The sequence below is a fragment of the Mucilaginibacter sp. genome (genome assembly GCF_965277465.1).
Lineage (GTDB): Bacteria > Bacteroidota > Bacteroidia > Sphingobacteriales > Sphingobacteriaceae > Mucilaginibacter.
Window position 1 is genome coordinate 2,306,177 of sequence record NZ_CBDICW010000002.1, and the last position, 40,740, is coordinate 2,346,916.

Consider the following 40,740-nt stretch of genomic DNA (forward strand, 5'->3'; position numbering starts at 1 on the left):
GGAAATAGTGTAATTGTCCCGGAAATCAAATATCGAAGAAATAGTAACCAAATCTTCACGTTGCAACAATATATCTTTTGATGAATTCCCAATAACATCTTTTACATCAAAAGACAAAATAGAGACTGTATTATCAGGATTTAATCTCGTAATTGTTCCCCGAGGCGTAAAAGCGTCCGGTCGTAAACCTGATGCTTTAATAATTAATTTTGAAAGTGTCAAACCAGTTTCCAAAGCATAATTACCTGGTCGTGAAACAGCACCTGCGATAGTGATCCTATTAGAAAATCGCTCTAAAATTCTTCCCACTACATATTTGTCACCATTTTCAGGTTTATAATGAGCAAAGTTTGATTTATAAATATCAGCAATGCTACGTTGTCCGTCACTAATTGTAATAACTTGCATTTTATCCCTATCGGCCACATCCGTAAAACCGCCTGCGAATTTGAGGAGATCCGAAATTGTTTCACCAGGTTGCACTTCAAATAAAGCGGGATGATTTATCTCGCCGGAAAGTTGAACGCGTACTTCATAATGGGGTATCCTAATAATATCCTGATCTTTTAACCCTATGTTATCTTTTTGATTCGCGCTTACTAAAAATGAATAAACATCAAGTTTTCTAATAAGTTTATTATCACGTATTATTTCAATATTTCTGAAAGATCCACTTTGATTGGGGCCTCCTGCAGCATAAAGCGCATTAAAAACAGTTGACAAGGAAGATAATGTATATGTTCCAGGCTTATTCGCCTCACCTGTGATTACTACTTTTATGCTTCGTATGTCCCCAAGCGTAACGTTTACCGTCGTGCCGTTATCAATCGCGTAGTTATTTGATTTTAATTTACTTTTTATCAATGCTGTAGCTTGCTCAATAGTTTTACCACTGACATTAACTATGCCCACGTGCGGAATATTAATGTTTCCTTCAGGGGAAACACTTAACTTCCAATTATCAACAGAGTAACCATAGATATTAATATTCAACTGATCATCCGGGCCTAGAACATAATTGACTGGTGTAGCCAAACGCATATTAGGTTCAAAACTGTTTCCGCCACCAGTAAAAAGATCAGAACCAAATGCTCGTGGCAATAAATTGTCAGTGGAAACAGGTCCCTGTCCATTTTTAGACTGAACAATATTGTATATGGTATTTCGATTTTGTTTTGACGTATCAACTGATGATCGTTGTTGGACCTCTATCGCTACAATTCTGGATTTAAGATTCTCGACTTGTTCAGCGGACATCCCTCTATCTCTAGCTGCTTGCAGGAGTGCAGCATCACTTTCTCCAGACGCTTTCGCTCTGACCAACAATTCTTTAATTTGAGAATCAGACAACTCATCAATATTTACTGTAGAAAGATTCCCAGAATTAGATTGAGAAGAAACTGTATTAGAAAAGGCCATTAAAAAAAAAGCGGATATTGCGATAATGTATAAGAAAATTTTCATTTAATTGAACTGAAAGTGCGACTTTAAAAATTTGGATATTAAAGAATAGTTACAACATCCATTAAATAATAATTAGAGTTTTTTGTTTTAGATAATAAGTAAATAAATTTATAAAAAATTGAATCAAATATATGATTGGAATGAATTGACAGTAACAAAATCAAATAAAAAAATATTACTCTCAAAAGCTTGAGGCAGAATTGACAGTGACCGTATCATTTATTCGTATATTTTTTAAATTTAAAAGTTTATGTCTATGTAAGTCTGTATAAAGTTCTTCCAGTTTTTTAATATTTTGATTAATATCATGAGTTGTCTTCACATACCGATATGCCGCCTGCCCTATTTGTCTTCTCAAATCTTCGCTCTCGATAAGTAACTCAATTTTTTTCTGGAACTCACTTTTGGTGAGACATGAAAAACCATTTTCGTAATTTTGAATGACATCTGTATTTCCGTCTACTTTCGAAACGACGCAAGGAATGCCTAATGCCATCGCCTCTACTAAAGAAAATGGCAAACCTTCAAATACGGAAGTCATTACAAAAAGGTCCTGATTTTTCAGAAAATTCCTACTTGTGTCATTATCACCCCATGACAAAATATTGATATTTTGTCTAATTTTATTCTTGGTGATGAAATCTTCAATTTCACATGCCAAATGATCAGTTAGCCCGGCTCCGAGAATTGAGAATTCAAGAAGCGGATTTTTTTTTATCATTTCAAAAGCAACTTCAAGAAACAATAAAGGATTTTTTTGATAAGTTAGCCTTCCAATCATTCCTATTTTTATACACTGCTCATAATTACGGAAAGGTAAATTTTCATCAACTGGAATAGCATTTAAAATGGTCTTAACCTGATAGCTGTCATAATCTAGTTCGTAAATAGCCCTATTTGCTTCAGAAAAAGAAACCGATAAAAGAACATCTGTCCATTTCTTTGCAACATATTCTAAACTATAAAATATTATGCGTTTCATTCCTTTGAATGATAAATAAGAAAATGCATGTGGAGAATAAACAACACGGACATCAAAAAATGTAGCCGCGAGTCTTCCTATAAATCCACCCTTGGCACTATGGGTATGAACTATATCAGGTCTTTCCATCCTTAATATAGAAATTATTTTAAAGAAAGCCGAACCGTCTTTAACAGGATTTATGCTTCTTTGAATTTTTATTGGATAATAGGTTACTGAATGTTGTTTACAAAACAACTCAAATTCGTAATGTTCAGGCGCGATTACCACGAATTCATATTCTTCCTGATTAGTATAATTAAATACATGTTCCAAGTACGTCATTACTCCCCCTAAGGATTGAGTAATATGGGCAATTTTAATTTTCACATTTTTAAAGTTAGCGTAAATTCATCCGAGAGGTAACGGCTTTAGATGAAATGGATGTTACAAGAATTATTCCCTGTTCATAAAATTCCGTGAAAAATCACATTGAAAATATTCATAATTAATTATTAATTAATTATAGTTAAATGTCAATTAAATATATTAGAACTATAAAGTCTTTCTAATTGATTAAGTTTATTTAATAATTCAGAAAACATACTTGAAAACATGTCGTTTTTGCTTATGAAACTCATCATGGTTCAATGTTATTTTTGTCCAGGAGGATTTATTATAAGTTATCAACATTATTCTTAGAAAGAATATCATTTAACATGAGTCTTCTTTACATATTATTTTTGAATTTTAAATTACTCAATATGTATAATAAAAAATACAGTTCGATTATAAGTCTGGTATTGATTGCAATAATTTTCCAATTTTTGCCGCTGATTGGAATGTCTCAACATATTATTATTTATCCTGCGCCTAAAGGGGAGGTTATTGATCAAACCTATACTGTCCTGGTTAAAGGAAAAAAATTAGCTATTTACAAAGTTAAAGTTGCTTCAGGAGATACTCAACAGAGATTCAAAGCAACTGACGACCTGATGAATTCAGCCAAATATTTTGACACTGCTGCATTTTGTTATTTTTCTACCCCTTCCGCTGTTGCTGTTTCAGTTCAAATTAAGGAAAGTATCAAATCGATAGTAGTATTACCCTTATGTTATCACATCAAACCAATCATAAGCGCTCATAAAATTATTTTTAGTGTTCAACCTAATCAAAACTTAACGATTGAAATTAATGGTAATAAGATTAATTCGCTTCATATTTTTTCGAATGCTGTTGATCATTTTATTCCCAAAAAGGGACAGCCGAATGTTATTTACTTTGGTCCTGGAATTCATGAAGTTACTTCCATGGTCATTAAAGATAATCAAACTGTTTATGTAGCAGGAGGTGCAATCATCAGGGCCGTTATCGGTAAAAATGAAAAATATACTACAGAACCTAGTGGTCTGAGAAATTATGCGCCAACATTTATACTTTCTGGACGCCACATTAAGTTTGAAGGACAAGGGATTATTGACGGGAGCGGTTGTCCATCACATTCCAGAAATTTATTGTCAGTAATTCATGGTAAGGATATAAGTATTAAAGATGTTATATTAAAAAATCCATGTGGCTGGACAATACCTATAATGCAATCTGATAGCATTAAAATAACGAACGTTAAAATAATTGGCTATCGCGCAAATAGCGATGGAATCGATATCTGTAATAGCAGAAATATCATTATTAATAATTGCTTTATCAGAACCAGTGATGATTTGATTGTTATAAAATCATTTGAGAACCAAGGCAAAGTTGACCATATATTGATAGAAAATTGTATTTTATGGAATCAACTCGCTAATGCGATGTCTATTGGTGGAGAATTGAGAGAAGATGTAAGCAATGTTTTATTTTCGAATTGCCATATAATTCATGACCTTAGCAGGGAGTGTTCTTTACGTATATTTCAATGTGATGGATCCAAGATTAGCAATATTCGCTTTGAAAACCTTGATATCGCAGAAGCTAACAGGTTTATTTCTTTATGGATAGGTAAAGCAGGCCCTTCATTTGATAATAACTTAGGATATATTCAAGATATAATATTTAAAAACATAAAGGTTGATGGACTTCAGCCGGGTACAGAAATTATTGGTGCGGATATCAATCATAAAATCACAAATGTTAGTTTTATAAATATAAAGTTAAATGGTCAGATATTAAACAAAGGTCAAATGCGATTGAATCCGTACACTCAGGATATAATAATTCAGCCCTAAATAAGTTTCATTTTATAATTAGTTTCCCAGACCCAATCCGATTGTTCACCTTAATACTGTAGATGTAAACTCCAGGGGCAAGCCCGTCTATGTGGAAAAATTGGTCACTGAATATTTGTCTGTTAATAAAAACTTTTTTTCCATTTACATCATAAATATCAATTTCAGCTGGGCCGATAAAATTTCCACTCACTGCAATTTCTGTTGTAGCAGGATTGGGATAAATTAAAAGATCAAGTTTATCTTTTATATCGAAAACAGAGTTGACCGAGTCCAACTGTATTCGCATTGCCAGATCAATAGCGAACTTTGGTGAAACTATTCTTTGAGACCCAAACGAAAGTCTCATGGAATCAATAATTTTGTTGTCAGCGGGATTTATCCAAAATACTATTCCTGATCTTTTTAGTCTGTATCTAAAGCTTGTGGAAATGCTGTCCGTATGAGAACTATAATGATGGAAGTAACCAAAAATCATATTTTTTCCATCTAAACCATAAGCACGTACATCCGATGGATTCAAAGGATTGATTGGCGACTGAATAACGGAGGAGTCCGCGAAAGCAGTGAAATCTTGTAACGAGCGAATATAGCTCCGTTCTTGCGGGCCTAAATAAATGTTTGCAGATTTTGCTTGAAAATAATTTTTCGCATAGGAAGTATTCCAAAATATAAGTATTCCTTCACAAAAAAAGGAAGTCCAGCTTCTTATTCTCATTCTTAAGGACGACAACGCATCCCAGTTTTGAACAGAGTTTCCCTGTTCGCCAAAAATGATTAACTTTTTATAAGTTTTCCGGGAACTAATCATTTTATTAGTCACCATATCACTCTCAAACTCTGATTCCTTTTGATACCAATGAGGTGAATTTATATCAATAGAAGATAATTGTGGCCGCTCATCACTGACAGAAATTAACCTTTTAAAGGAATCGATTGATCTAATATATTTAGTAATAGTTTCATAATAGTAATCTGAAGCAGACGACTCATTGAAGAGTTCCCAAATATCCGTATAAGCGCCGTAGCGCGCTATTACATAATTTATGTATCTTTTTATGGCAGCTTCTTCTAAGGGCATATCACTAGTAATATTGCCAAATACTGGAGGCCCAAAAAATGTGAGCCATATTCTAATTTTATTAGCTTTCAATGATCGTATAAGGGTGTCACCAAATCGGCCATTTTGAATGCTATAATCATTTCCACTGGTAGAAATATTGTTATAAAGCTTAAAAGAACAGTTATCCGTAGTCCATCTAAACAAGTTAAATCCTGCACCTTTGCTTCCGTAAGTTTCCATGTAAGTATCCAACTTTACTCTACGTCCAATGGTATTGACAGGATAAAATTCACCATCTAATCCAAAATCATTGAGTGGAGTTCCATCGTTGTTAAAATCAAGGACGCAATCTTCAAAAGCAACGCCGTTAAATAATGTACCATCCGCAAATACTAATCTAAATTTATTGGAAGGATGTTGCTTCAGATAGCCCTTTTCTTGATGAATCGACGAGGTACAATTAAAAGTACCGGTATCGGTAAAGGTGCTTGTAGGCGTTTTGAAACTTATAGAATATCTCCAAAGTCCTTCTTTAGGCGGCGCAAAACGAACCTTCCATGTATATGCATCGTAAAAGAAGCCGTTCACAATAATATTTTCGGGACCAGTGAAAGTTGTAACTACATTGACATCCTCCCAATTATTAGGATAAGCTTTTGAATGGTTGATCGTTATCTCATACACATTATTTATGCTTACTACACTACTATCCACTGAAACTCTAATCTGCCCTTTCAAACCAAAGGGAAGCAATGCTATCAATAGCAGGGCATATAATATAATTTTCATTTAAGCAAAAAGAGTTAGACTGGTATTTGTTTAAAGTTTAAATTAATATTTATCAATTGTAATGAAACTTATTTTAATTGAAACTTATTTTAATTGAAACACTTGAGCTTGTTCTCCAGCATTATCAATGACTGAATTGGTTAAAATGAGAACATGAATATACCCATGTATACGACTTCAAAGCTAGCTCGGTGTTTTCTGATATTTTGATCCCATTTATATAAAAAGACATGAATTTGTATTATAATAAAAAAATATGTAAAGACTAAGCCAATTATTTAAATTTACGTAAGAGTAAACCCATCCTTTATTGTAAAAGAGGCCGTTAAAAAAAATAGTAAGATAAAAAAACATCCTTTCAGCTTCATTTAAATTAAGTATCTTGAGATTTATTATATTTTATTAATAAACATTACACCTACATAAGTGTTGTTTCTAAAATATAATTAGATTAAAATTCACGTTTAGTCAATATTTTTGATATCATTAAACCATTTATTAATTAATTTGTAGCAATCCTATTTAATATTAAATAAAACCATTCGTATTTCTGCTGTAAATCAATTAATTCTATAAAAACTAAGTTATATTAAGAATATAAGACTGTAATTGAAATAAAACTGATATAAAATAGTGAAGCCTAATCATTTAAAATTGGTTCCCTTGAGTTACCGTCTATGAATTAATGAAGGCTTAAGCAACTTAAACTTTTATATGACAATCATTGATAAATCAAATTTGAAATCGCTTCCATGCGCATGTGGCAAAGGCTTAAAATCAGATATGGATCGAGTACCTAGACCGTTCATGATGAAGATACTACTATTCTGGCTTCCATTCAAACGTTACAAATGTTATAAGTGCATGAAAAACCGAATTACGCTTGAATAAAACGAAAAGCACTTACAAATTTACATTAAATCAACGCCTCCAACCGCTTTTTGATTTTCCTATCAAAAAACATAAGTCAGGGAGATTCATTCAGAAATAACCTCCGAAACTACCCAGTTATATTAGTCACTCTCCTAAATCCATTAATCAGCAGGACCTTTGGATGGTATTTTCTATCTATTGAATATATTTTTTTTTTTTGAATTGTCAAATCTGATAAAGAGAACCAATAAGGGGTAATTTAAATGTTTATTAGGCACAAATATTGTTGATTTTAAGAATATTCTAAAAATAAAATTTTAACGCAAAAAATTCGTGATGATATTTTTAATATTGGAAATCATAGCTGGTGAATGGATTTTACTAGGGTTAGTAATCCTTTTAGAAAGATTATTCAATAAGTAAAAAATTATTGAGCCTGCATGCCCTGTTCATTATTGAACCATAATAAATGATGAATCCGATATAACAATTATATTTTTTTACCAATCGTCCTCGGTCATGGTGCAGAACTCCGCAACAGCTCCAAATGCCGCTAAGGCATTTAGGGCACGGTCAACATTCCTCTAAGAAAAGATACTGCGATCGAATTAGATAATTCAAAAGAAAACAAGGAACCGTGTTATTTTTATTTTTCTGTAAGGCTATGTAGCGGAAAAACTCGAAAATGCCATTTGTCGCAACGGCGATTATGATGTGACCCTACCCGATTGGCCTGCATGATAACCAGTTGCACTAGTTGGGCGCGATCGGCAATCTTAAAGCCGACCCCTCCGGGGCTTTTGCGGCTTTCACCGGGATAGTAATGGATATAACTGAACAGCAGCTCGCCGCGCAAAAAATTGAACTTGCCGAAGAAGATCTGCGGATGGCTATTGAATCCGGAGAACTGGCCGTCTGGCACTTGGATGAAAAGTTGGGTAGGATTATCGCTTTGGCCCGGTTCAACGAGTTATCCGGCTTCCGGCCGGATGAAGATGTGCCATATTAGGCTGCCATTAGCCAGATCATGTCTGAATACCGGGATATAATACAGGACGCGGTTGCGCCTCCTCTAGAGCAGGCGCGCATTTTAAGTGGAATACCCGGTCATCGGTTTTCATGACGGCAAGCATCGGTGAGTTCGCTCGGCTGGAAAATTTGTGACCGATGCGAAGAACGGAAACTATATAACGGGTGTGACGGACGATATCACCGAGCAAAAAATGGAAGTTATCCGCAAGAACGATTTTTTCGGGATGGTAAGCCATGAGCTCAAAACACCGTTGACCTCGCTGACCGCCATTTTACAGGTGCTGAATGCCAAGCTGAAAAAAAGTGAGGATGTCTTTGTGCCCGGCGCATTTGATAAAGCATAATCAGGTGACAAAGATGAGCCACCTGATCAACGGTTTCCTGAATGTCTCGAGCCTGGAGTCCGGAAGCTACTGATCGATAAACAGGATTTTATCATCGGTGACCTGATCAAAGAGGTCATCAGGGAAGCCAATCTTAGTGGGGTGACGTATATCATTGTAATGGAAACTTGTGATATCCTTGTGCTGCGTGCTGACCGGGGAAGGTCGGCTCTGTCGTGTCCAACCTGCTGAGCAACGCCGCCAAGTATTCCCCGAAAGACTCAAAATCTGCGTAAAGTGCCTTAAAACCAGGCAGGAAGTGCTACTGAGTATTGCTGACGAGGCTTGAGAATGCGGCCGGAAGACATACTAAAGATATTTAAACGCTTTTATCATTTAGAAAGCCATCGCCATATTTCAGGATTTGGAATTGGTCTATACTTGAGCGCGTGTATTATTGGGCGCCATAACGGCCGAATCTGGGCGGAAAGTGAGCCAGGCAAGGGCTCGACCTTTTATTTCAGCCTGCTGCTTTAACAAGCCAGCGGATGGTCATTGAGGACTATTACCATTTTAGTTACCATGTCCTCTATATTATCTTCTATATCAAAAGGCTTGCGGATATAGTCGTTGGCTTTAAATTCTGCCGCGATGAGTGCAATATTATCGGCCGTGGACAGAATGATCGCGAGAATAACTGCCCGCGTTGGCACCTGCTTGATTCGGCGGCAAACCCTGTGTCAGGGCTAGAACGGAATGATCTGTAACAATTCGTCTGGTCCGGGAATGGATCGCGGATGTCATCGTTGTGCACAATAATCAGCATTTGTGCGGATAGTTCCAAAGACATATCCGCAACAGTCTGTTATCGGAGCCAGTGGAAAGTAGTACCAAGATACCACCGCCCCGTGGTGAAAGCCACCTGCCCCTAATCGTAGAAACGGATTAAGCTTTCAAAGTTCCATGTCTGTATTAGATTTACGACCTGAAAATTAAACACTTCATCAATTCCTGATACACTTATGTCGAATTTTTCCATTAGTATAACCTTTATCGTTCTAATTAAAACCTGTTGGTATTGAATTTGTTATATTAAGACATCTAAAAACTAAAAACTATGGTAACAAGAGGAACAAAAGTTGAAAGGCATTCGGTGTCTGTACAACCACATGAATTGAAATACGAAGCAAAGAAAACAGGCACAACCCCTAAAAAAGTGGAAGCCGCAAAGAAATCAGCCGGAAGCAATCAACGCGCGGCGGTAGAAAAGAAAATTAAATAGTAATAATTGTGATTAAACCAAGAGCCCCGCAAGGGGCTTTGTTGGCTAAATATAATGGAACGAAAATTAAGACCAAAAGCGGAAGACACCCAGACTGTTGATATTAATGATGCCTATACCCTGGATTTTTGGGCGAAGGAATTCAACGTCACTAAAGAAAAATTAACGGTTGCTGTACTTGCGGCAGGTACTAATGAACCATACGTAAAACGCGAATTAAAGAAATAAGCATATGGGCCTGAAAGAATACGTCAAAAAAAGGAATTTTAAGAAAACCTCCGAACCGAAAGCCGGGGCCAGTAAGGACAAGGATCACCTGATCTTCGTCGTGCAGAAGCATGACGCTTCCCGCCTTCACTATGATTTCAGGCTCGAAATGGACGGCGTACTAAAAAGCTGGGCTGTTCCGAAAGGCCCGATGCTAGACCCCAAAATAAAACACCTGGCAATGATGGTCGAGGATCATCCTTTTGATTATTTGAATTTTGAGGGCATCATACCAGAAGGCGAATATGGCGGCGGTACGGTCATCGTTTGGGACGAAGGAACTTATGAACCTATCGAACCTATCAAGGGCAAAAAAGCTCAGGAAAAAGCTTTGTTGAAACAGTTGGCATCCGGCCAACTAAAAATAAAACTCCATGGTGAAAAGCTGAACGGTGAATTCGCCCTGGTCAAAACACACGGCATGGGAGAAAATGCTTGGCTGATGATCAAACATAAAGATGAATTTTCTACGGGTGAAGACGTGACGAAACAGGATCAATCCGTACTTTCAGGCAAGACCATCGAAACAATGGCCAAAACCAGTGAAAAAGTTTGGCAGCATGGACATGAGGAAGATGTTGTGCCTGACCAGGAACTGGCAGACGAAGTAGAAACAACCGAGCCGGAGACGAAAAAAGCAGATTTTGCAAAAATCCTGAAGTCCGCTCCAAAATCTAAAGTACCCGCGAACATAAAGCCCATGAAAGCTATGCTTGTCGACGAACCTTTTGATGAGCCAGGCTGGCTGTTCGAAGTAAAATGGGACGGCTATCGAGCCGTGGCCAACCTTAGCAAAAAAGATGGTGTCCGACTCATTTCCAGAAACAACCTGCCCTTTGAAAAATATTATCCGATCAACGATGCGCTAAAAAGCTGGAAAATGGATGCGGTGCTCGATGGTGAGTTATTGGTGCTGAATGAAAAAGGCATTTCAGATTTCGGTGCCATGCAAAACTGGCGCAGCGAGGCGGATGGCAACCTCGTTTATTACATATTTGATATTCTCTGGTACGAAGGGAAAAACCTGATGGGCCTGCCGCTCAGCGATAGGCAAGCGGTACTGCAATCCATCCTGCCGACCGACAACGATCACATCCGCCAGAGCAAAGTGTTTGACGCTAATGGCATTGACTTTTTTGCTGCAGCGGAACGTATGGGGCTGGAAGGAATTATTGCAAAAAAGGCGGACAGCGCCTACACCTCTGATCTACGAAGTAAAGAATGGCTGAAGGTGAAAGTACAAAGGCGGCAGGAAGTAGTAATTGCAGGTTTTACAAAAAACGAAGGAACCGGCAAATCTTTCAGTGCACTGGTATTAGGGGTTTATAAGGGAAAAGAATTACAATTTGTCGGCAAGGTCGGTACCGGCTTCTCTGATAAACTACAAAAGGAAATGATGGCGCAATTCAAGCCGCTCATCACGGATAAAAGTCCGTTTGATTATGAGGTGGATGTAGACAAACCAACCCGTTTCCGTCCAAAGCGCATGGGCGCTAAACCGACCTGGTTAAAGCCCGAACTAGTTTGTGAAGTTAGCTTTGCGGAAGTTACCAGCGACGGTGTTTTTCGTCAGGCATCATTTAAAGGGATGCGAACTGATAAAAACGCAAAGGATGTCATTTTAGAAACACCGGCAGCTACAGAAGAAACGGTAACCGAAGTTGATGAAACACCAGTTAAACAAGCAACAGCAAAGAAAAACACAACAGATAAAAAGCCTGACCTGTCATTAGCTCCGGTTAAGAATACGGAACGTAAAACCCTGCTTAATCCAACCGAGGATACGCAGGTAAAAAAGGTCTGCGGACATGAACTGAAATTTAACCACGTTACCAAATTCTATTGGCCGGAAGATAAGATCACAAAGGGGCAAATGCTCAACTATTATTATAAGGTTGGCGAATACATGATGCCTTACCTGAAGGACAGGCCCATGTCGCTTAACCGTTTTCCGGGCGGCATACACGGACAAAGCTTTTACCAAAAAAATGTTACTGATAAAGCACCCGATTGGGCAAAAACTTTTGATCATGTGACCGATGAAGGGAAGGTCACCAAATATCTTGTCGGAACTGATGAAGCCAGCTTACTTTGGATGGCCTCATTGGGCTGCATTGAGATCAATCCCTGGTTTAGCCGTGCCCAAACACCGGATAATCCGGATTATTGCGTAATCGACTTGGACCCTGACAAACATACCTACGATCAGGTAGTTGAAGCCGCGCGGATTACTAAAGATATTTTAGATGCTATAGATGTGCCGAGCTATCCTAAAACATCAGGATCAACTGGTATGCACATTTATATTCCGCTGGAAGGCAAGTACAGTTACCAGCAAAGCCAGTTGTTCGCCAATATCATTGTCAAACTGGTTCATAAACAGATTCCGGATTATACCAGCCTTGAACGAAGCATTGCCGCGCGCAATGGTAAAATGTACCTTGACTTCTTACAGAACCGGCCGGGTGCCACTATCGCAGGCCCATATTCTCTACGGCCAAAACCCGGAGGCACCGTTTCCACGCCATTGAATTGGGATGAAGTCAAACCCGGTCTGACAATACAGCATTTTAATATTCATAACGCTATTGATAGATTTAAAGAAGTAGGAGATCTTTTTAAGGGTGTGCTGGGTGAGAGTATAGACCTGGGAAAAACCATAAAAAAAGCGCAAAGCATTTTTTCTTAAAAATAGACGGATGAAACACGGATTAATGATCGATATGGACGGCGTAATATACGCCGGGGAAGAACTGATAAATGGCGCAGATGCATTTGTTAAACGCTTACTTAAAGATAAGGTTCCGTTTACTTTCCTGTCCAACAACAGTTCAAAAAGCCGTGCTGATGCGGTTGAAAAACTGGCTAAAATGGGTATCGATGTTACTGAAGAACATATTTACACCAGCGCGATGGCTACTGCCACTTTTCTGACAGAACATTTTCCGGACTGCAGCGTGCACGTATTAGGTGAAGGAGGCTTATTGAAGAGCCTGAAAAACGCAGGCATCCGAATGACCGACAAAAAGCCGGACCTGGTTATTTTAGGCGAAGGGCAGGAATTCAGTTTGGATAAAGTACATAAGGCGGTTGACATGATTCTGGCGGGCGCAAGATTTATCGCCACAAACCGCGACCCCTCGCCACGGCGCGAGGGCTGGAACAATCTGGGTATAGCGGCTACAGCGGCAATGATTGAAGAAGCAAGCGGCCGCGAACCATTTGTGATCGGCAAGCCCAGCCCGGTAATGATGCGCTCCGCTGCTGCTTATATGGGTTTGAAACCGGAAGACGTAACCGTGATTGGGGATACCATGGAGACCGACATTATCGGTGGAATTTATATGGGATTCAAAACGATACTTGTGCTGTCAGGGATAGCTGATAAGGCACAGTTGATCAAGTATGGCTATCGGCCCCACATGGTCGTGGACGCAGTAGATAAGATCGAGTTTCCTTTAGCGTGGTGGCCGAAAAAACGCTGAAAAAGATTGTATTAAGAATCATTAGCACAGTTTTCAATACTTTTTTGGAAGGGATACTAACAGTTAGCTCATTTTTTAATCGCGCTGATCTCCCCATTTCTTTCCATATAAACCTTCTCGATATTCTTCATATCTTCGGTTAACGCTGACTTCCGTACTCCCTGCATAATGTCCTCCTGACAGACCAGGCCATTCTCCATGCCTGATTTTACAAATTCTCCGTTTTCAAATAACACAATTTTGCTTCCGCCTGCAATCCGACTGAATCCGGGGCTACGCATGATCAGCCAGCTAACGCCGCGATGGAGCAGAACAATCACAAAACAAGAGATTATAACTGGTATAAAAGCTGATACACCAACCACCGCCCTGCTCAAAATAGCACCTAAGAGAATCGTAATTATATTATCCAGCGGCATACGCAGACCAAAGGATCTGCGCCCGGAGATTCTAATGAGTATAAAAGCAATCAGGAAAACAGCGACTGACCGGCTGCACATTTGGAGCGTATCCAGATTTCTTCCCTCGCCAAAAAGTTGTTGTAATAAATCCATAGCTATTTAATTAAATCTTTGTCTTTTAATGTCTTCATAAGCCGCTGCTGCATTCTTCCGTTCCAAAACTTTAAAAGTTTTGCCGGCCTGTTCATTGTAATTGCTGAAAAAGGCTTCCATTTGATTAAGTATGGCTTCCGTCAAATCCGAGATATCTCTGACATTGGAAAACAATTGTGAGACGACCGGGATGCCAATATAGCGGTCATTACGCATCGTTTTCCCGTCACGCTCCGTCTGTAAAGCCGCCAGCGAACCAACAATCCGGCATTCAATCATTATACCCGGAAAGCTGGTTATTTCCGATACGACAATTATATCAAGCGGATCGCCATCTTCTCCTCTGGTATCAGTAATAAAGCCAAAGTCAAAGGGGAAGGTTAGCCCTGCTGGCAGGATTTTAGAAAGCCTAAAGTGTTTCTCTTCGGGATTGTATTCCAGTTTATGATTGATGCCCCTCGGGCATTCCACCATAGCGGTTACAAGCTTCATTTCCAGCTTATCCTGATTTTGTCAGAACCGTGAACGACATATTCGAAGTTACCATTCTTTATTTTCTTTTCGTCAGCAGCGTCCTTTTGTCCATTGAAATACACTTTAAGTGGAGGAAGTTCAGCCTGTTGCTTGACGACGATCATCCGGCAGGTTAAACGGGGATCGCCTTTTACTTTAAAGCTTACTTGTTTGCCTTTTTTTACAAAGGAGGCGGTCGGGTAATCCAGGTAGATCAAAAAGTCTTCACCCGGCACCTGGTAATAATGGCGTGGCACGATACCAAAGGCAACCCCTGCGCCATAAACCTCTTGCCCCACCGCGCCTGATTTCTCCCAGCCGTCATGGATGTCCTCGATGGCAATCCAAAGTTTTTGATCTACCTGCCCCTTGGTCACATCTTCGGACAACATTTCTTGCGGAAGGTTGGGCGGATAGTAATAAGCCGCTCGATTAAGGATATATCGAATGAATTCGGGGATCAACATGTTGAGGGATGGTAAGATCTCCTCATCTTCGGCGTACAGTAGGAAGTTATGCATAGCAGCAAAGACCTCCTGTTCTTCGTAAGCTGCGGTATAAGGCGCGTCATTCAAGGGGAACATGGCAAAGAAAGTTGCATAGTCTTTGGCGTAGCCATAATTACACTCCCAAAGCTGGAAGTTTTTAAAGATATTGGCGATACAGAGATAAGCCAGGTCGAGATACAACTGATCTTTTGTTTCCTTATAAAGCCACAGCATCGCGTTAGCCGAAAAGGCGGTGTTATTGGCCTGGTAAAAGAGTTCAAATCCTTTTCCTTTTAAAGTTTTCGCAGCCTTTTTTGCTTCCAATAAGTATTTATTCTCTTTGGTCAATTGCCAGGCGTGCAGCATCACCAGCGCATAAAGCCCGGCTACATCTTTTTCGCCTCCTTTACCTTCCTGTGTTTCCGCTTTAATTACTTCCAGCGTATCCATGTTATAAAACACCGGCCACTCGTAATTAAAGTGTCGCGCCACTTTGATGGTAAAGTCAAGCGAACCCAAAAACAGTCTCTCGCCCTGCTTATCCCCCCGTAAGGCCAGCCGTCCTAAATTCAGCAAGGGATGATGCAGGTACCAGGAATCCATGACATTAGGTTTCAGCTGTTCTTCTGAACCATCCAGTTCATCGGCCAGTGTCGGCAGAAAACGTACCACAGTGCCTAAATCCTTGTTAAAGAAAACATCCAGCCCGTTCTGTATTTTTTTGATTGCCGGTAACTCGGTTTTACACCAGTCGTGGTAATCGGTTAGCGGCAGCAAGACCGCCAGCTGCACCATCAACTCAGGGGGCGTTTTATAATCAGCCACATAAGCATTCAGGTAATCCTGCCCGGCACCATGCGACCAGCAGCCATGGCTGTTTTGCAGATCATCCAGTCCCTGATTAACGATCTTTGTCCAGTTATGAAACTGCGTGTCCGGCTTAGGCAGCAGCAAGTAGATATCCGCCAGCAAGTTTAGAAACTGCTTTGCTGCAGCCATTTCATCCGCCGGATTTTCAGGGTCTAAGGCGATAAAGGCGTCTGAAATGACCAGCTTTTTCCCGGCAGGTATGGGTTTATCTTTAGTAGGCGGCAGCGCGAAGCCGATCTCCGGCCAGGTTCCACCAACGACGTTTCCGAGCGATGTTTCTGTGGCTTGCGCGTAATCATTCAGCGCGGTCAGGTTCTGGAAATAAAGTACAGAACCTGATTTGGGCTTATCCAAGCTGAAATATTGAAGCCCGGAACGAGTGCCTATCTGCCTGATATGAATTTTACCTTCTGGTTGTTCTTTTTCAGGCGCTGCAATTACCAATTCACGTGGCCAAAAAGGAATCAAAAGCGGCTCTGCTGCAATGAGCGTGGTGGTGTAGTGAAATAAAGCTTTATCCGTAACAGGAAATTCCAGATCAACGGTGTAGTTCCCGATGCCTGCTTTTAAATGAAAACTTACGCCGTTATTCCGTTTAGTAATTTTATCAGCCTGCAGTATCTCGTTAGGCGCATAAGCTGCCCTGAAAATAAGCTGCGCGCCATTTGCGCAACTAGCACAGATCCATAACGCATTGTTGTGTAAATAAACTTTTAATTCGTAGCCCAGTAAATTATATTCAAAGATGACCGGCAGATCCTGTTCTTCAAAAATGTCTTTAGCGGCTTTCGCCCAGGGAGATAATGCATTCATTGTATAAAAACTAATCGTTAAATAATTTTATTACGCAGTGAACGTTGGTGACAGCGTGATGAAGTCAACTATCAAAACCATGCCAATTCCTATTTGTTTCCTAAAATTATTAAAACTGAAATGTTCGGTGAAGCGTTAGGTAGGAATGAAAGATCTGGCCAGACGTTTTCCTGAAAACCCGTTATTATTACCAAAAGATATCAGTCCAAGTCACCCTGGCATCCAGGTCATTAGCCTGTTAAATCCCGGCGTATTTATGTTTCAAAATAAGGTATGGCTGATTGTTCGTCTCGCCGAAGGCGTTGGTCAAAAAGAGGGCGTAATCAATTTCCCGGTGCTAAACGCAACCGGCAATACAGAGATTATCGAAGTACCACTTAACGATCCGAATCTGATCGCAAGCGACGCGCGGGTAGTGAATTATAAAGGGCTGGATTACCTGACCACGATTTCCCATCTACGTTTACTATCCAGTGATGACGGCATTCACTTTAAGGAAGATCCCGAATACCCCGGAATTTTCGGAAAAGGATATTTAGAGCGGTATGGTATCGAAGATTGCCGGGTTTCACAAATTGGCGATAGCTATTACCTGACCTTTACCGCGGTTTCTGACAGTGGTGTCGGTGTTGGTTTAAAAACAACCAGGGATTGGCGGCATTTTGAAGAAAAGGGCCTGATCTTACCACCGCATAATAAGGACTGCGCGATCTTTGAAGAAAAGATTGGCGACAAATATTATTGCCTGCACCGGCCCAGCAGTAAGGAAATTGGTGGGAATTATATATGGCTGGCGGAATCCCCTGATGCTGAGCATTGGGGCAGGCACGAATGCATTATCAAAACGAGACCGGGGATGTGGGACAGCGCAAGAGTGGGTGCAGGAGCGGCACCCATTAGAACCGAAAGAGGATGGCTGGAAATATATCATGGCGCAAATGAAGCGCATCAATATTGCTTAGGCGCTTTTCTAATGGATTTAAAAGACCCCTCAATAGTGATCGCGCGCACAATTGATCCGATCATGGTACCCACGGAAGTTTATGAACTCAGCGGATTTTTTGGCTATGTTGTATTTACCAACGGTCATATCGTTGAGGGAGATGATCTTACCATCTATTATGGCGCGGCCGATGAATTTGTTTGCGGCGCGAAATTTTCGATAAGCGAGATCTTAGATAAATTGAAAATCTAAAAAGCAGGATTGCACAACCCACCCGACCCCCTCCTGCTAATTAACTTTCAACTGACAGTGATCTAATCTGTTAGTTATAAGACTCTAACGATTGATTTCTAAATAAATTATTTTCTAATTAATTAATTTATAAAAAAAAAAAAAAAACGCCGCTAATACAAGCAGCGTTTTTTTATAAACTACAACAATCACAATTATTTCATACTGTCATGGATCTGTTGAATCTTGGTAAGGTGCGATTGCACCACAGGCGCTGTTTTAGCTGCAAATGCTTTCAGGTCGGCATCCTTGCCATTTGTTGCTTCAGACTGCATTAGAGCCAAAGTTTTTTTGTGCCCTTCGATCATGGCATTTACATAAGCCATATCGAAATCCTTGCCGCTTAGTTTACTCAAGCTATCACTTTTCGCCTGGTGCTCGGCATCCAGCCCGGTTGGCAGCACGATATTTTTTGATTTAGCAATGGTCATTAGTTCGGAATTAGCTTTTCCATGATCCATCACCATCATACTGCCGAAATCCTTGATCTTGCTATCCGAACTTTTGCTAGCAGCCATTTTTCCTAAGGCCACTTCAGCCATCCCGCCTACTGCGGCTTTAGCAGCAAAAGCAGTATCACTTAACACCATTCCAGATGAATCCGTTTTTACAGTCGTAGTCATCTTTGTGGTATCTGTTGTGGTGGTAGTACTGTCTCCGTTAGCCGCCGTTTTATGACTGGAACAGGCCTGGAAAGTTCCCGCAAATGCTGCGGTCAATAACAATAAATTTAGTTTTTTCATGATTTTTAATTTTTGGTTTTTTTAGCCTGCGCTGCTGTTATCCTGCAAATCATCGGAAGGAAAAGTTTGGGTCTCACCGTTATCCAGTTTCACCACTATCTTATCTCCAATGGCGTCTACTACCTCTCCTTCACCTTCCGGGGTAATTACACGCTGGCCCTTTAAAAAAAGATTTTCATTCATTAGACAATTATTAACAATTTAGTAAGTATTCCACTGCGCTACCCCTTCAGGCTCAGCTTTAGTTACTTCCTCACTTTTAACTTTGCTCATATCCTTGTTTAATTTTTCCGTCGATTTGAGCTCTTTACTTTTATCGTGAGGTAAAGCGGTCAATCCTTCCGTTTCTTTTACATAGGCTATTGGATTTTCAACATATTCAAAGTCCTTGCCCATTCCTTTTATCTCGCCTTCATTCCAGGGGCCACGAACGGTGCCGTCTGATAAGTTATAGACTTGTTGTAAATACCTTGGATCAGCGGCTAATACGCCCGGCGGGAAATTCGGCTGAATACTATTTAGTGCCGCCTCGAACATTTTATAGTGTGTTACCTCTCGGGTCATTAAGAACGACAAGGTTTCGTGAATGTAAGGATCGTCTGTAAATTTCATCAGGTGCTCGTAAACTAATTTGGCCCTTGATTCTGAAGCTAAATTGGTCCGCAAATCAACCGTCAGGTCACCATTAGAATTAATGTAGGAAGCACACCATGGAATGCCCTGGCTGTTTCTTGGTGTCGGTCCTCCGCCGGTAATGATCGGAAATTGAGGATTAGCTGATAAGGCAGCATGAATAACGTTTTCTTTTGCGGCCTTGCCATTCATCGCGACCATGATCTCGCTTTGCTCAGCGGCGTTTTTTAAATCGCCGTTTACGCCTTTCAGCAGCATTTGTATCGTAGCGCCCACAATCTCCAGGTGGCTGAATTCTTCGGTGGCAATGTCCATCAGCATATCGTATTTATCAGGGTGCGGCTGCTTAGCACCGAAGGCTTGGGTAAAATACTGCATCGCGGCAGCCAGTTCGCCATTCTCCCCGCCGAACTGCTCTAATAATAGGTTGGCAAAGCGCGGGTCAGGGCGCGAAACCCTGGCGTTGAATTGTAAGTCTTTTACGTGGTGAAACATGATATTTTGATTTTAATTGGTTAAAAAATCATGAAAAGAAACCTTTTTCTTTTTCTTCTCCGGCCGCTTCATAGTTAACATGATTTTCAGCGATCCCGGTCAGCAGGTCATCCGCTGCTTTCTCTTCATTCAGCGTCAGGATCAATAAATCGGCAGCCTCATGGTAACCAAGCGTTTTAGCAAGACTCACCATACCGCCATAGGAAGCGATCTCATAGTGCTCGACCTTCTGGCCGGCGAATATTAATCCCACATCCCTGGTGGCTGTGCCGTCTTCCGTATCGCTAATGATCTCTTCACCTTCATCAACAATTCCATCCATAGCGTCGCATTTAGTCGTATCCGGTTCCAAACCAAGCAATCCGAAAATCTGTTCCAGGCGTTGTACATGGCCTTCGGTTTCCGCTAAATGATTATCGAAGGCTTCCTGTAGTTCAGGCGAGGTCGCGGCTTCCCTCATTTTTGGCAGCGTGTCCACAATCTTCTTTTCCGCCCATAACAAGTCCTTTAATTCATTGACAAAGAATTCCTGCAGCCTGGAATCAGCTGATGCCGGAACTTCAGCAGACCTTTGTCCGGGCAGGTCATAATTATTTTGATTGATCTCCTGGTTCAGGCTTTGAAATTCACCAACATCAACCGGACCCCTGTCAACGGCCGGTCCGGACGGAACCTCGTTAGCTAACGCCAACTCATCGTCATTGAAGTCATCTGCCCCGGCATTGCTTTTTGATGATGCCTGTGATGCAAAAGGCTTAAAGTCCTCTTCTTTGTTTTCCCAGTCTTGCTTATCCTGGCTACTTATATAAGCACCTTGGGTAGTGCTTTCCTGATTATCTAAAGTTTCAGTGGCCTGCCTTGCCTGATCGCGCAGGGATTTGATCAGGTCATGACCTTCTATAATCCCTTGTTGCTGATTGGTGATCAATTGCACTACCTCATAAGGCAACTCATTTGAATCTTCCAGCGCAGAGTGATAGGCAGCTTTAATTGCATCTTCACCTCTTTCGCACTCGTCTAAAATGCTTTCGAGGTCATTGCCGGTAAATGTAGATTTCACATCAAGCCAGGCACGGTGAAGCGAACCCGAGATACTTGTACCGTCAGCGGCTTCGCCGTTAAATTGCCTCGATTTTTCCGCCAGTTGCGCGGCATTATCGCGGCTTTCGCCAGCCAGTTTATTAAATACCGGGCGTAAACCGTTATCATCTTCTTCCAAATTTTCAAAGGCTTTTTCAAACCCGGCGACACGGTCATTATTAATCTTTAACAGGTCGTTTAATACATCGATTGTTTTTTCTGTAGTTTCCATAGGTAGATGTTTTTATTCTGCCAAAGCGGCTTCGTTTACATAATTTTCAGCTACTTTGGTTAACAAAGAATCAGCTGTTTTTTCTTCTTCAAGCGTTTGAGCAAACAGGTCGGCAGCTTCAGTAAAACCTAATGTGGTGGCCAACGTTTTCAAAGTACCATAAGATGCGATCTCATAGTGCTCCACTTTTTGAGCGGCAGAGATAATAGCCACATCACGTACCTCTGTGCCTTTATTTGTTTCAGATAGCAATTCATCAGCCTCTTTTAACAAGCCTTCCATCGCCAGGCATTTTACCGGTTTTGCTTTTTCTCCAATGGATTCAAAAGCGCTTTCAAGACGGGTTACATGGTTCTTGGTTTGCTCAAGATGGTCAGTAATGGTTTGCTTCAACTCATCTGAAGTGGCTCCCTTGATCATTTTCGGAAGTGCCTTGGCTAAATGATTTTCCGCCCAATAGATGTCTTTCATCTCGTCAATAAATAATTCTTTCAGCGCACCTTCTGCTTCAGGAGTGCGGATTGATGCTGGCGCAGTTTTCTTTGTTTTTGTTGCCATTTTTGTAATTATTATTGGTTTGGAATATAATTGTACGAATACAATTGATATACCATTTTTAGGAAATATTGTGATTTATAGGAAATATTATTTCTGAAAAAGTAACTATAGCGCAAAAAGCTATTTTACTGTCCTGATAATTATCCGATTATTGTATACATTTTTTACACGTAAATGACAGATGCCATCCGCTGTGTTTAAATATATTTCTGGATTAATTTATGTAATTAGCATAAGAGGATATTTATAATTATGATCTTGACTGATAAAAATCATTACCATTCGTTTTTAAAAAAAGCGCTTCGAAATAACAGATGAAAAAAATAAAGGGACTTTTCTTTTCAGGCACCAGCGGTTTAATTACCGCTATTCCGCAACGGGAGTTCCCCCCGGAACACAATGACAAATCAAGGCTGGCCTATTATGCCATAAAAATCAACAGCATTGAGATGAACAGTTCTTTTTATAAAATACCACGCGCAGTCACCGTTAGCAATTGGGCGACGATGGTACCCGACAATTTTAGGTTTACCTTCAAATTATGGAAAGAGATCACGCATCAAAAACAACTAGCGTTCAGTCGCGATGCGATTGAAAAATTCTTTTCTGTAATTGATCACGTCAAAGATAAAAAAGGTTGTGTGCTCGTACAGTTCCCTCCAAGCGTCAAAATTGATCTTTTCCCACAGTTTGAACAATTACTGATTGCAATTACCCAAATAAATAAGGGATGGAATATTGCGGTGGAATTCCGCCACCCGTCATGGTATCAGGAAAAGGTTTATGAATTACTGGTTAATTATAAAGCAGGATTGGTTTATCATGATAAAACCGGTTCGGCCACGCCGCTGATCGATTTGGAAGGCGAGTTTATTTACCAGCGATTTCACGGCCCCGGTGGAGATTATAAAGGCAGTTATGATGACGGGGTTCTTTACGAATATTCGCTTTATATCCAGGAATGGCGAGAAAATGGCAAAATGGTTTTTGTTTATTTTAATAACACAGCCGGAGATGCCTTAAAAAATTTAAACCTGCTCAAGCGTTATGTTGATCAGTAAGCTTATCAACGGGCAATAAACGATAAGCGATTGTTGCACCTACTGCAAATACAATATGCGCGGGTATTCGTTGCCAATAATATTTATCAAAATTAATCCAGGGTGGTAAAGGGTGAACCTTAAATGTCGCTTTCCAGATCAGCAAGCCTAAAACACCGCTCACTATTCCCAATATTATTCCGTTTTTAATGGAGTGTTTTATTTTTTTAGTTTCCCATAGTTCCACATAGACCGAAGCGAATACGATACCCATCGCGATATGCGCGCCCCAGCCGGCAATCATTTGCGCCTGCTTTGACAGCTTCGGCGCCAGCCGCCCGATCATGGTCGCCAAATGTTCTGGCTCCCGGAAATTTTCATCCATTAAGAGCGACATCAGGTAGCTGTCGGCGGTCATGACCATTGTGCGGGCAATGCCTGTAATGGCAATTTTTCCCGCTTTATTCATCATGCACCTTTTTTAACCGCTAAACTGCTCATTAACTGATCGTATAGATCATCACCCTTCGCTGCTTTTGGTTTGAGTTTTTTTATCGTCGGCCGTTTGCCTTTGGCTTTAGCTTCTATGAGCTTTAGTAATTCGGAATGGTATTCATCTTTGTATTTGGAGAGGTCCAGCGGCTCGGCATACTGGTTGATCAGCGCCAGGCCCATATCCAGTTCCTTTTTACTAACCTCTATTTTATCATCCAGTTTCAATTCACTTTGATCGCGGATCTGCTGCTCAAAACGTATACGGGTAACCACGATGGCATGATCTACCGGATGTACGATAAACTCCCGATTTGAAAGATTTTTAGATGCGCAGCAGCGCGATTACGAACTTGCACTTTCTGAAGTCAGGGCAGGCCGCAAACGCAGACACTGGATGTGGTATATTTTCCCGCAACTAAAAAGGGCTTGGGTTCAGTTCTACTTCCCAATATTATGGCATCAATGGTTTAAAGGAGGCGGACGCCTACCTGCGGCACCCGGTGTTAGGACAACGATTAATCAACATCTGCCTGGCGCTGCTCGAGCTGAATGTTAATGATGCCAATCTCGTATTCGGCAGCCCGGATGACCTGAAGCTAAAGTCCTCGATGTCTTTGTTTGCAGCTGTACCTGAGAGCGATATTGTTTTTCATCAGGTTTTGGACAAATTTTTCAAGGGTAAAGCCGACTCCCATACCCTGACTTTACTGAACCGCTAACCGTTGTTTTTATCTGATTTTATATTTCTCCGCAATTTTTCCTGACCTTTCTTAGGTTTTACCGGGACATTGCGCTCATCTTCCTTTTGGACAAGATGAACCGCATATTCCGCAGGCTGGATCAGTTTACCGGTAAAGTCTGCATAAGCTTTAGTGAACTCCGCGCCGAAATAGAGAATAACAGCAGTATAGTAGACCCACAATAATAAAGCGATCAGTGACCCCGCCGCACCATAGGTTGAGCTCGTTGCCGACATACTTACATATAGGCCGATCGCCAGCCTGCCCAGCATAAAAAGTACCGCCGTAAAAATAGCGCCTGAAAGAACATCACGCCAGCCGATTTTCACATCCGGAAGCACCTTGAAAATTACGCTGAAAAGCAAGGTGATGACCACGAAGCTGACTATTATGTTGAGCACATTAAAAACGATGACCGTTATACCCGGCACAAAAGTTTTCAGGTGATCGCTTACCGCAAGCAGCGCGCCATTGATCAGCAGTGAAACCAGCAACAAGAATCCCAGCGCAACGATCAAAGAGCCGGATAACAACCGGTCAGTAATGAGTTTTAACCAGGCTTTTTTGGGTTTCGTCCTGACCTGCCAGATGATATTAATGGATTCCTGTATTTCGGCGAACACCGAGGTCGCGCCTATGACCAGTGTAATTACGCCGATGGCGACGGAAACGGTCGATTTGCCGGACATTTGCAGGTGTTTGATCATATCTTGTACCTGCTTTGCAGCATCATTACCCACGAATCCGTTGATCTCTGAGAAAACCTTTCCCTGTATAGCATCCTTTCCGAGAAAAATACCCGCCAGCGATATCGTCAGCAACAGCAGGGGGGCAAGCGAAAAGATGGTATAAAAAGCAAGTGAGGCGCTATATTTCAGTGCCAGGTCATTCATAAAACCATTAATAGCGGCTTTAAGAATTGTGAAGCCGTCTTTGACCGATTGTTTGCTGAGGTACTTTTTCATAGGAAGGGCGTTCCAGCAACAAAACACCAATGCCCGGTGAAAGTTTGGATAGGTTGATTGTCCTTTTTTCATTAAACATGATTTTTAGCGGACAGTTATCAACCGCGACCAGTACTTCAAACGACAATAAATAGTTTTTGAATTGCATTAAACCAGGTTCGTAAAGGAAGGGGTTTTACTTGAGGGTGATCCAAACCGGTGCATGGTCGCTGGCATGTTCCCAGCCGCGAACTTGTTTGTCAACACCTGCGGTGACCAATTTATCCTCCAATAATGGATTCAACAAAAAGTGATCAAGCCGCAGCCCGGCATCGCGGCCATAGGCATTTCGCAGATAATCCCAAAATGTATAGATCCGCTCATCAGGATAAAGCTTACGGATCGCGTCTGTCCAGCCCGAATCGACCAAACGTTTAAAAGCTGCTTTGCTTTCCGGCCGGAACAGCGCGTTTTCCAGGTATTTCTCCGGTTTATAGGTATCCAGATCGGTAGGCATCACATTATAATCGCCAACCAATGCTACCGGTAAATTAAAACTGCGCAATTTATCGGCATGCGCCTGCAGCCGCTCCATCCAGCGAAGTTTATAATCAAACTTCGGGCCCGGCCATGGATTGCCATTCGGCAAATACAGGCAGCAGATCACTATACCATTGATGAAACTCTCGAAATAGCGGCTATGCGTGTCTTCGGGTTCGCCATCTAGACCGCGCCTGGTTTCTTTAATTTCGTATTTCGAAAGGATGGCAACGCCATTCCAGCTTTTTTGGCCGTGCCAAATGGCATTATAGCCGATACCGAGCGAAGCCTGTTCAGGAAAAAGATTATCCGGCGCTTTCAATTCCTGCAAACAAACGATATCCGGCTTTTCCTCCGCCAGCCAGCGTAAAAGATTATGCAGGCGGCCGTTGATACCGTTGATGTTGTAAGTAGCAATTTTCATGATGAATAAACAAAGAATAATATCAGTTGTTCGAGATTAAAAGGAGGACTTATGCCATGGCCTAAAGGTGAATATCCACCATCTTATAAAAATCAACCTAAGAAGATCCGGGAAAAAGCGACCGAGATCGCCAATGAAGTATTAAAGAGCACCGGAAACGAGGGCGAAGCGATTGCTACGGGCCTGAAGCTGGCGCGGGAACATTTTAAAGAAGAAAAGGAAAACAAATCATGAGCCTGACTGATGAAGAATTCCATGAGGAATACAAACCGTTACAGATTCTTGCGCGCTATGCAGAAGCAATTAACCAAAAGCAAAAGGTCATTTTCGCCCTTGCGCAAATCGGCAGCGGGACGGCAGGTGATGTAATCGTACAATTGGAAAAACTGGTAGCCGGAAAACTGGACGGTCATTTGAAAACAGAGACCAAGCACATTCTTGTTTCTTTATTCGAACAAGGGCATATCACTGGCGGTGACCACGACGGAGGTTTGAATTTTAACCTGAGTAAAATTACCAGCGAAAATAGCGGCAGCGTTGACCCGCAAAATCTCGCAGCGGGACTGGATTGATCATGGCTGCCGGACCATCTTATTTAAACTTCAAACCCGAAGATTATCCCTGGAAACCCGGGGTGAATTATCGGCTGCACCCGGAAGCGTACCGTGTTGGCAAAGGCGAACAGGGCGTGCTGACCTGTGAGCCTTACAAAAGTGAGATCGGCCCGCACTGGCGGTTCAAAGATGTAGCCGCGGCAACCAACAGCAGCGAAACTATTTATTCCCTATTTCTGGAATATTTGAGCAATGATGATTTTGTTGGGGCCGACATGGCCCGTAAATACCTGCAAATGGGTTATACCCGCGCTCGGCGCTATGCGAATTTTAAAGGCGGCAAAAAATACGATGCCGGGGATGGATATGCGCTACTGAAACGCGGAACAGGGGAGGATGAAAAAGCGAAAGCTGCGCAGATTTTTTATAGCAAGTGGAAAGAAGCCGAGGCAAATTCCGGCTATGCAGCCCTGAAATCGGCCTGGAAAAAAGAAAAGGGCTGACCTATTAGACTGTGATACGGCTATTATTAAATTTTCGCAACAATCCGTAATAATATTGGTTTTCATTGTGTTATGACAAAAAAGGCGAAATTTGAACCGGCAATAAGGTTTATCAAAAATCTGAAACTGATTTATATCATCATTACCCTATTGGTATTGGCGATAATTGTGGTTCGCCTGGCGCTGCCCGGCATGGTAAAAAATTATGTCAACAAAAAACTGAATGAATTACCCGGTTATACCGGTCATGTGGATAATATTACTATTCATTTGATTCGCGGCGCTTATACCATCGATAACCTGGTTCTTAAAAAGAAGACCGATCCCGCTAAATATCCCTTTTTAACAATTAGTCATACCGACCTTTCGCTGGAATGGCGGGCGATCTTCAAAGGCCGTTTGGTGGGTGTAGTCTATATGGATCAGCCCGTCATCTATATCCTGTCCAGTGAAGAAATTGACAAAGAGCCATCCAAAGAAAGTTGGACGAAAACCGTAAAGGCATTGATGCCGATTAATATTAATAAGCTGCAGATCAACGACGGTAGGTTTGCTTACCTTGATTTTCAAAAAAAACCGAATACCGATCTGCATATTGACCATATGCAATTGACCGCGCTTAACCTGGAAAATGTCGAAAAGAAAGGCGATCCTTTGCCCTCTACATTAACCGTGACGGGTTCGTCTATTGGTGATGGAAAATTAAAAATAAACGCAAAAGTAAATGTTTTAAAAAATGTGCCCGATTTTGATGCTGGCCTGCAATTAACGGGCGTGAATCTACTAGCGCTAAACGGTTTCCTGGAAGCAAACCTCAAGTTCGACATTGAAAAGGGCAATATCGATATCTTCAGTAAACTCAAATTGACTAATAGCGAAATGGATGGTTATGTCAAACCTTTTATTAGCAACCTAAAGGTGCTTAACGTAAAAAAAGACATCAAAAAGAAAGGCGGGATATTGAGGGTTGCTAAAAAGGCTGTCATCGGACTATTCGCCAAAGTCGTTAAAAATCCGAAAACGAAAAAGATCGCGACCATCATACCTATCAAAGGCAATATTAAAGACCCGAAGACCAGCGGCTGGGCTACTTTTGTCGGCATATTAAAAAACGCTTTTGTGCAGGCATTCCATGAAAGCATAAGTAATGAACTAAAAGGTAAGGATCAAGCGTCTGCTACGAAATAAGATACGCCAAAAAACAATCTGCCTATCGTTACTTTGACATGCAGTCCCCGTCAACTATAATTATATTTCTAGTGTTTTTATCGATCAACATGCTCAAAGGGGCTATCCTTTCAGTTTAAATTTACTACAATCACTGTCCATTTAATTTAACATGCCGTTTAAATTTCGCACAAATGAACTTTAGTGTTTATGCATTTTCACCACGATGCTACTATGACACCATATTCCTAATAATCGCATCCACTTTGTAAAATTTCAATATGGCCCCACTATATTTTACCATAGACCATCGATTGAAAATTAAAATCGTACGTGGAACCGTCGTTGAGTATGGCGGACGGCGAAACGGCGAAACCAAAAGCCCACCGGAAATATCTCTTAGGAGCTATTGGATGGGACTGGTTTTAGGCGCTTACCTGGTTTACAATGAGCGGTGATGAAAAGTATCTTATTGATATCCTTTTACAGGAGGCTAATTCCTATTCATTTTGACTTAATAACCAGATTCTCGTCGTTAAAGAATTTTAAATATGAGTACGCTATTTAACAGACTAACCAATTTTAACTATGGACTTCTACCGGAAATGCTTCAGATCAAATATGAGGCAATGGCGGAGAACGCTTTCAGGTTCTTCCGGGGCACTTGCCATTTGTTTTACGAGGACCTCTCATTTGCAAGGCCTTTGCCATTATCTCCACTGGTTTGGATCTGCGGCGACCTGCATATTGAAAATTTCGGAAGTTACAAAGGCGATAACAAGCTAGTTTACTTTGATCTGAATGATTTCGATGAAGCGGTATTGGCCCCAGCGAGCTACGAAGTGGCGAGAATGGTAACCAGTATATTTATAGCTTTCGATAATCTAGAAATTGAAGATGCCAAGGCACTCAACATGGCTAAATTATTCCTTAAAACCTACTCAGCTACACTGACTAAAGGTAAAGCAATCAGCATAGAGCCTCGAACTGCAAAAAAAGGTATTGTCTGTGAATTTCTTACTGCGGATACTAAGAGCAGTAAAAAGGAACTACTGAAAAAGCGTACCGTTAGCAAAAAAAAACGGATCATGCTATCGCTGGAGGATGAGCGTCACTACAAGCTGGATAAAAAATTGCGTCATGAACTCAAATCGCACATTGACGAATGGACTAAAACCAGCAGTGACGGTCCTTATAATTACGAGGTTATCAGCACGGTATTTCGGATTGCGGGAACCGGAAGCTTAGGTATTAAGCGTTATTTATTTCCGTTGAAAAGCACAAACACAAAAAATAAGTATTTACTGCTGGATATGAAGCAGGCCCGAAAATCATCCCTGTCGCCTTATTTACCGGTACAGCAGCTCAGTTGGGATTCCGAAGCAGCAAGGGTAATCGGCGTGCAGCAAAGGATGCAAAATGTACCCGCCGCGTTGCTTAGCACAACAACTTTTCGGGGAGAATCCTATATCATCCAGGAACTTCAGCCGGTCAAGGATACGATCAAATTCAACCAATTAAAAGATTATCGTGATATCTATCGGGTGATCGATGATATGGCGGCACTTACCGCTTCGGCCGAATTACGTAGCGGCGGTATGCAGGGATCGGGAACCATTGATGAACTGATGGCATTTGGAACGGATCAGGGGTGGCAGGATACTGTCATCGATTATGCACAAATATATGCGGAAACCATTAGACAATATCATAGCATTTACCAAAAGGATTATAAAACAGGAAAATATGGTAGTAAACTTTAAAACGAGTAAGCAGCAACATTTTTCAGTCAAAAGTTTTGCAAATGATAGTCAATTATAATTCCAATGGATGGGAACTGATTACTCAGCGTGCGCATGGGCTTTTGGCTGCCCAGTTAGCCGCACAATGGCGCCATCGGGACCGTACGGAGCGATGGATAGAAACGCTCATGGCAATTGCTGAACATGACGATGCGCAAACTGAACTTGAACAAGATACTCTTTTAACACCCCAGGGTGGTCCGTTGGATTTCCGGATGAAAAAATTTGATTTGAATCATTGCATAAGAACCGGCGAGAGGTCATTGAGTAAAAGCAGATATATCGCTTTATTGTGCAGTATGCACCTCGATTTTGTCTTTGGCAAAAACTGTGCGGGCCATGCGGAGGGTATCCAATTTTTAAAGGCGCAGCAAAGACTAAGGGCGCAATGGCGCAAAGAGCTAGAAATGACGAAAGATCAAGCGGAATTTGATTATCATTTGCTGGAATGGTGTGATGCACTTTCCTTGCTGCTGTGCCAGGAAGACAGTCAACCTGAAGAACGAAGAATAGAAATCAGCGGAGGCCCCGACCATCGTCCGTATGTAATGATGAAAAGCAGTTCGAACATATTAACCGTCGAACCCTGGCCATTTGAGCATCCTGAATTCGAGGTTTACGTGGAGACCAGAACGCTGTCCAAACTTTGTTTTAAGAATGACAACGAATTTAGAAGAGTGTTTGTAACTTCACCTGTGAAGACTAAACGATGGAATTTTAAGAAAATATAGCTTAACTGCTAACTTTAATCCAGATGCACAAAAAGATATTCATTTGGATAATTTGCACCGCATTCTTTTCGGCGATGCGGCAACAATTTTCCTGCTGGAAGTCTTTGCCTCGTCGGCATATTTTTTCAGATTTCCGGCATGTTTCTTTTTTATCCAGTCGGTCAAAGTTCAGCTTCATTCACAATTTTTCCAACTTGTAATAACCGAGGTGGATATCATCTTTAGTAAGGTCAGATGATGCAGTGATCACGATTTTATACTGCGATTTGTAGGCGGTAAGAGCAGCTCGCCGATCTCGTGGACATTATCCAGATCAACTCCATATTTTTCGTCAATATGCGCCGTCGCGATGCCTTTTAAAGAATTGGATTTATAAAAAAGGTTCTTTTTAGCGGCCTGAACGCCAAGGGCGCGGTTCTCCTGTACTGTCAACACGATGTAATGCTGTTCTTCGAGTTTGCCAGAAGTATAGCCGCCCAAATTCAAAAAGTACAATTGGTCAGGGGAAGCTGCGATCTCATCCTTTTGCAAGGCTACACTAATTGCGTAGGATTCTACTCGGGTCACTTCGCGCCAGCCATCGACATGCAGGCTCTTACCAGCCTCCGGCCAATAGGCCCTAATCGCCGGCACTAGGTCTCCCGGTTTATCTGCTATGCCGAAAAAGTAATCGTGCTGTTCAACACTCCTGCCGGGTGCATCTGCTCCTAATAATAATAAATAAAGTTTCATGCTGATAATCAATTCATAATGGCGGACGAAGCCTTCTCGCTAAAATCAAGGCCGGAATAATCTGGATCATAACCGCCGATATAAGGCACAGCCATGACATAAATCCGTTCATTGAGCGCCCCATAAGGATCCACGACCTGGAAATTATCATTAAGGGTGATACCGGGAACTTTCAGATAATAATCACCCTGTTCATCTTGCGAAACATCTTTCCCTGATGCTATGGCCTTCCGTCCAGCTTCGGCTGAACGGAATTTAAGTTTGGCGGGGCTCACCGTTCTTCTTTCAATCAGGCTTTTAAAAGGAAATTCTTCATAAGTCAAATGCGGCTGGCCAACGCAATCTATAAAAGCCGGAAAATAATCAGACCGTATTTTACCTGTTTCATCGGTATAATGATAGATCGCGCCACTTTCAGTCGCGGGTTCCACAAAATTATCTTCGCCAACCGGCACCAGGTCCAGTACGCCTGCGTTGTGCAGGGCCAGCAGTTCTTCACTGGAACTTTGTGGGATATAGGCAATCACGATAGAAATAAGCGGTGATAAGGAATGCAAGAGCCGCTGCATATCTTCGGCGGATAATGTTTCGCAGGATAATTTAACGCGAAACTCAATACGCCCAGCATCTCTTTCCAGTAAACCGACACCCTTCGGTTGATCGACTTTTCGGCTTCGGCATATTCGGCCTTTAGCAATTGGAACGGTTCGACACGCCCGCGCAGTTCCATCATAGCCGAAACGAACTCCTCTACTTTCATATCCTTTATGGTTTCATAAAACTCTGGTTCCTTTTCTTTTATAGGCAGTTTGAAATCTTTCTCAAAAACATAATCCAGCGATAAAAAGCCATCGTTGGCTTTGATATGTTCCGCGATCTCCTCCTTGGTTAGTAAGGAATCGTTGGACAAGTGAGAATCTTCCAAATGGAACCTTACTGCCGGCAGCATGCCGTTACGGGTATGCAGCACCATTTTGAATTTTGAGTCGGCATCCATTAGTTTATAGGTCAGTTTACCATTCCTTTTTTCAAATGTTCCGTTGTGACGCGACAGGGTCCGGACTGCATCTACAGCGGTCAGCGATGAATCTTTAATGGCTACCGGGTGATCAAGTTTTAAGGCCAGTTTGGCCGGCGGGTAAGGTGAATCAAAGTACTTCTCTAATCGGCCTTCGTACTTGCGCGGCCAGTTATGTCCCGTAAGAATAATCACGCGGTCGAACTCAAATTTATCTTTACCGGCAATTTCAACGATAACGGTTTCGTTCTCTGCCTGGTCGATCACATCGGTCACCTCACTTTTATAGTGAATTTCGTAGGCTATCCCTTTTTCGCGAGCCTGCTTTTCCAGCAAGCCGAACTGCGCGGTCAGGTACTGGCCAAAAAGTAAACGCGGTAGCACTTTGTATTCGTTAAAGCGTTCCGGGTGGCCAGAGTATCTTTGGGTACTGTTTTGATCCATTCAGCCAGGGTGGTCACAATCAGCGGAATCTCATTGCTGGAAACATTGGTGATATGTTCATCACCGGCACCCTCCCGGCTATACGGCATGCCTGCCCCCAGCCTGTTTTTTCGCTCAAAAATAATGACCGACATTGCGGTTTTACCCGATTCGATAAGCCGCTTGAACATGAATAAGCCACTTGGCCCGCCGCCAAGTATCGCTACACGGTTTTTAGATTCCTTTTGCATCTCCATTCTTATATCCATCAACCGGTAATAACCTTAACAGTAATGGCGATCATTTTTGGTGCGATGTTAGGTAATTTATTGATAAATACTAAAAGGATTTTCAATTCAATTGTTTTAAAACTAAGTGCCGGTTAGGCGGCCGATGGCTTTTAATGATTAGGCCGCACTATCGGGATCACCCTGATCTTTCTGCTATGTGTTTTGATATCGACGTTGCTAATATATATGCAAACGTCCTGGAACAACCATACCCTTTTACACATTTGGTGGTAATTATTCTGTTATTTCTAAAAGATTAATAGTTGCCGGGCCTGTCAACACTTTTCCATCAATTGCAAACCGGGCACCGTGGCACGGACAATCCCAACTTTTTTCTTCCGGGTTCCAATTCACGATACAGCCCATATGCGTGCAGGTTGGTTTTAAAGCGTAAACTTTTCCTTTTTCATCGCGGTAAGCAGCAACTTTTTTTCCGTCAACTTCGACCAATTTCCCGGTTCCGGGTTCAATCCTTGTCAATATATCAGTTTCATGTATACCAAACCTGTCCGCCACGAGGTGATAGGCCACCTCGGCATTCTCAGAAACGAATTCTTTAAAGCTATCAACCGGCTTAACCCGGCAGGGATCAAATAAGTCCTTATAAATGCTTGTACCGCTTATGACGAGTTCGCTTAATATCTTAGCGGCAACCGAGCCCAGCATCATACCATTGCCATTAAAACCGGTAGCACAATAGATTCCTTTTGCTGCTAAGGGTAACTGACCGATGTAGGGTAAACCGTCCACAGGGATATAATATAGAGACGACCATTTATACTTAATCGAAGAAACGTCAAAATATTTTCGGATATATTTTTCCAGTTCTCCCATTTGCTTATCAGAATCTTCATGCCCGGTTTTATGGTCTTTGCCGCCCGCAAGTAATAGTTTTTCACCGTCAACCGTATGAGAGCGGAAATAGTGATAAGGCTCTCCTAAATCGTAGATCAAATCATCGGGATAACTGTCGTTTTTGAATTTGACGGCCAGCACATAACTGCGATAAGGCGCTTTTTCTAAGTTCATCACGTTGATGTTAGGCGGCATATGGGTGGCGTATATAATATTTTTCGCGCGTATGGTCATCTGGGATGATTCTGCTATATGAATTTCATCGCTTGTATTTACTTTATAGATTCGTGTATTTTCTAATAGATTTCCTCCTGCTGCGAGAAAAGCTCGCTGAAGGCCCTGCAAATATTTCAAAGGATGAAACTGAGCCTGGTTTTCAATGTTAATGGCTTTTTTGAAAGGAATTTCAACTGGTATTTCATCAATAAACCGGGCGGGAATACCCACCATCGCCAATCCCGCAAAAAGTAAAGTCAACTGATCTACCTGCTCATCATCTTCCGCATAAACTATCGCTGATTTGGGTTCGTAATCACAATCTATTTTATAGTTATCAATGTTCCCTTTGATGATATCTTGTCCTTCTATAATTGCTTTGGCAAATAAGCTGGCACCTTCTTTTCCGAAAGCGCGTTCCGCTTCCTTATAAGTCGTGTCTGCAAAATTATTGATGTGATCGCTCGTACCACCCGTTGTACCAAAGCCTACAGCATTTGCCTCCGCTACCATCACATTTTTACCGGTGTTTTGTAAAAGCAGCGCCGCAGTTAAACCGGTAATGCCACCGCCTATAATTAGGCAGTCGTAGATGGTTTCCGAAATTTTTGATAGTACCGGATTAACGATACCCGGTATCCCAACTTGCCAGGAGCTTAAGTTTTGTCCATCACGTTTTTTAAATGTAATCTTATTGCTCTCTTTCATAATGGTCGTTTTTCTATTATACAATTTCTCCGTTTCTCTGTTCTAAATTAATGACACAAAAATGAGTTTTAGTACAATTATTAATAATGCAAGGGAGTCATTTAAGCAGTATGAGCTATAATTTGAAAAATATAAACTGAAAATAACTGAGTGGAACAGTATTGGTACTGAGTTATTCAGATTCTATTTGCCGATTTCTCCACTCCCCAGCCGCAGCCTAATTTCTACTATTTTTTTATTGTAAACCAATTCTATGAAAGCAGCAGTATTTCACAAACCAGGCGATATCCGTTATGATACCGTCGAAGATCCGCGTATCGAGCAGGATACAGATGTTATTTTAAAAGTTACCTCGACAGCAATATGCGGTTCCGATCTGCATATTCTTAGCGGAGGCGTCCCGCAACCTAAACCGATGGTGATGGGCCATGAGTTTATGGGAATTGTTGAAGAAGTTGGGAAGGCAGTTACGAATCTAAAGAAAGGCGACCGTGTAGTTGTGCCTTTTCCCATAGCTTGCGGGCACTGCTTCTTTTGCACACACGGTGCTTCGCCGGGCTGCGAAAATTCCAATTACAAACATTATGGACCGGATGGCGATATGACTGACCAAAAGGGTGCGGCATTGTTTGGCTATACCGACCTCTATGGCGGTTATTCGGGAGGTCAGGCAGAATATGTCCGCGTACCTTATGCCGATATCAGCCCCAGGGTAGTGCCGGATAACATGACCGACGCACAAGTGTTGTTCCTCACCGCTATATTTCCGACTGGATGGTCGGCTATTGATTGGGCCCAGCTTAAAGGTGGCGAAGTTGTCGCCATCTTCGGCTCGGGACCGGTGGGTTTGATGGCGCAGAAAGCGGCATGGATAAATGGTGCAAGCCGTGTGATCGCTATAGATCCGCTCAACTATCGCCTCGAAAAGGCCCGGGCTGTAAATAAAGTGGAAACGCTTAACCCGCATGAAGTGGACGTGGTAGAAGCCATCCGCGCCATGACAAGCGGAAGGGGTGCAGATGTTTGCGTCGACGCGGTAGGTTTTGAACCCGAGCGCGATTTGCTGGACAAAGCCAAAGCAATGTTCAACTTCGAGATCGGTAGTATGAAAGTATTGGATATGGCTTTTAAGGCGGTGCGCCGTATGGGCACCGTTTCCATCATGGGCGTATATGGATCGACCTATGATAACTTCCCTTTGCACCGATTATTTGATAAGGGCATCACGCTGAAGATGGGGGCAAGCACCGGTACTGAACTATGTCGACCATCTGATCGAACTGGTGAAAGATGAAAAGGTGATATTGGATGATATCATCACCCACACTTTGCCCTTAAGCGAAGTGACCCATGGTTACGATATTTTCAGCAAAAAAGAGGAAGATTGTGTGAAAGTGGTTTTGAAACCCTGGGAGCAGCAAAAGCCAACCGAGAATTCTGAACCTGTTAAATCGAAAGCTAATATTAAGAAATACAACTTTGGAAATAAATAAAAATCGCTTTGATTAAGTTGAAATCTAATTAAAAAGTTATGGCAAAATATTCAGGAAGGCAGAGGACAAGGTCCACAAAGCTTTACACGAGGAAAAAGAAGGTACGCTAAAAAGCGGGAAAAATGGAAAAAAAGTGACTTCAAGAAAGCAGGCGATTGCTATCGGCTTATCGGAAGCCCGAATTAAAGGCGCAAAAGTACCAGAAAAAAAATCATAAACTATCTAAAATCTCACTACCTATGAACGAAGAAAATAAAATGAGCCGGCGAAAAGTGATTGCCGGTTTAGGCGCAACCATTGCAGCGGCAGCGGTATCGCCTGCACTAGCTGCAGCGGGGAAGGTGAGCAATAAAACTCCCGATGGACCTGCTAAGATTATTGATCCAACGACTATGTACCCTAAACCACCATTTAAATTCCAGCCGCAGCCATGGCCGGGGCTGCAGAGTAAAATGGATCCGGTGCCGGATTGCGGCGAAACGAGCTATAAAGGTTCGGGCAGGTTAGCGGGCCGAAAAGCACTGATTACCGGTGGTGATTCCGGAATGGGTCGTGCCGCAGCCATCGCTTATGCGAGGGAAGGCGCTGATGTGGCTATCAATTATTATCCTACTGAAGAACCGGACGCGCAGGAAGTGATCGCCTTGATCAAAAAGGAAGGACGAAAAGGAGTAGGAATTCCGGGTGACCTGCGCGACGAAGCTTTTTGTAAGAAATTGGTAAACGAGGCCATCGGTGAATTGGGCGGATTAGATATTATAGTCAGTAATGCGGGAAGGCAGCAGGCCGCGGAATCTATACTGGATGTAAGTACCGAAGAGTTTGATTCCATTATGAAAACCAATATTTACGCGCCGTTCTTTATCATTCGCGAAGCGCTGCCGCATTTGCCGCCGGGCTCAGCCATTATAGGAACGACATCCGAGCAAGCTTATAACCCTGACCCTTGGCTTTATGCGTATGGGCAAACAAAAGCGGCAACCATGAACTATGTTAAGTCGTTAGCAAAGCAATTAGGACCAAAAGGTATTAGGGTAAACGGAGTAGCTCCTGGCCCTGTTTGGACGGCGTTACAAGTAAGCGGCGGTACCACGCCGGATAAACAGCAAACATTTGGGGAATGGACCATGTTTGGGCGTCCGGGAATGCCGGCAGAATTGGCGTCCATTTACGTTCAGCTTGCGGCAGCCGATGCCAGCTTTGCGACAGGACAAATTTACGGATCTTCTGGAGGCGTGGGACAACCATAAAATTTGGTATTATGAAAAAAATAACCGTATTAGTATTTATCGCCGGAATGGCGATATGTACCGTAAAAGCCCAGGCACCTGACCCGGATACCACCGCCCGTCATTTTCTGATTATGGCGAGTATCGTGAACTTGCAGGAAGTAGGTGCTGGGAAACTTGCAGTAAAAATGGCAACGCAAGCAGATATTAAATCATTTGGCCAGTTGATGATTGCTGATCAAAGCGATGGCGAAAAAAAGCTATTACAACTAGCCAAACTACGGGGTATACAACTCCCTTCGGCAGCCACAGATACGCCACCGCCTGATCTCAATCTTTTAAAAACATCAGGGGATGAGTTTGACCGGAAGTATATTCATTCCATGGCCTCGGGTCACCGAAATACTGTGACGATGTTCCAGACCTATGCCATTAACGGCAGAGATCCGCAGGTTCGGGCCTTTGCACAGCAAATGCTCCCAACACTGAAGGAGCATCTAGCAGCTATAAGGGCTCTTGATGAAAAATATAAATTTTTAACAGCAAGATAAAGTTTGGAAACAAAATTGATTCAAATCTTTTAGCGATTCATATGAAATAGGTATGAATTATATGATTCTTAAATTGAATATCTATAAATACGCTCATAACTATCGCACGTGTGTTTTAATGGATGGCTGTAACTAATTATTTTCTTTAAAATCATCTTTATGAAAAAGAAACCAAATTCTTTCGAGCGGTTCTCAAATTGGGCTACTGCGGCAACCGGCAGTTCAGCCGCCTTCTTACTCGCTATAATTGTCATTTTTGTTTGGGCAGTTAGTGGACCCATTTTTAAATACTCTGACACCTGGCAATTGGTAATAAATACAGGAACCACCATAGTTACTTTTTTGATGGTATTTCTTATTCAAAAAGCGCAGAATAAAGACTCTAAAGCAATTCACTTAAAACTAAATGAATTGCTTGCATCGCATGCCGGCACTAGTAACCGAATGGTAGATATTGAAAACCTTACTGAAAAGGAATTAGATCAAATACATAAATTTTATGCCCAGCTTTCCAAACTAGCAGAAGGAGAAGAAGACATAACTTGTACCCATTCAATAGATGCAGCTGAGGAAAACCATAAGCGTAAATCAGCAGATCACAGCAAACGGCAATCCATTAAAAACCATTTAGATCCCGTGAACTAAAATGAAACGGTGAAGATAATTAATGAATGATAGCAACTTATTAAATAGGTAGTTTTTACGAAGAATAATAACTTACTATAATATTCAGTAAGTAATTACCCTATACAAAAAGTTTTTTGTATAGGGTTTGTTACATTTTATACACTTAGTTTTTTAACTTTAATTTTACTTTGGAGTAAATATAATTATCCTAATATGTCTGTATCGAAAGGCATGCACATTTACATCCAAATGGAAGGCAAGTACACCTATCAGCAAAGCCAGCTTTTCGCAAATATTACTGTAAAACTGGTTCATAATCAGGTCTCAAATTATACTAGTTTAAAAAAGAAGCATTGCAGCGCGTAATGATATAATTGCCTTAATTTTCTACAAAATCGTCCGGGAGCACCATTGCAGGCCCTTTTTAGATGCGGCCAAAGCCCGTCGCACGGTTCCAAACCGATATTCGGAACCATGTAAAACCTGGTCTCCCATCCAGAATATAATAGTAAAAACGCGATAGATTGTTTTAGGGAAACCGGGGGATAATTTTAAAGCGGTTTTAGGCATGGGAATTGATCTTTAAAAAACCATTAAAATCGCGAAACATTTTTAAATTAATTTAATTTTGATCAAGAAATCAATGGTTCATGGCTATTTATACACGTAAATTTAATAATGATGATCTGATAGCAATACTTTCATTATCTAAAGATGCTACAGCAATTTATACTACTGAAGATCTGGTGATTGAAATGGCCAGTGATGCCATGATTGGCTTTTGGGGGAAAGACAGAGGTGTAATCGGTCAAACCTTTCCGGATGCAGTTCCTGAATTAATTGGCCAACCATTTTTTGATCTGTTAAAAAATGTTTGGCGCACCGGCATATCTTACGAAGCAAAGGACACTGCAGCACAGCTAATGGTTAACGGGGAATTGCAATGGTTTTATTTCGACTTTATCTATCGTGCCTTAAAAAATGAACACGGTGAGGTTTACTGTATATTACACACTGCAACTGACGTATCGGAACTTCATAACAATCGCATGTTAATGTTAGAAGGAAAGGAAAGAGAACAAAACCTTACCGCGGAACTGTCTGCAACGAACGAGGAATTAGCTGCTGCAAATGAAGAATTGTTGCAATCACAGGAAAGCCTGTTAAATATCAATATCGATCTGGAAGACAGAGTAGCAGCACGCCTGGCCGAACTATCGGAAAGCGAGCTACAAAAACAACAGATCATCAATATGCTGCCTGCTTCAGTTGTTGTGATCCGTGGTCAAGACCTGATCGTGGAATTAATCAACCAGTCTAACCTGAATTACTGGAATAAAACAGCCGAAGAAGTTATCGACAAGCCTTTTCTCGAGATTTTACCTGATCTTGCCGATCAGCCCTTTGCCGGGCAGCTTCGTCAGGTAATGGCTACGGGAGAGGTTATTGATGTTAAGGAAAGCCCGGTATTATTTGAGAATGAAGATGGTACTATCCGCGAAACATTTGTTGATTATACTTATCAGCCATTAACTGATATCAATGGTAACCGTACAGGCGTCTTAGTTATGTCTTTTGAAATTACCGAACGGGTAACTGCCCGGCGGTTACTGGAAAAATATGCAGCAGATTTGCAAGAAACAAACGCTCAGCTATCGATCGCCAATAATGGCTTGGCCAG

General features: G+C 41.6%; 45 protein-coding genes (1 of these 45 running past the window's edge). 25 read left to right on the plus strand and 20 right to left on the minus strand.

Annotated elements, in window-relative coordinates; translation table 11 throughout:
• Positions 1 to 1,464, minus strand: partial view of an SLBB domain-containing protein gene (locus ACQY4U_RS22470; protein WP_428331705.1) — the 5' portion only. Its footprint begins 996 nt before the window's first position; 1,464 of the gene's 2,460 nt are visible here — the first part of the coding sequence; it begins with the start codon at positions 1,462 to 1,464; its stop codon lies off the left edge, out of view.
• Between the two features lie 181 nt (positions 1,465 to 1,645).
• A complete protein-coding gene (locus ACQY4U_RS22475) occupies positions 1,646 to 2,815 on the minus strand; it encodes a glycosyltransferase (protein WP_428331706.1) in 1,170 nt (389 codons plus the stop codon).
• Between the two features lie 374 nt (positions 2,816 to 3,189).
• Here ACQY4U_RS22475 and ACQY4U_RS22480 point away from each other — a divergent pair, with 374 nt between their 5' ends.
• Entirely contained in the window at positions 3,190 to 4,650 is a 1,461-nt protein-coding gene (locus tag ACQY4U_RS22480) for a glycosyl hydrolase family 28 protein (RefSeq protein ID WP_428331707.1), read from the plus strand.
• A gap of 7 nt (positions 4,651 to 4,657) precedes the next feature.
• Here the strand turns inward: ACQY4U_RS22480 and ACQY4U_RS22485 are convergent, their stop codons facing one another.
• Positions 4,658 to 6,502, minus strand: coding sequence for a DUF5060 domain-containing protein (locus tag ACQY4U_RS22485; protein ID WP_428331708.1), 1,845 nt, complete (start codon positions 6,500 to 6,502; stop codon positions 4,658 to 4,660).
• 1,630 nt (positions 6,503 to 8,132) lie between these two features.
• Between ACQY4U_RS22485 and ACQY4U_RS22490 the strand changes: the two genes are divergently transcribed.
• The 7 genes from ACQY4U_RS22490 to ACQY4U_RS22520 all read left to right on the plus strand — a co-directional run bounded on the left by ACQY4U_RS22490 (position 8,133) and on the right by ACQY4U_RS22520 (position 13,764).
• A complete protein-coding gene (locus ACQY4U_RS22490; protein WP_428331709.1) occupies positions 8,133 to 8,384 on the plus strand; it encodes a hypothetical protein in 252 nt (83 codons plus the stop codon).
• Between the two features lie 187 nt (positions 8,385 to 8,571).
• Positions 8,572 to 8,751, plus strand: coding sequence for a histidine kinase dimerization/phospho-acceptor domain-containing protein (locus tag ACQY4U_RS22495; RefSeq protein WP_428331710.1), 180 nt, complete (start codon positions 8,572 to 8,574; stop codon positions 8,749 to 8,751).
• Between the two features lie 330 nt (positions 8,752 to 9,081).
• On the plus strand, positions 9,082 to 9,267 hold the full coding sequence (locus ACQY4U_RS22500; RefSeq protein WP_428331711.1) for a sensor histidine kinase: 186 nt from the start codon (positions 9,082 to 9,084) through the stop codon (positions 9,265 to 9,267).
• Positions 9,268 to 9,847: 580 nt separating this feature from the next.
• Complete coding sequence (locus tag ACQY4U_RS22505; RefSeq protein ID WP_428331712.1) at positions 9,848 to 10,012, plus strand: DUF3606 domain-containing protein; 165 nt, start codon at positions 9,848 to 9,850, stop codon at positions 10,010 to 10,012.
• A gap of 54 nt (positions 10,013 to 10,066) precedes the next feature.
• Positions 10,067 to 10,240: a DUF3606 domain-containing protein gene (locus ACQY4U_RS22510; RefSeq protein WP_428331713.1), complete on the plus strand. Its 174-nt coding sequence runs from the start codon at positions 10,067 to 10,069 to the stop codon at positions 10,238 to 10,240.
• A gap of 4 nt (positions 10,241 to 10,244) precedes the next feature.
• The gene (ligD, locus tag ACQY4U_RS22515; protein ID WP_428331714.1) at positions 10,245 to 12,968 is read left to right on the plus strand and encodes a DNA ligase D; all 2,724 of its coding nucleotides are present in this window, start codon (positions 10,245 to 10,247) and stop codon (positions 12,966 to 12,968) included.
• A gap of 10 nt (positions 12,969 to 12,978) precedes the next feature.
• Entirely contained in the window at positions 12,979 to 13,764 is a 786-nt protein-coding gene (locus ACQY4U_RS22520) for an HAD-IIA family hydrolase (protein ID WP_428331715.1), read from the plus strand.
• A gap of 68 nt (positions 13,765 to 13,832) precedes the next feature.
• Here ACQY4U_RS22520 and ACQY4U_RS22525 read toward each other — a convergent pair whose 3' ends face one another.
• Genes ACQY4U_RS22525 through ACQY4U_RS22535 form a run of 3 tightly spaced genes read right to left on the minus strand, consistent with a single transcriptional unit; the run spans position 13,833 to position 17,002 of the window.
• Complete coding sequence (locus tag ACQY4U_RS22525) at positions 13,833 to 14,318, minus strand: DUF421 domain-containing protein (RefSeq protein WP_428331716.1); 486 nt, start codon at positions 14,316 to 14,318, stop codon at positions 13,833 to 13,835.
• Between the two features lie 6 nt (positions 14,319 to 14,324).
• Positions 14,325 to 14,810 carry an inorganic diphosphatase gene (locus ACQY4U_RS22530; protein WP_428331717.1) on the minus strand — a complete coding sequence of 162 codons (486 nt, stop codon included), beginning with the start codon at positions 14,808 to 14,810 and terminating at the stop codon, positions 14,325 to 14,327.
• Complete coding sequence (locus tag ACQY4U_RS22535) at positions 14,807 to 17,002, minus strand: hypothetical protein (protein ID WP_428331718.1); 2,196 nt, start codon at positions 17,000 to 17,002, stop codon at positions 14,807 to 14,809. The genes ACQY4U_RS22530 and ACQY4U_RS22535 overlap by 4 nt, the downstream gene beginning before the upstream one ends.
• 145 nt (positions 17,003 to 17,147) lie before the next feature.
• On the opposite strand from ACQY4U_RS22535, the gene ACQY4U_RS22540 reads away from it, so the two are divergent.
• Positions 17,148 to 18,197, plus strand: a complete 1,050-nt coding sequence (locus tag ACQY4U_RS22540; RefSeq protein WP_428331719.1) for a glycoside hydrolase family 130 protein — start codon at positions 17,148 to 17,150, stop codon at positions 18,195 to 18,197.
• Between the two features lie 194 nt (positions 18,198 to 18,391).
• Here ACQY4U_RS22540 and ACQY4U_RS22545 read toward each other — a convergent pair whose 3' ends face one another.
• The 5 genes from ACQY4U_RS22545 to ACQY4U_RS22565 are packed head-to-tail and all read right to left on the minus strand — an operon-like array spanning position 18,392 to position 21,977.
• Positions 18,392 to 18,979, minus strand: coding sequence for a DUF4142 domain-containing protein (locus tag ACQY4U_RS22545; protein ID WP_428331720.1), 588 nt, complete (start codon positions 18,977 to 18,979; stop codon positions 18,392 to 18,394).
• Between the two features lie 21 nt (positions 18,980 to 19,000).
• Positions 19,001 to 19,162 carry a hypothetical protein gene (locus ACQY4U_RS22550; RefSeq protein ID WP_428331721.1) on the minus strand — a complete coding sequence of 54 codons (162 nt, stop codon included), beginning with the start codon at positions 19,160 to 19,162 and terminating at the stop codon, positions 19,001 to 19,003.
• A gap of 18 nt (positions 19,163 to 19,180) precedes the next feature.
• Positions 19,181 to 20,107, minus strand: a complete 927-nt coding sequence (locus ACQY4U_RS22555; RefSeq protein ID WP_428331722.1) for a manganese catalase family protein — start codon at positions 20,105 to 20,107, stop codon at positions 19,181 to 19,183.
• Between the two features lie 28 nt (positions 20,108 to 20,135).
• Complete coding sequence (locus ACQY4U_RS22560) at positions 20,136 to 21,419, minus strand: DUF892 family protein (RefSeq protein WP_428331723.1); 1,284 nt, start codon at positions 21,417 to 21,419, stop codon at positions 20,136 to 20,138.
• A 12-nt stretch (positions 21,420 to 21,431) separates the two neighbouring features.
• A complete protein-coding gene (locus tag ACQY4U_RS22565) occupies positions 21,432 to 21,977 on the minus strand; it encodes a ferritin-like domain-containing protein (RefSeq protein WP_428331724.1) in 546 nt (181 codons plus the stop codon).
• 314 nt (positions 21,978 to 22,291) lie between these two features.
• Here ACQY4U_RS22565 and ACQY4U_RS22570 point away from each other — a divergent pair, with 314 nt between their 5' ends.
• A complete protein-coding gene (locus ACQY4U_RS22570) occupies positions 22,292 to 23,038 on the plus strand; it encodes a DUF72 domain-containing protein (protein WP_428331725.1) in 747 nt (248 codons plus the stop codon).
• On the opposite strand, the gene ACQY4U_RS22575 is transcribed toward ACQY4U_RS22570, so the two are convergent.
• Together ACQY4U_RS22575 and ACQY4U_RS22580 are read right to left on the minus strand one after the other, a co-directional pair.
• The gene (locus ACQY4U_RS22575) at positions 23,016 to 23,489 is read right to left on the minus strand and encodes a hypothetical protein (RefSeq protein ID WP_428331726.1); all 474 of its coding nucleotides are present in this window, start codon (positions 23,487 to 23,489) and stop codon (positions 23,016 to 23,018) included. The two genes, ACQY4U_RS22570 and ACQY4U_RS22575, sit on opposite strands and share 23 nt — an antisense overlap.
• Positions 23,486 to 23,785 carry a hypothetical protein gene (locus ACQY4U_RS22580; RefSeq protein WP_428331727.1) on the minus strand — a complete coding sequence of 100 codons (300 nt, stop codon included), beginning with the start codon at positions 23,783 to 23,785 and terminating at the stop codon, positions 23,486 to 23,488. Before ACQY4U_RS22580 ends, ACQY4U_RS22575 begins: the two co-directional genes overlap by 4 nt.
• Before the next feature lie 25 nt (positions 23,786 to 23,810).
• Between ACQY4U_RS22580 and ACQY4U_RS22585 the strand changes: the two genes are divergently transcribed.
• Both ACQY4U_RS22585 and ACQY4U_RS22590 read left to right on the plus strand, forming a co-directional pair.
• On the plus strand, positions 23,811 to 24,068 hold the full coding sequence (locus ACQY4U_RS22585) for a DUF1810 family protein (RefSeq protein ID WP_428331770.1): 258 nt from the start codon (positions 23,811 to 23,813) through the stop codon (positions 24,066 to 24,068).
• The gene (locus tag ACQY4U_RS22590) at positions 23,971 to 24,231 is read left to right on the plus strand and encodes a DUF1810 family protein (RefSeq protein WP_428331771.1); all 261 of its coding nucleotides are present in this window, start codon (positions 23,971 to 23,973) and stop codon (positions 24,229 to 24,231) included. Before ACQY4U_RS22585 ends, ACQY4U_RS22590 begins: the two co-directional genes overlap by 98 nt.
• Here ACQY4U_RS22590 and ACQY4U_RS22595 read toward each other — a convergent pair.
• A complete protein-coding gene (locus ACQY4U_RS22595; protein ID WP_428331728.1) occupies positions 24,228 to 25,289 on the minus strand; it encodes a YihY/virulence factor BrkB family protein in 1,062 nt (353 codons plus the stop codon). The genes ACQY4U_RS22590 and ACQY4U_RS22595 overlap by 4 nt on opposite strands.
• A 103-nt stretch (positions 25,290 to 25,392) precedes the next feature.
• On the minus strand, positions 25,393 to 26,160 hold the full coding sequence (xth, locus tag ACQY4U_RS22600; RefSeq protein WP_428331729.1) for an exodeoxyribonuclease III: 768 nt from the start codon (positions 26,158 to 26,160) through the stop codon (positions 25,393 to 25,395).
• A gap of 51 nt (positions 26,161 to 26,211) precedes the next feature.
• Here xth and ACQY4U_RS22605 point away from each other — a divergent pair, with 51 nt between their 5' ends.
• The 6 genes from ACQY4U_RS22605 to ACQY4U_RS22630 all read left to right on the plus strand — a co-directional run bounded on the left by ACQY4U_RS22605 (position 26,212) and on the right by ACQY4U_RS22630 (position 30,917).
• On the plus strand, positions 26,212 to 26,394 hold the full coding sequence (locus ACQY4U_RS22605) for a hypothetical protein (protein WP_428331730.1): 183 nt from the start codon (positions 26,212 to 26,214) through the stop codon (positions 26,392 to 26,394).
• A complete protein-coding gene (locus tag ACQY4U_RS22610) occupies positions 26,391 to 26,732 on the plus strand; it encodes a hypothetical protein (protein ID WP_428331731.1) in 342 nt (113 codons plus the stop codon). The genes ACQY4U_RS22605 and ACQY4U_RS22610 overlap by 4 nt, the downstream gene beginning before the upstream one ends.
• A 2-nt stretch (positions 26,733 to 26,734) precedes the next feature.
• Positions 26,735 to 27,217 carry a DUF4385 domain-containing protein gene (locus ACQY4U_RS22615; RefSeq protein WP_428331732.1) on the plus strand — a complete coding sequence of 161 codons (483 nt, stop codon included), beginning with the start codon at positions 26,735 to 26,737 and terminating at the stop codon, positions 27,215 to 27,217.
• Positions 27,218 to 27,289: 72 nt separating this feature from the next.
• Positions 27,290 to 28,405: a DUF748 domain-containing protein gene (locus tag ACQY4U_RS22620; protein WP_428331733.1), complete on the plus strand. Its 1,116-nt coding sequence runs from the start codon at positions 27,290 to 27,292 to the stop codon at positions 28,403 to 28,405.
• A 530-nt stretch (positions 28,406 to 28,935) separates the two neighbouring features.
• The gene (locus ACQY4U_RS22625) at positions 28,936 to 30,147 is read left to right on the plus strand and encodes a DUF2252 domain-containing protein (RefSeq protein WP_428331734.1); all 1,212 of its coding nucleotides are present in this window, start codon (positions 28,936 to 28,938) and stop codon (positions 30,145 to 30,147) included.
• Between the two features lie 41 nt (positions 30,148 to 30,188).
• The gene (locus ACQY4U_RS22630; RefSeq protein ID WP_428331735.1) at positions 30,189 to 30,917 is read left to right on the plus strand and encodes a DUF3891 family protein; all 729 of its coding nucleotides are present in this window, start codon (positions 30,189 to 30,191) and stop codon (positions 30,915 to 30,917) included.
• Positions 30,918 to 31,163: 246 nt separating this feature from the next.
• Here ACQY4U_RS22630 and ACQY4U_RS22635 read toward each other — a convergent pair whose 3' ends face one another.
• The 5 genes from ACQY4U_RS22635 to ACQY4U_RS22655 form a co-directional block, all read right to left on the minus strand.
• Entirely contained in the window at positions 31,164 to 31,649 is a 486-nt protein-coding gene (locus tag ACQY4U_RS22635; RefSeq protein WP_428331736.1) for a DUF1543 domain-containing protein, read from the minus strand.
• Positions 31,650 to 31,657: 8 nt separating this feature from the next.
• A complete protein-coding gene (locus ACQY4U_RS22640) occupies positions 31,658 to 32,176 on the minus strand; it encodes a hypothetical protein (RefSeq protein ID WP_428331737.1) in 519 nt (172 codons plus the stop codon).
• A complete protein-coding gene (locus ACQY4U_RS22645) occupies positions 32,173 to 33,111 on the minus strand; it encodes an FAD/NAD(P)-binding protein (RefSeq protein WP_428331738.1) in 939 nt (312 codons plus the stop codon). The genes ACQY4U_RS22640 and ACQY4U_RS22645 overlap by 4 nt, the downstream gene beginning before the upstream one ends.
• Positions 33,018 to 33,359: an FAD/NAD(P)-binding protein gene (locus tag ACQY4U_RS22650; RefSeq protein ID WP_428331739.1), complete on the minus strand. Its 342-nt coding sequence runs from the start codon at positions 33,357 to 33,359 to the stop codon at positions 33,018 to 33,020. Before ACQY4U_RS22650 ends, ACQY4U_RS22645 begins: the two co-directional genes overlap by 94 nt.
• A 255-nt stretch (positions 33,360 to 33,614) precedes the next feature.
• Positions 33,615 to 35,159, minus strand: coding sequence for an FAD-dependent oxidoreductase (locus tag ACQY4U_RS22655; RefSeq protein ID WP_428331740.1), 1,545 nt, complete (start codon positions 35,157 to 35,159; stop codon positions 33,615 to 33,617).
• A 253-nt stretch (positions 35,160 to 35,412) separates the two neighbouring features.
• Between ACQY4U_RS22655 and ACQY4U_RS22660 the strand changes: the two genes are divergently transcribed.
• From ACQY4U_RS22660 to ACQY4U_RS22690, 7 genes are all read left to right on the plus strand, one after another.
• Positions 35,413 to 36,453 carry an alcohol dehydrogenase catalytic domain-containing protein gene (locus ACQY4U_RS22660; protein WP_428331741.1) on the plus strand — a complete coding sequence of 347 codons (1,041 nt, stop codon included), beginning with the start codon at positions 35,413 to 35,415 and terminating at the stop codon, positions 36,451 to 36,453.
• Positions 36,443 to 36,652, plus strand: a complete 210-nt coding sequence (locus ACQY4U_RS22665; RefSeq protein WP_428331742.1) for a hypothetical protein — start codon at positions 36,443 to 36,445, stop codon at positions 36,650 to 36,652. The genes ACQY4U_RS22660 and ACQY4U_RS22665 overlap by 11 nt, the downstream gene beginning before the upstream one ends.
• 46 nt (positions 36,653 to 36,698) lie before the next feature.
• A complete protein-coding gene (locus tag ACQY4U_RS22670; RefSeq protein WP_428331772.1) occupies positions 36,699 to 36,869 on the plus strand; it encodes a DUF6496 domain-containing protein in 171 nt (56 codons plus the stop codon).
• Positions 36,808 to 37,902: an SDR family oxidoreductase gene (locus ACQY4U_RS22675; protein WP_428331743.1), complete on the plus strand. Its 1,095-nt coding sequence runs from the start codon at positions 36,808 to 36,810 to the stop codon at positions 37,900 to 37,902. Before ACQY4U_RS22670 ends, ACQY4U_RS22675 begins: the two co-directional genes overlap by 62 nt.
• Before the next feature lie 11 nt (positions 37,903 to 37,913).
• Positions 37,914 to 38,432, plus strand: coding sequence for a DUF4142 domain-containing protein (locus tag ACQY4U_RS22680; protein ID WP_428331744.1), 519 nt, complete (start codon positions 37,914 to 37,916; stop codon positions 38,430 to 38,432).
• A gap of 159 nt (positions 38,433 to 38,591) precedes the next feature.
• The gene (locus tag ACQY4U_RS22685; protein ID WP_428331745.1) at positions 38,592 to 39,077 is read left to right on the plus strand and encodes a low affinity iron permease family protein; all 486 of its coding nucleotides are present in this window, start codon (positions 38,592 to 38,594) and stop codon (positions 39,075 to 39,077) included.
• A 632-nt stretch (positions 39,078 to 39,709) separates the two neighbouring features.
• Positions 39,710 to 40,740, plus strand: a 1,031-nt coding sequence (locus ACQY4U_RS22690; RefSeq protein ID WP_428331746.1) for a PAS domain-containing protein, incomplete at its 3' end; no start/stop codon positions are given.

Excerpts from the sequence above, each read along its gene's own strand:
- ACQY4U_RS22610 (WP_428331731.1), top strand. The coding sequence starts at position 26,391 with ATGAGCCTGACTGATGAAGAATTCCATGAGGAATACAAACCGTTACAG.
- ACQY4U_RS22530 (WP_428331717.1), bottom strand. The coding sequence starts at position 14,810 with ATGAAGCTTGTAACCGCTATGGTGGAATGCCCGAGGGGCATCAATCAT.
- ACQY4U_RS22565 (WP_428331724.1), bottom strand. The coding sequence starts at position 21,977 with ATGGCAACAAAAACAAAGAAAACTGCGCCAGCATCAATCCGCACTCCT.
- ACQY4U_RS22550 (WP_428331721.1), bottom strand. The coding sequence starts at position 19,162 with ATGAATGAAAATCTTTTTTTAAAGGGCCAGCGTGTAATTACCCCGGAA.
- ACQY4U_RS22615 (WP_428331732.1), top strand. The coding sequence starts at position 26,735 with ATGGCTGCCGGACCATCTTATTTAAACTTCAAACCCGAAGATTATCCC.
- ACQY4U_RS22605 (WP_428331730.1), top strand. The coding sequence starts at position 26,212 with ATGCCATGGCCTAAAGGTGAATATCCACCATCTTATAAAAATCAACCT.
- ligD (WP_428331714.1), top strand. The coding sequence starts at position 10,245 with ATGGGCCTGAAAGAATACGTCAAAAAAAGGAATTTTAAGAAAACCTCC.
- ACQY4U_RS22545 (WP_428331720.1), bottom strand. The coding sequence starts at position 18,979 with ATGAAAAAACTAAATTTATTGTTATTGACCGCAGCATTTGCGGGAACT.
- ACQY4U_RS22505 (WP_428331712.1), top strand. The coding sequence starts at position 9,848 with ATGGTAACAAGAGGAACAAAAGTTGAAAGGCATTCGGTGTCTGTACAA.
- ACQY4U_RS22630 (WP_428331735.1), top strand. The coding sequence starts at position 30,189 with ATGATAGTCAATTATAATTCCAATGGATGGGAACTGATTACTCAGCGT.
- xth (WP_428331729.1), bottom strand. The coding sequence starts at position 26,160 with ATGAAAATTGCTACTTACAACATCAACGGTATCAACGGCCGCCTGCAT.
- ACQY4U_RS22680 (WP_428331744.1), top strand. The coding sequence starts at position 37,914 with ATGAAAAAAATAACCGTATTAGTATTTATCGCCGGAATGGCGATATGT.
- ACQY4U_RS22645 (WP_428331738.1), bottom strand. The coding sequence starts at position 33,111 with ATGGATCAAAACAGTACCCAAAGATACTCTGGCCACCCGGAACGCTTT.
- ACQY4U_RS22480 (WP_428331707.1), top strand. The coding sequence starts at position 3,190 with ATGTATAATAAAAAATACAGTTCGATTATAAGTCTGGTATTGATTGCA.
- ACQY4U_RS22685 (WP_428331745.1), top strand. The coding sequence starts at position 38,592 with ATGAAAAAGAAACCAAATTCTTTCGAGCGGTTCTCAAATTGGGCTACT.
- ACQY4U_RS22535 (WP_428331718.1), bottom strand. The coding sequence starts at position 17,002 with ATGAATGCATTATCTCCCTGGGCGAAAGCCGCTAAAGACATTTTTGAA.
- ACQY4U_RS22500 (WP_428331711.1), top strand. The coding sequence starts at position 9,082 with ATGCGGCCGGAAGACATACTAAAGATATTTAAACGCTTTTATCATTTA.
- ACQY4U_RS22635 (WP_428331736.1), bottom strand. The coding sequence starts at position 31,649 with ATGAAACTTTATTTATTATTATTAGGAGCAGATGCACCCGGCAGGAGT.
- ACQY4U_RS22560 (WP_428331723.1), bottom strand. The coding sequence starts at position 21,419 with ATGGAAACTACAGAAAAAACAATCGATGTATTAAACGACCTGTTAAAG.
- ACQY4U_RS22650 (WP_428331739.1), bottom strand. The coding sequence starts at position 33,359 with ATGGATATAAGAATGGAGATGCAAAAGGAATCTAAAAACCGTGTAGCG.
- ACQY4U_RS22540 (WP_428331719.1), top strand. The coding sequence starts at position 17,148 with ATGAAAGATCTGGCCAGACGTTTTCCTGAAAACCCGTTATTATTACCA.
- ACQY4U_RS22575 (WP_428331726.1), bottom strand. The coding sequence starts at position 23,489 with ATGATGAATAAAGCGGGAAAAATTGCCATTACAGGCATTGCCCGCACA.
- ACQY4U_RS22655 (WP_428331740.1), bottom strand. The coding sequence starts at position 35,159 with ATGAAAGAGAGCAATAAGATTACATTTAAAAAACGTGATGGACAAAAC.
- ACQY4U_RS22620 (WP_428331733.1), top strand. The coding sequence starts at position 27,290 with ATGACAAAAAAGGCGAAATTTGAACCGGCAATAAGGTTTATCAAAAAT.
- ACQY4U_RS22555 (WP_428331722.1), bottom strand. The coding sequence starts at position 20,107 with ATGTTTCACCACGTAAAAGACTTACAATTCAACGCCAGGGTTTCGCGC.
- ACQY4U_RS22510 (WP_428331713.1), top strand. The coding sequence starts at position 10,067 with ATGGAACGAAAATTAAGACCAAAAGCGGAAGACACCCAGACTGTTGAT.
- ACQY4U_RS22520 (WP_428331715.1), top strand. The coding sequence starts at position 12,979 with ATGAAACACGGATTAATGATCGATATGGACGGCGTAATATACGCCGGG.
- ACQY4U_RS22660 (WP_428331741.1), top strand. The coding sequence starts at position 35,413 with ATGAAAGCAGCAGTATTTCACAAACCAGGCGATATCCGTTATGATACC.
- ACQY4U_RS22570 (WP_428331725.1), top strand. The coding sequence starts at position 22,292 with ATGAAAAAAATAAAGGGACTTTTCTTTTCAGGCACCAGCGGTTTAATT.
- ACQY4U_RS22595 (WP_428331728.1), bottom strand. The coding sequence starts at position 25,289 with ATGAAAAAAGGACAATCAACCTATCCAAACTTTCACCGGGCATTGGTG.
- ACQY4U_RS22485 (WP_428331708.1), bottom strand. The coding sequence starts at position 6,502 with ATGAAAATTATATTATATGCCCTGCTATTGATAGCATTGCTTCCCTTT.
- ACQY4U_RS22625 (WP_428331734.1), top strand. The coding sequence starts at position 28,936 with ATGAGTACGCTATTTAACAGACTAACCAATTTTAACTATGGACTTCTA.
- ACQY4U_RS22525 (WP_428331716.1), bottom strand. The coding sequence starts at position 14,318 with ATGGATTTATTACAACAACTTTTTGGCGAGGGAAGAAATCTGGATACG.